General features: G+C 37.4%; 49 protein-coding genes, 1 tRNA gene, 1 pseudogene and 1 other annotated feature (1 of these 52 running past the window's edge). Of the genes and pseudogenes, 11 read left to right on the forward strand and 40 right to left on the reverse strand.

The features are described from left to right. Nucleotides 1–484: 484 nt before the first annotated feature. The 10 genes from A5844_RS08760 to A5844_RS08805 all read right to left on the reverse strand — a co-directional run bounded on the left by A5844_RS08760 (nt 485) and on the right by A5844_RS08805 (nt 10,669). On the reverse strand, nt 485–1,837 hold the full coding sequence (locus A5844_RS08760; protein WP_244610794.1) for a TrkH family potassium uptake protein: 1,353 nt from the start codon (nt 1,835–1,837) through the stop codon (nt 485–487). Between the two features lie 307 nt (nt 1,838–2,144). Then, a complete protein-coding gene (locus A5844_RS08765; RefSeq protein ID WP_086284818.1) occupies nt 2,145–2,780 on the reverse strand; it encodes a V-type ATP synthase subunit D in 636 nt (211 codons plus the stop codon). Nucleotides 2,781–2,787: 7 nt separating this feature from the next. Further along, nucleotides 2,788–4,164, reverse strand: coding sequence for a V-type ATP synthase subunit B (locus tag A5844_RS08770; protein ID WP_086284819.1), 1,377 nt, complete (start codon nt 4,162–4,164; stop codon nt 2,788–2,790). Further along, complete coding sequence (locus tag A5844_RS08775; RefSeq protein ID WP_086284820.1) at nt 4,157–5,938, reverse strand: V-type ATP synthase subunit A; 1,782 nt, start codon at nt 5,936–5,938, stop codon at nt 4,157–4,159. The genes A5844_RS08770 and A5844_RS08775 overlap by 8 nt, the downstream gene beginning before the upstream one ends. 20 nt (nt 5,939–5,958) lie before the next feature. Then, on the reverse strand, nt 5,959–6,270 hold the full coding sequence (locus tag A5844_RS08780; protein WP_086284821.1) for a V-type ATP synthase subunit F: 312 nt from the start codon (nt 6,268–6,270) through the stop codon (nt 5,959–5,961). Next, nucleotides 6,260–7,246, reverse strand: a complete 987-nt coding sequence (locus tag A5844_RS08785) for a V-type ATPase subunit (protein WP_086284822.1) — start codon at nt 7,244–7,246, stop codon at nt 6,260–6,262. Before A5844_RS08785 ends, A5844_RS08780 begins: the two co-directional genes overlap by 11 nt. 14 nt (nt 7,247–7,260) lie before the next feature. Then, nucleotides 7,261–7,845 carry a V-type ATP synthase subunit E family protein gene (locus tag A5844_RS08790; RefSeq protein WP_086284823.1) on the reverse strand — a complete coding sequence of 195 codons (585 nt, stop codon included), beginning with the start codon at nt 7,843–7,845 and terminating at the stop codon, nt 7,261–7,263. A 16-nt stretch (nt 7,846–7,861) separates the two neighbouring features. Beyond that, complete coding sequence (locus tag A5844_RS08795; RefSeq protein ID WP_086284824.1) at nt 7,862–8,332, reverse strand: V-type ATP synthase subunit K; 471 nt, start codon at nt 8,330–8,332, stop codon at nt 7,862–7,864. A gap of 23 nt (nt 8,333–8,355) precedes the next feature. Next, entirely contained in the window at nt 8,356–10,350 is a 1,995-nt protein-coding gene (locus A5844_RS08800) for a V-type ATP synthase subunit I (protein ID WP_086284825.1), read from the reverse strand. Beyond that, the gene (locus A5844_RS08805; protein WP_086284826.1) at nt 10,337–10,669 is read right to left on the reverse strand and encodes a hypothetical protein; all 333 of its coding nucleotides are present in this window, start codon (nt 10,667–10,669) and stop codon (nt 10,337–10,339) included. Before A5844_RS08805 ends, A5844_RS08800 begins: the two co-directional genes overlap by 14 nt. A gap of 100 nt (nt 10,670–10,769) precedes the next feature. Next, nucleotides 10,770–10,817: a sequence feature (sodium ion sensor (DUF1646 type); this cis-regulatory element may regulate processes involved in with the transportation of sodium ions), on the reverse strand. Between the two features lie 235 nt (nt 10,818–11,052). On the opposite strand from A5844_RS08805, the gene A5844_RS08810 reads away from it, so the two are divergent. Beyond that, a complete protein-coding gene (locus A5844_RS08810) occupies nt 11,053–11,772 on the forward strand; it encodes a gamma-glutamyl-gamma-aminobutyrate hydrolase family protein (protein ID WP_086284827.1) in 720 nt (239 codons plus the stop codon). 360 nt (nt 11,773–12,132) lie between these two features. Here A5844_RS08810 and A5844_RS08815 read toward each other — a convergent pair whose 3' ends face one another. The 8 genes from A5844_RS08815 to zapA all read right to left on the reverse strand — a co-directional run bounded on the left by A5844_RS08815 (nt 12,133) and on the right by zapA (nt 22,433). Continuing rightward, nucleotides 12,133–14,031, reverse strand: a complete 1,899-nt coding sequence (locus A5844_RS08815) for a fructose-1,6-bisphosphatase (protein ID WP_086284828.1) — start codon at nt 14,029–14,031, stop codon at nt 12,133–12,135. A gap of 213 nt (nt 14,032–14,244) precedes the next feature. Continuing rightward, complete coding sequence (locus tag A5844_RS08820; RefSeq protein ID WP_086284829.1) at nt 14,245–15,507, reverse strand: ABC transporter permease; 1,263 nt, start codon at nt 15,505–15,507, stop codon at nt 14,245–14,247. Then, on the reverse strand, nt 15,500–16,399 hold the full coding sequence (locus A5844_RS08825) for an ABC transporter ATP-binding protein (protein ID WP_086284830.1): 900 nt from the start codon (nt 16,397–16,399) through the stop codon (nt 15,500–15,502). Before A5844_RS08825 ends, A5844_RS08820 begins: the two co-directional genes overlap by 8 nt. Nucleotides 16,400–16,546: 147 nt before the next feature. Further along, complete coding sequence (gene uvrC / locus A5844_RS08830) at nt 16,547–18,325, reverse strand: excinuclease ABC subunit UvrC (RefSeq protein ID WP_086284831.1); 1,779 nt, start codon at nt 18,323–18,325, stop codon at nt 16,547–16,549. 195 nt (nt 18,326–18,520) lie between these two features. Next, on the reverse strand, nt 18,521–18,835 hold the full coding sequence (gene trxA, locus A5844_RS08835) for a thioredoxin (RefSeq protein ID WP_086284832.1): 315 nt from the start codon (nt 18,833–18,835) through the stop codon (nt 18,521–18,523). An 86-nt stretch (nt 18,836–18,921) separates the two neighbouring features. Next, complete coding sequence (locus A5844_RS08840; RefSeq protein ID WP_086284833.1) at nt 18,922–21,282, reverse strand: endonuclease MutS2; 2,361 nt, start codon at nt 21,280–21,282, stop codon at nt 18,922–18,924. A 139-nt stretch (nt 21,283–21,421) separates the two neighbouring features. Further along, nucleotides 21,422–21,970 carry a CvpA family protein gene (locus A5844_RS08845; RefSeq protein ID WP_086284834.1) on the reverse strand — a complete coding sequence of 183 codons (549 nt, stop codon included), beginning with the start codon at nt 21,968–21,970 and terminating at the stop codon, nt 21,422–21,424. A 25-nt stretch (nt 21,971–21,995) separates the two neighbouring features. Beyond that, nucleotides 21,996–22,433: a cell division protein ZapA gene (gene zapA / locus A5844_RS08850; protein ID WP_086284835.1), complete on the reverse strand. Its 438-nt coding sequence runs from the start codon at nt 22,431–22,433 to the stop codon at nt 21,996–21,998. A 210-nt stretch (nt 22,434–22,643) separates the two neighbouring features. On the opposite strand from zapA, the gene rnhC reads away from it, so the two are divergent. Next, nucleotides 22,644–23,561: a ribonuclease HIII gene (gene rnhC, locus A5844_RS08855; RefSeq protein ID WP_086284836.1), complete on the forward strand. Its 918-nt coding sequence runs from the start codon at nt 22,644–22,646 to the stop codon at nt 23,559–23,561. A 159-nt stretch (nt 23,562–23,720) separates the two neighbouring features. Here the strand turns inward: rnhC and A5844_RS14650 are convergent, their stop codons facing one another. The 10 genes from A5844_RS14650 to ulaG all read right to left on the reverse strand — a co-directional run bounded on the left by A5844_RS14650 (nt 23,721) and on the right by ulaG (nt 36,431). Further along, nucleotides 23,721–28,151, reverse strand: coding sequence for a glycosyl hydrolase family 18 protein (locus A5844_RS14650; RefSeq protein ID WP_306297850.1), 4,431 nt, complete (start codon nt 28,149–28,151; stop codon nt 23,721–23,723). A gap of 618 nt (nt 28,152–28,769) precedes the next feature. Beyond that, nucleotides 28,770–29,342 carry a TetR/AcrR family transcriptional regulator gene (locus tag A5844_RS08885; protein WP_086284837.1) on the reverse strand — a complete coding sequence of 191 codons (573 nt, stop codon included), beginning with the start codon at nt 29,340–29,342 and terminating at the stop codon, nt 28,770–28,772. 17 nt (nt 29,343–29,359) lie between these two features. Next, complete coding sequence (locus A5844_RS08890) at nt 29,360–30,028, reverse strand: ABC transporter ATP-binding protein (protein ID WP_086284838.1); 669 nt, start codon at nt 30,026–30,028, stop codon at nt 29,360–29,362. Nucleotides 30,029–30,043: 15 nt separating this feature from the next. Beyond that, complete coding sequence (locus tag A5844_RS08895) at nt 30,044–31,114, reverse strand: ABC transporter permease (RefSeq protein WP_086284839.1); 1,071 nt, start codon at nt 31,112–31,114, stop codon at nt 30,044–30,046. 175 nt (nt 31,115–31,289) lie between these two features. Beyond that, nucleotides 31,290–32,162 carry an L-ribulose-5-phosphate 3-epimerase gene (locus A5844_RS08900; protein WP_086284840.1) on the reverse strand — a complete coding sequence of 291 codons (873 nt, stop codon included), beginning with the start codon at nt 32,160–32,162 and terminating at the stop codon, nt 31,290–31,292. Nucleotides 32,163–32,164: 2 nt separating this feature from the next. Next, the gene (locus A5844_RS08905; RefSeq protein ID WP_086284841.1) at nt 32,165–32,806 is read right to left on the reverse strand and encodes a 3-keto-L-gulonate-6-phosphate decarboxylase UlaD; all 642 of its coding nucleotides are present in this window, start codon (nt 32,804–32,806) and stop codon (nt 32,165–32,167) included. Next, on the reverse strand, nt 32,793–33,119 hold the full coding sequence (locus A5844_RS08910; protein ID WP_086284842.1) for a PTS sugar transporter subunit IIB: 327 nt from the start codon (nt 33,117–33,119) through the stop codon (nt 32,793–32,795). Before A5844_RS08910 ends, A5844_RS08905 begins: the two co-directional genes overlap by 14 nt. Nucleotides 33,120–33,134: 15 nt before the next feature. Further along, the gene (gene ulaA, locus A5844_RS08915; protein ID WP_086284843.1) at nt 33,135–34,625 is read right to left on the reverse strand and encodes a PTS ascorbate transporter subunit IIC; all 1,491 of its coding nucleotides are present in this window, start codon (nt 34,623–34,625) and stop codon (nt 33,135–33,137) included. A 9-nt stretch (nt 34,626–34,634) separates the two neighbouring features. Further along, the gene (locus tag A5844_RS08920; RefSeq protein ID WP_086285251.1) at nt 34,635–35,087 is read right to left on the reverse strand and encodes a PTS sugar transporter subunit IIA; all 453 of its coding nucleotides are present in this window, start codon (nt 35,085–35,087) and stop codon (nt 34,635–34,637) included. 282 nt (nt 35,088–35,369) lie between these two features. Then, complete coding sequence (gene ulaG / locus A5844_RS08925; protein WP_086284844.1) at nt 35,370–36,431, reverse strand: L-ascorbate 6-phosphate lactonase; 1,062 nt, start codon at nt 36,429–36,431, stop codon at nt 35,370–35,372. Between the two features lie 181 nt (nt 36,432–36,612). On the opposite strand from ulaG, the gene A5844_RS08930 reads away from it, so the two are divergent. The 4 genes from A5844_RS08930 (at nt 36,613) to A5844_RS08945 (ending at nt 42,254) form a co-directional block, all read left to right on the forward strand. Then, complete coding sequence (locus A5844_RS08930; RefSeq protein WP_086284845.1) at nt 36,613–37,380, forward strand: DeoR/GlpR family DNA-binding transcription regulator; 768 nt, start codon at nt 36,613–36,615, stop codon at nt 37,378–37,380. A gap of 150 nt (nt 37,381–37,530) precedes the next feature. Continuing rightward, a complete protein-coding gene (locus A5844_RS08935) occupies nt 37,531–38,634 on the forward strand; it encodes an alpha-hydroxy-acid oxidizing protein (RefSeq protein WP_086284846.1) in 1,104 nt (367 codons plus the stop codon). A 370-nt stretch (nt 38,635–39,004) separates the two neighbouring features. Continuing rightward, nucleotides 39,005–40,645, forward strand: coding sequence for a malolactic enzyme (locus tag A5844_RS08940; protein WP_086284847.1), 1,641 nt, complete (start codon nt 39,005–39,007; stop codon nt 40,643–40,645). 283 nt (nt 40,646–40,928) lie between these two features. Next, a complete protein-coding gene (locus A5844_RS08945) occupies nt 40,929–42,254 on the forward strand; it encodes a 2-hydroxycarboxylate transporter family protein (RefSeq protein WP_086284848.1) in 1,326 nt (441 codons plus the stop codon). A 57-nt stretch (nt 42,255–42,311) separates the two neighbouring features. Here the strand turns inward: A5844_RS08945 and A5844_RS08950 are convergent, their stop codons facing one another. The 6 genes from A5844_RS08950 to A5844_RS08970 form a co-directional block, all read right to left on the reverse strand. Continuing rightward, complete coding sequence (locus A5844_RS08950) at nt 42,312–42,602, reverse strand: GNAT family N-acetyltransferase (RefSeq protein ID WP_256924544.1); 291 nt, start codon at nt 42,600–42,602, stop codon at nt 42,312–42,314. Between the two features lie 15 nt (nt 42,603–42,617). Next, on the reverse strand, nt 42,618–42,740 hold the full coding sequence (locus A5844_RS14655) for a hypothetical protein (RefSeq protein WP_256924545.1): 123 nt from the start codon (nt 42,738–42,740) through the stop codon (nt 42,618–42,620). A 379-nt stretch (nt 42,741–43,119) separates the two neighbouring features. Further along, nucleotides 43,120–43,425 (reverse strand): DUF1292 domain-containing protein, encoded by a 306-nt coding sequence (locus A5844_RS08955; protein ID WP_086284849.1) that lies wholly within the window; start codon nt 43,423–43,425, stop codon nt 43,120–43,122. A 21-nt stretch (nt 43,426–43,446) separates the two neighbouring features. Continuing rightward, nucleotides 43,447–43,878, reverse strand: a complete 432-nt coding sequence (gene ruvX, locus A5844_RS08960; RefSeq protein WP_086284850.1) for a Holliday junction resolvase RuvX — start codon at nt 43,876–43,878, stop codon at nt 43,447–43,449. After that, nucleotides 43,875–44,141, reverse strand: coding sequence for an IreB family regulatory phosphoprotein (locus A5844_RS08965; protein WP_002290885.1), 267 nt, complete (start codon nt 44,139–44,141; stop codon nt 43,875–43,877). Before A5844_RS08965 ends, ruvX begins: the two co-directional genes overlap by 4 nt. 262 nt (nt 44,142–44,403) lie before the next feature. Beyond that, the gene (locus A5844_RS08970; protein WP_086284851.1) at nt 44,404–45,123 is read right to left on the reverse strand and encodes a DNA/RNA non-specific endonuclease; all 720 of its coding nucleotides are present in this window, start codon (nt 45,121–45,123) and stop codon (nt 44,404–44,406) included. A gap of 394 nt (nt 45,124–45,517) precedes the next feature. On the opposite strand from A5844_RS08970, the gene A5844_RS08975 reads away from it, so the two are divergent. After that, entirely contained in the window at nt 45,518–46,849 is a 1,332-nt protein-coding gene (locus A5844_RS08975) for an ISL3 family transposase (RefSeq protein WP_086284852.1), read from the forward strand. Between the two features lie 49 nt (nt 46,850–46,898). Here the strand turns inward: A5844_RS08975 and A5844_RS08980 are convergent. Beyond that, nucleotides 46,899–46,969 (reverse strand) — tRNA-Gly (locus tag A5844_RS08980). Nucleotides 46,970–47,086: 117 nt separating this feature from the next. Between A5844_RS08980 and A5844_RS08985 the strand changes: the two genes are divergently transcribed. Both A5844_RS08985 and A5844_RS08990 read left to right on the forward strand, forming a co-directional pair. Then, entirely contained in the window at nt 47,087–47,839 is a 753-nt protein-coding gene (locus A5844_RS08985) for a threonine/serine exporter family protein (protein WP_086284853.1), read from the forward strand. Nucleotides 47,840–47,854: 15 nt separating this feature from the next. Then, on the forward strand, nt 47,855–48,328 hold the full coding sequence (locus A5844_RS08990) for a threonine/serine exporter family protein (protein ID WP_086284854.1): 474 nt from the start codon (nt 47,855–47,857) through the stop codon (nt 48,326–48,328). A gap of 227 nt (nt 48,329–48,555) precedes the next feature. Here the strand turns inward: A5844_RS08990 and A5844_RS08995 are convergent, their stop codons facing one another. Together A5844_RS08995 and A5844_RS09000 are read right to left on the reverse strand one after the other, a co-directional pair. Further along, a complete protein-coding gene (locus A5844_RS08995; RefSeq protein ID WP_086284855.1) occupies nt 48,556–49,404 on the reverse strand; it encodes a TIGR03943 family putative permease subunit in 849 nt (282 codons plus the stop codon). Between the two features lie 10 nt (nt 49,405–49,414). Further along, entirely contained in the window at nt 49,415–50,344 is a 930-nt protein-coding gene (locus A5844_RS09000; protein ID WP_086284856.1) for a permease, read from the reverse strand. A gap of 839 nt (nt 50,345–51,183) precedes the next feature. On the opposite strand from A5844_RS09000, the gene A5844_RS09015 reads away from it, so the two are divergent. Beyond that, nucleotides 51,184–51,534: a thioredoxin family protein gene (locus A5844_RS09015; protein WP_086284858.1), complete on the forward strand. Its 351-nt coding sequence runs from the start codon at nt 51,184–51,186 to the stop codon at nt 51,532–51,534. A gap of 181 nt (nt 51,535–51,715) precedes the next feature. On the opposite strand, the gene A5844_RS09020 is transcribed toward A5844_RS09015, so the two are convergent. Continuing rightward, nucleotides 51,716–52,372 carry a redox-sensing transcriptional repressor Rex gene (locus A5844_RS09020; protein ID WP_086284859.1) on the reverse strand — a complete coding sequence of 219 codons (657 nt, stop codon included), beginning with the start codon at nt 52,370–52,372 and terminating at the stop codon, nt 51,716–51,718. A 223-nt stretch (nt 52,373–52,595) separates the two neighbouring features. Here A5844_RS09020 and A5844_RS09025 point away from each other — a divergent pair, with 223 nt between their 5' ends. After that, entirely contained in the window at nt 52,596–54,536 is a 1,941-nt protein-coding gene (locus A5844_RS09025) for an ABC-F family ATP-binding cassette domain-containing protein (protein ID WP_086284860.1), read from the forward strand. A 353-nt stretch (nt 54,537–54,889) separates the two neighbouring features. On the opposite strand, the gene A5844_RS09030 is transcribed toward A5844_RS09025, so the two are convergent. Both A5844_RS09030 and A5844_RS09035 read right to left on the reverse strand, forming a co-directional pair. Beyond that, nucleotides 54,890–56,032: a hypothetical protein gene (locus A5844_RS09030; protein ID WP_086284861.1), complete on the reverse strand. Its 1,143-nt coding sequence runs from the start codon at nt 56,030–56,032 to the stop codon at nt 54,890–54,892. A 602-nt stretch (nt 56,033–56,634) separates the two neighbouring features. Beyond that, nucleotides 56,635–57,671: pseudogene (locus tag A5844_RS09035) on the reverse strand (hypothetical protein) (its annotated part continues 2,318 nt past the right edge of the window); the annotation flags it as partial.

Consider the following 57,671-nt stretch of genomic DNA (forward strand, 5'->3'; position numbering starts at 1 on the left):
ATATTATACTGAGGCACAATGAATACGTTTTTTAATTTTGTTGGAAATCTTATGTTAGAAGATTTACCTATAGCTTTAACATAGGAATGAATCTTTTCTTTGTAAGGATATACACTTACTTAACTTGCCTCCAAAGTTCTCACTTCAAAAGAGTTATCAGGAACAAGTCAATCGACAAAACGGGATAACATGGACATAGCACAGCCATCAAGCTAGGTAATTTTTTTATAGATTTTCCTTTTTTCATCATATATGTTATATTTTTTTCAAATTAAGACAAAAAAAGGCTGGAACAGAAACGTTTAACTCCTTCTTATTATCGAAGTAGATGTTTCTGCTGTTATACATATTAAAAGCGTGGAACAAAAGTATATAATACTTTTGCCCCACGCTTTTACGCTTTAATCACTCAAGAAAAATTCTTCTCTAATAACTACCGCTCAAATTATTTTTTCTTTTTTTTTAAAACAGCTACATCTGAACCTTAGCCAATCAATACACTTTCTTCTGGATATTTGTATTTTGCTTCTGCTTTATTGCTTTTGACTAACAATGAAAAGACAACCGTCATGACACCGACACGCCCGATATACATCAAGGCAATGATCACTAATTTTCCTATCGATGTAAGATCTGGTGTCAATCCCATCGTAAGACCGACCGTACCAAAAGCAGAAAACACTTCAAAAGCAATGTATTCGATTCCAGAAGTTTCAGGGATTGTTTCGGTAATTGATAAGATCATGATCGCAGTCACACATAAAGTCAGCGTAATGAAAAACAAGGTGAGGGCACGTAATACTGCCGCTGGTCTGATGGTTCGTCCAAACGCTTCTGCACGTGTTTTCCCTTTGAATGTCGCATGCATTTGTATAAATAGGATTCCTAAAGTTGTCGTCTTTAGTCCCCCGGCTGTTGATCCCGAGGTTCCTCCGATATACATCAAAAACATCGTCATGATCAAACCAGCATGACTCATATGCAGATAATCGACCGAAGTATAGCCAGCTGTTCTAGGGGTGACACTCATAAAGAAAGTATTCGCTAGTCTTTGTGGCCACGTCCCGTCAACAAGATGTGTCGCATTCTTTTCTGTAAACAAAAAGATGATAAAACCACCAACAAGTAAAACAGCCGTAACCGTCAATGCAATTTTAGAATGTAACGTGATCTTTTTTATCTGACGAAAACTCAGTAAATCACGCCAAACAATAAATCCTAATCCACCAGCTACAATCAATGCAGAGACAACCATAATCAGGTAAACATTTTGCTGATCATTGATCAAACTATCCCCTAGTAAGTCAAAACCGGCATTACAGAAACTTGAAACTGCATGAAAAATACTATACCAGATTCCTTTTGACCAACCATACGTGGGTACAAAAGTGAAACTAAGAGCAAATGCTCCTAATATTTGGATCAATACGGCAAATTTCAAAATATAAAGCATCAAATTCATAACTCCTGAAACTTTTTCAAGGTTCAAGGCTTCCTTCAAAACGATACGCATACTAAAACTAACTTTCTTCTTTGCGAGTGCAAAAAAGATGATCGGTATCACCATAAAACCTAATCCGCCAATCTCAATCATCACCATGATCAAAAATTGGCCTGCTTCATTCCAATGAGCGGCCGTATTCAATGTGGTCAAGCCAGTCACACATACCGCAGAAGTTGCTGTAAAGAAGGCATCAAGAAAATCAGTTGGTTCACCACTATTACTAAAATATGGGAGAGACAATAGACTTCCACCCAGTAAAATCAATAAAAAAAAGCCAACAGCAATCAATTGTACGGGTAAAAGTTGCCTTTTCAGTTTCTTTTTTATTTCTATTCACTCCTTTAAAAGGATCATCATTCATTTATAAAGCCGGCACAAAAAAATAACATTTTTAGCTTATGTACATCATACATTGGTTTAACAAAGATGACAATAAAAACAAAAACTATTTTTTGATCATCTATATGTACAACACTGGCCCATTTTTCTCTTCAAGAAGTACTGATCATGTTGAACAAATAGCTCCAAGTACTCAAATGGGTAAGCATATAGAGTTTATCTAGTATGCGACCTATCATTATACTTGGAGCTAAAAAGCTTTTCACGCTATATTTTTATCTCGACTTCAAATAAAATAAACTTAAGCATTTTGTCCCATATTTTTCACTTTGATCAGACGAGTGACTTCCGCACGTTCATTTTCTTCAAGTTTCATTTTGATATAGTAAATCGTTTCTTCTAACTGAGGGATCGTCATATATTCCAACGCATTGACTCTTCGTCGTGTTTTTTCAATCTCACCTGCCATCAATTGGCAAGTTTTTTCTATTTCAGTCAATTCCAGCAACTTTGGCAAAAATGCTGTAAAACGATCAATCGAGCGGTCCAATTCAGCATTTGAATTAAGATACCCATACTCAACAGGTGTATCGCCCAACTGTTCATCGTATTGAAAATTCATGATTGGTACTTTAACGCTCATGATATTCTTTTCAACTACCGACAATTCTACATTTTCAGCTGGTAAAACAAACAATTCATCGATAAATGCTTCAGGGATAGATGCCTTTGCAAGGACAAAATCACTCATTGCAGCAGTCATCTCTTTTTCCACTTCTTGTCGCAATTCATTATTTTTACGAATCAATAAAATGAACTGTCGCATCAACTCATCTTGTTTGTCTTTCAGTAACTTATGACCTCTTGTCGCAGTGGTCATTTGTTTCTTCAGTCGCGTCAATTCCATTCGTGTGGGATTTACATTTAATCGAACCATTTGACACTCACTCCCCTTCTGGCAGATATTGGTCAAGCAGATCGTCTTTGATCCGTTTTAACTCCGTTCGTGGAAGCATCGCTAAAAGTTCCCAGCCTAGATCAAGTGTTTCGGCAATTGAACGGTTTGTGTAGAATCCTTGATTGACGTATTCTTTTTCAAAACGGTCAGCAAATTTTGCATAGATTTTATCAATGTCTGATAAAGCAGACTCTCCTAATACAACTGCTAATTCTTTTGCTTGTTTTCCTTGTGCATAAGCCGCAAAAAGCTGGTTCATTGTTGCCGCATGGTCTCCTCTTGTTTTCCCTTCACCTGTTCCTTTGTCTTTTAAACGGGAAAGAGAAGGTAGTACATCAATCGGTGGCTGGATCCCACTCTTATAAAGTTCTCTCGTTAAGATGATTTGTCCTTCCGTGATATAGCCTGTCAAGTCAGGGATTGGATGGGTTTTATCATCTTCAGGCATCGTCAGAATCGGGATTTGAGTAACCGATCCTTTCAATCCTCTGATTCGTCCAGCACGTTCATACAACGTTGCTAAGTTCGTATATAAGTAACCTGGATAACCACGACGGCCTGGTACTTCACGACGCGCAGCCGAGATTTCTCGTAAAGCTTCCGCATAGTTGGTCATATCTGTCATGATTACTAATACGTGCATGCCTTTTTCATAAGCTAAATACTCAGCAGCAGTTAATGCCATACGTGGTGTAGCAATCCGTTCAATCGCTGGATCATTGGCTAAATTCATAAACATCACCGAACGATCAATGGCACCAGTTTGACGGAAATCTTCCATGAAAAATTCTGCTTCTTCAAATGTAATCCCGATTGCTGCAAAAACAACCGCAAAATCATCGGAAGAATCTAACACAGTCGCCTGTCTAGCAATCTGTGCAGCCAACTCTTTGTGAGGTAACCCTGAACCTGAAAATACAGGTAATTTTTGTCCTCTGACTAAGGTGTTTAGATGATCGATCGCTGAAATCCCTGTTTGAATGAACTCATCAGGATAATCTCTAGCCACAGGATTGATTACTTCTCCATTGATGTCCAAATATTTTTCTGGCAAGATTTCTGGTCCATTATCTTTTGGACGACCTAAGCCATCAAAGACACGACCGATCATATCTTCTGAAACGCCTAATTCGAGTGGATGTCCTAGAAAACGAACAGAGGAATCTCTTAAGTTGATACCACTCGTTCCTTCAAAAATTTGCACCATTGCTTTATCTTCTTGTACTTCTAATACTTGTCCACGTCGGATCTCCCCGTTTTGCATACGGACTTCGATCAATTCTTCGTATTTCACACCGGAGACTTTCTCAACCGCCATCAAAGGTCCGACCACTTCTCCAATTGTACGATATTCTTTAATCATCGGTCATTCCCCCTTCTGAAACGATTTGTTGAATCGTCTCCTTGATTTCTGATTGGATCATATCCAGTTTGTTTAGTTCAGTTTCTGGAATGAATTTGCTTCGGCCGATCCGTTCTCTCAACATAACCGTACCTTTCATGATTTCGCTCAAATAAGCTCCTAGTGAAATAGCCTTTCTAGCTTCTTCACCAAACGTCAAAATCATTTTCAGCATTTTAAATTGTTTTTCTCTTGAAGTAAATGTATCCACATCATCAAACGCATTTTGCTGTAGATAATCTTCACGAATTGATTTGGCAACTTCTAGTGTCAAACGATCATTATCTGAAAGAGAATCAATCCCAACAAGACGTACGATTTCATTTAATTGTTCTTCTTGTTGCAAAATACGCATTCCTTCTGCCACCATTTCAGCCCAATTTGCTTGAAGGATCTGATCCATATAGCGACCTACTTCGGTAGAGTATAAGGAATAACTTTGAATCCAGTTGATAGAAGGGAAATGACGTTTTTGGGCTAAAGTTGAGTCTAAGCCCCAAAAGACTTTCACTACTCGTAAGGTATTTTGAGTTACTGGTTCTGACACGTCCCCACCTGAAGGAGAAACCGCACTAATCGCCGTAATACTTCCTTCACGTTCATCTGACCCTAAAGCAATCACTCTACCCGAACGTTCATAATACTCTGCTAAACGAGAACCAAGATAAGCAGGATATCCTTCATCCCCAGGCATTTCTTCCAACCGTCCACTCATTTCACGCAATGCTTCTGCCCAACGAGAAGTCGAATCCGCCATGATTGCTACATCATAACCCATATCACGGAAATACTCTGCAATAGTAATTCCTGTGTAGATCGAAGCCTCACGGGCCGCTACTGGCATGTTGGAGGTATTCGCAATCAACACCGTTCGTTCCATCAAAGACTCACCGGTATTTGGGTCAATCAATTCTGGAAACTCGTTCAACACATCTGTCATTTCATTTCCACGTTCCCCACAACCAACGTAGACAACTAAGTCTACATCTGCCCATTTAGCAATTTGATGCTGAACCACCGTTTTACCTGCACCGAATGGACCAGGAACAGCAGCTGCACCGCCTTTAGTCACTGGGAAGAATGTATCAATCACTCGTTGTCCTGTAATCATTGGTGCGTCAGGATTCAATTTTTCTTTGATTGGACGACCACGACGAACTGGCCACTTTTGTAGCATGGTCAATTCTTTGGAACCATCTGGTGTCTCGATGACACAGATCGTTTCATCAATGGTGAAAGACCCTTTTTCGATTCTTGTGATCGTTCCTTTTACACCATTTGGAACCATTATTTTGTGTTCAATGACTTTTGTTTCAGCCACAGTCCCGATAATATCTCCGGCACTGACTTCATCTCCCACTTTTTTCGTTGCTTCAAACCACCATTTTTTTTCATGATCTAAAGCAGGCAACTGTACACCGCGTGCTAAAAAGTTACTTTGGGTCGTTTCCATAAATGTATCCAACGGTCGTTGGATGCCATCAAACATCTGAGCAATAATTCCAGGACCCAATTCGACTGATAAAGCTTCGCCGGTTGAACGTACAGGTTCACCAGGTCCGATCCCTGAAGTTTCTTCATATACCTGTATTGATGCAACGTCACCGCGCATCTCAATGATTTCACCGATGACTCCTAACTCTCCCACTAAGCACATATCTTGGATGCTGGCATCCGACATGTTTTTTGCCATCACGAGAGGGCCAGAGACTTTTATAATTTCTCCAATTTGCAATGCACTATCTCCTTTACTTTCTATAAGATATTTTGTCCAACTGCTTTTTCTACGCTCTTTTGTATTTCAGCAACACCGATCCCCATGGCTCCTTGATGGCTAGGAATAAGGACGATTGCTGGCGTCATTGTTTCCTTATAGCGTTCAATCGTTTCTGGACTCATCTTGGCACATTGTTCCGTCACATAGATGACACCATACGATTTTTTGACCATCTCTTCAATTTTTTTTCTTACTTCTTGTTGACTTGTTGCATATTGTACATCAAATCCAAATAGTTTGAATGGTAAAACAGAGTCTTTATCGCCAACAACTCCAATTTTATGCGTCATAGACTTGTCTCACCCTTTCTCTGATCGTTTCTTGATCAAAATGGTTTCTTTTCCCAATGATCAACAAACGAAGGTTTTTCATTTCTACTTCTTTTGCATTTAAAAAAGCTAACAATGGTAAGGGGCCAAATGCTTGTGTCTGTGCAGCCTGATAAAGAGACGTCAGATAATCGTCTTTCATTTGTTCTAATTTGATAAAGTTTAGTTTCCCATCTTGAATGGCGGGTGCTAAAAATTGACGATAATCTGTCGTTTGTAAAAAGTTCAAATACGTCTCCTCGTCGCTTTTCACGAAATCCAAAAATGCTTCTTTAGGAATCGTGCCCGAACTTGATAGAACGGTTGACATAAACCCTTTTGAACGTTGTTGGATGATCCCCCTAGCCATCGTGGTGATATTGGTCAAATCAATAAAAGCAATGATTTCTTCCAATAATTCTGGGGAACCAAGCTTTTCTCCAAGCCGTCGTTGCTCGGTTAAAAAATACCGATCATAAATCACATCAATTCCTTGTAAAATAGCTGATTCTTCACAATACTCATGAACTTCTTTAATACTTTCAAGTAGTTGCGGTGCAAGTTCTGTTGACTGTTGGGTGTGAATCGCTTGCTTCAATGTTTCAAGAGAGTAAAAGCCGTCATTTCGATACAAATGATCCAGATTCTCTCCTGTCATTTCAGCCTTCGTTAATACTTTTAAATTATGGAATGTGTAACGCATGGTATAGATCCAGACGATTTCTGGCTCTGGTGCGTTTTCTTTCAACCAAGTGAATAATTCGCCTGACTCCTTCAATAGATTGGCTTCAAAATCATACTCAAACCCTTCATGGATATAAGGATGATAAACGGTTGTCTTTAAAATCTCACCTAGTGCTTCGATCGAATTGGCATGGATCATCCGTTCAAATTCCTCTTTGGATAAAAGTTCCAGTTCTCTGGCACGAATCAAGGGATTTAGTTCATGATAATTCATTGATTGATCCCTCCTTACTCAAATAGTTGTTTGGCAATTTCAAAACGCATCTTTTCTTGGACTTCCTGGATCAAATTGCTATATACAAAATTATATTGCACTCCTTGATCATCAATTAAAAAGCCTGATTGTTTAGGTACTACCTGTTCACTCAAACAAAGAGTAAAGGGAAGTGCTTGATTCCATTGTTCTACTACGTCTTTTGTTAGGAGCGAAACAGACTTCTCTCCTGGAATCAAAATGACTTCGCCAGACAAAGAAAGTGAGTGGAGACATGCTTCCATAAAATCAAGTTGTTTTGATGCTTCCCATGTTTCTAATTCTTGTTGCGCTTCTTCAAATAACCGACGCAAAAATTCTTGCTTTTCATTTAGCGCTGATTGTCGGACTTCCACTTGTTGTCGATTTCTAAGTTGTCGATACGTTTTTTCGATTGTCTCCAACTCTTTGGCTTTTTGTTTTTCATATTCTGCTTCTATACGCATACGTTCGGCATTGATCTGCTGATCGATTTTTGCCCGTTCTGCTTCTTCAAACGCCGCTCGTTCTGCTTGCGCTGTTTCATTCATCTGTTTGATGATTGTATCAATGGCGTTCATTCTTTTTCCCCCTTAATTAGGCATTCAAAACGAGTAGGAAGGAAATAACAAACCCTAAGATCGCATAGGTTTCCACCATAGCGGCAAAGATGATCCCTTTAGTCGCATGTTCCGGTTTTTTCGCCAAAATTTGAATACCAGCTGCTGCCACTTTCCCTTGAGCAATACCAGAAAACAAACCAGTGAATGCAATTGGTAAAGATGCACCTAAAAAGTTCAATCCTTGGACTACTGACATATCACTACCTAGATTGATAAAAATCAAAAAGGCGATAACGAATCCATAAAGTCCTTGTGTACCTGGAAGCAATTGTAGAATCAATGCTTGTCCAAATTTTTCAGGTTGACTCGTTGTCAACGCTGCTGCTGCTTCACCTGTCATTCCCACACCTTTTGCTGAACCAATACCTGAAAAAATTGTTGCTGTTGCCATTGCTAATACTGCAAATACCATTCCGCCATTTTGGCTAATTAAATAATCCATCATTTTTAAGATTCCTCCAACCTATTCTATTTTTTCTTATGATTAATATTTACGTATTTTTCCGCTGTTTTCAACGGTTTGAAGGCGCGCCCGCCTCCTGTATAAAATTTCCCGAAAAACTCAACATATTGTAACCTTGCGCCATGGACATAGGCACTCAATAACGTCAAAAACATGTTTAACGCATGTAAAGCGATAATCAATAAAATCCCAATACTAAAGCGGGCAGCTGGTGGCATAAAAGCAACCAACATGTTAAATGCTGCTGCAATACTTCCTCCAGAGATCCCTAATGCCATCAAACGCGTGTAACTGACCAAATCACCAATATAGCCAGTTAGTCCATACAAACTATAAGCTCCTTTTGCTATACCTTTGATTTTTGATGAAGATTGAAAAATCGGAATAATCAAGATACATAATGCCGAGAGAATAGCTAAGCCAGCGCCTAAATAAACCAAGGCATCGTTTTTAATCAGCATCGCACCAATCAATATCAATATCAGGCCAACCAATATCCCTTGCCAAGCAAAACCATCATTGACTGCATCCACGTAAGCTTTATGCTTGATATGCTCTTTAGCTGCAATAAACAATCCTACTAGTATTTGGATCAATCCAAAGATTACTGACAAAATCAAAATAGTGTTAACATCTTCGGTCGTGGATAAAATCGGAAAAGGTAAATGAATCCCAAATACCTCTTTTGGCAAAGCTTGACCAAAGAATGAGCTGTAAATAAATCCCCAGATAATGGATGGAAAGGCTAAAATTTCAAAAAATTTAGCGAACTGTTTCATCCCTCGAGGTAGAACCATTAATTTTTGGGCTGCAATCGCCCCAATCAACATGAGTAAACCATAGCCGATATCTGCCACCATCATCCCGAAAAATACCAGATAAAATGGCATCATCCAAGGAGTTGGATCGATTTCCTGATATTTAGGCAAACTATACATCTCTGTCAACATTTCAAAGGGTGCCACCAAAGGATGATTCTTCAATTTCGTTGGAACTTCTCCTTTGATTTCCTCATCGGTTGGTTCTTCAAAGCTGATAAAAATATCTTCCGCAGATAGTGATTTTGACAATTGTTGGTTCAATTCTTGTTTTTCTTCTTCACCGATCCAACCTTGAACAACGATTAAATAAGGTGCGTGGATAAAGCGGTCTTTCACTGCTTCACGTTCTGACATAGCTAATAAGTTTTCTTCTGCCCACTGCAATTCTTGGATATAGTTACTGCAGTTACCGATTTTCACCGCTAACTTTTTTTGTTCTTCCTGACAATTTGTCAGCTTATTTTTTATTTTTTGTAATTGTTCCTTGGGTGGTGTGTCATACGGATAGTCCTCTTTCACAAAACCATAGCGACCAGTGACTTCTTCGATAGAGGGTCTCATAGATTTCAATGAAACATAAGACAAGTAGACGAAATGCTCATTCGAACTGACCTCTTCCAAATATACACCATTGATCTTTTGGATTTCTTCTGAGAAATCTGGATAATTAGCTACATTGATACTACCGATCACTAAATCAGTCTCTTTACTGACCGCATGTTTTGGTGAAACATCTAATCCATACCAATGAACGAGCCATTCTTCTTCAGAAGCGAGCTCATTTCGTTGTTCAGTGAGTGTTTCCCATTGTTTCTTTAAACTTAATATTTCTTCTAATTTTTTCGTGAAATCTTCTTCTGAATAATTTTCAGCTAACTCTTGCAACGTGAGTTCTTGACGTTTAAGATGCTGCTTTTTTTGCTGTTTATCGCCATGATGCTCGATAAACTGGATGGCTTCTCTCGTCTGTAAGATACGATTCTTTAACGCATTGACAAGCGGTTCTTTTTCAAAAATAGCAACCTTTGGAAAATAAGTATCCACCCATTGATTGTTTGAGGTTTCTTGAAAAAGATCTCTAATTTCGACATTCTGGATCCCTTGAACAGCTTGTAATATCGCATCTTGATTACGTTTATCAGAAATGAGAGTGACTTTTTCCATCTTAGTGACGGCCATAAGTTTCTTTCACCCTTTCAATTATTGCTTCGACTGCTTCTTTGCGATATTTTTGATATTGCTCTTGCACGATCATCTGAAGTTTATGGGCTTCCTTCGCCAACTCTTCTTTTTCTCTAGTTACTTGTTGCTTTTCGAAGTCGGTTTTCTCTTCAATCATTCTTGCTAGTTGTAGACGCTGAGAGTCTTGTAATTTTTCCAATTCGTCTTCTTTTACTTTTTCGTAACTTCTTAATTCTTGCCGAAGTTCTTGAAATGTACGTTCATTCATTTCTTCCGCTTTTTGGATTTTCTCTAAAGCTTCTAACACGATTTCCACATCCTTTCTGTAAAAAAAAGAGGTACATTCTTTCTTTTTTCATTGAAAGTATGTACCTCTTAAAGATAACTTTAATAAATTAGGCACCTTCAAACAAATATTCTTCTCACCCCTTGAAGAAATTGATCCTTGAAGCTTGCGCCCAACCTTTTTATTTAATTCACGCTACCAATTATAACAAATCCAAGGGAAATTGCAACTATCCTAATTGAAATAAATACTAGTCTATCCTCTATTGATCGTTAAGTAAACAAGTTTTGTTAATTACTCCTCCTATTATATAATGGATGAGAAAAAAACGAAAATATTTCATACATGGTATTTTTATACTTTTCAAACAAAAAGTAGATGATAAAAAAAGAATGTAAGATGGAGGAATTTTCATGCAATCAACGATCGGAATTGCCGCCAATCAATTAACCAAAGCAATCGATACATTTCAAGGAAATCAAGTAACTTATACGCCACAAGGATTTGTCAACGCAGTTACCCAAGCAGGTGGCTTACCTATAGTTCTACCAATTTCTTCTCCAGAAAGCGCAGCAGCATTTATCCAAAAAATCGATAAACTACTACTTGCTGGTGGACAAGATATTAGCCCTGATCTATATGGAGAAGCACCACATCCAAAGTTAGGTGGAGTAAACAAGCAGCGAGATTTATTCGAACAAGCCCTGATATTAGAAGCTTTGAAACAAAAGAAACCAATTTTTGCTGTTTGTCGTGGCATGCAACTTCTCAATGTTACATTGGGTGGGACACTCTATCAAGACTTGTCACTTTATCCACAGTGGACTATTAAACACGACCAACAGCCGACTCCTCCACAATTTACAACCCATGAGATCAACGCCTCACCTGATACATTGCTTTCACCTTTAGTTAAAGAGAGTTGCTATGTCAATTCCTATCATCATCAGGCGATCAAAGACCTTGCTCCTTCGCTCAAAGCTATCGCCTTTTCACCTGATGGTTTGATCGAAGCAGTTGAAAGTCAAACAGAAGACACTCGTCTATTAGGCGTTCAATGGCATCCAGAATTAAGCCATCAAACAAATCCTGTGGACCAAGAAATCTTTGATTTTTTTGTACAAGACCTTTGAGTATATAAACTTACAAAAAATCCTTCAATATTAAGTGGGAACTTGAGAAAATATGCGAAACTATTTTTCGTTTTCCTATCTTATAGGCCCAGATCAGATCTCTTCTCTCACAAATACTGTTAAACAGTATTCTAGAAGGTGTTCTTCGGTACTAAGACAAAAAATCGTAAAATAGGAGAAACTATTTTTCGTTTTTTTGTCTTACTATTCAAATTCCCCCTTCTCTTACAACCTCAGATAAATGTTGTTGTCACTACCTTGATAATCGGCATTCCAACAGCTGCACTTTGGTCATAAGGTAGAAAAATAATAAATGTGAAAGCCATTTTCTATCTTACGCCTCAGTGCAAATCACTTCTTTCATGACTTTTTGTATGCTAACAATTCTTTCAACTGATTGATTTGGCGCTGTAGTTCGATTCCTTTAGTCGTGTCACGATTTAGTTTTCTTGGCAGTTGTTTATCAATTACTTTTTTGAGTTGAGCATGGCTACTGTGATTTGCAAATTGTTCTTCAATCCCAATGAAGGGATAGTGTGTCACGATTTGGAAACCATAAGAATTGCAAAGCAAAGAATAACCAGCAATCCCTGTTGTTTTTTGATAGGCTTTAGATAAACCACCATCAATCACGAAGACTGTTCCGTTGGCTTTGACTGGTGACTCGCCTTTCCTTACTTTGACTGGAGTATGCCCGTTGATGATCACTGATCCGAGTAAATCTACTTCAAATTCTTTTCGCACTTTATCACTAAACCACTCTTCGTCACGTAATCGGTAATAACTATTGCTTACTTCCACATGGGTTTCTTTTTCCTTTAAAAAATAACGTTCAAAAGTAGCCATTTTACTTTTACCGAATAAAGGAGAATAAGGACCACTCCATGCATACCAAATCAAATCTGTTGCTAAATCATTTTTGGCTTTTATATCTTCCATACTTGTTCTGATCTGTCGCTCAAAAAATTCTAAAAGCTCCTTACCTGCATAAGTTTGCTCGCCTAAATGAAAGGCTAAAAATTCTCCTTTTTCATCTACAGGGATACAACCATGAAAGAGCACGCTCTGATTGGTTGTCAGATACATCCGACCTTTTTCCAAGAGGAAATCCATATGTTTTTTCATTCTCAAAGAATGTTGAAAAGAATACATCAAACTATCGATGACTTGCCTTTCCTCAGCTGATAGTATCTCAGGCGATTCTGGAGAGATTGTTTGAAAGCAAGCGCCATGTATTGAATATTCTCGTCCATCTAATGAAAGAAGGTGTTGTCCATAATCGATTTTTTGAAGAAGATCTCGGTCAGACATCTCAAATTCAGGCCTACGTTGTAAAAGCTGTGATTCCACCTTGAATTGCATGATGGCAAGGGCTTGATGACTTTTCTCCATCTCTTCTCTTTCTCGATCAGACGATTCTTTACTGTTTTTAGGCGTAAATGCTGTATTTCTTTCATATCGTTCATTTGCAAAAGAGAATAGTGGACGCAAGTTGAGACCGTACTCTTTTTCTAGTTCAAACAAATAATTATAACGCGCTGCGATTCGCAACAGCGTCAATAAGCAAGCTTCTGAACCACAAAAAGCGCCAATCCACAAAATATCATGATTGCCCCATTGAATATCAATAGAGGGAAAATCCATCATCCGATCCATCACCTTAGCTGCTTGGGTTCCACGATCAAAAATATCGCCTACGATATGTAAGTGATCAATCACCGTCTTTTGGATTGCATGAGCTAATTTTGTCAGGAAATTTCTTTCTTCCCCCATTTCCACTAATTGATCCAAGATTTTATCCACATATGCCTGTTTTCCTTGGATGCGATCATCGATGTAGAGTAACTCTTCGATAATATACGAATATTCTTTTGGAAGTCCTTTTCTGACTTTAGAACGAGTATATTTAATGGACGTAAAACGCAACAATTCAATCAACTGGTGAATCAATTCCGACTTATCTTGTTGTTCATACCATTTTGTCGTCAAAGTGTATTCAGGATAGGCCACAAAAATGGCTAATCGCCCTATTTCTTCATCGGTAAGCGTATTTTTAAATAAATCATTTATTTTTTCTTTTAAATTTCCTGAACCATTTCTTAAAATATGATCAAATGCTGAAAATTCACCATGCAAATCGCTTAAAAATAATTCTGTTCCTTTAGGTAGCTGTAAAATCGCTTCCAAATTTATGATTTCAGTGACTATTTCTTCTTTTGTGGGGAACTTTTCTGCCAATAATTCCAAATAACGATCCATCTAAACGCCTCCAAAATTGGTCTACTTACAATTATAGAAATCATACATTAGATTTACAAATTTTTAAACCGAAAGAATGTTCATGGCATACAATTTCAAACGAACAAATTCTTCATTTTAAACGAAAAAATCGATTGGAATTCTCTTTGGTTTAGATCAAAGAAAACAGCCAATCGATTATTTTTTTACTATGTTTAAATTTTTCTCAATAAACTAGTTCTTTTTTCGTTCATTTCGCATAATTGAAATAGATTGTTTCAAGGAACTCCATAATCCGCCTTCACTATATACCAAAACATTAGACTTATACATATTCGCAGATAAGAACATCAACACAAAAGTAACGATAACTAATGTGAACAATGAAATCAATACTCCCCCGGTACCTACCGTTTCATTGGCCAAACGAACAGGCATGACATAAGAAGATAGGAAAGGAATATAGGAAGTCACACGAATCACAATATTATTGGGATCTGAAGCTCCAAGGATCAACCCTAACATATAACCTCCTAATGAAAGGTAGGTCACTGGTAGGATCGCTTTTGCGGTGTCTTCTGCTTTATTCACTAATGAACCACATAATGCAGCTAGTACTGAGAAGATCAAAATACCAAAGATCATAAACACTAGTGAATACCATAGAAATGGACCAATAATCTTATCTAGAGACACTCCATCAAGGAATGTTTGGACCATTTCCATATTTTTGAATTGGTTGAATCCAACACCAAAAATGATGCCGTACAATCCCATTTGAGTCAATGCTACAAGTAAGACACCACACAGCTTCCCATAAAAATGCTTTTGAGCTGTCGTACTGGATAAAATAACTTCCATGATTCTTGTCCCTTTTTCAGAGGCAATTTCTTGTGCGATGATTTGTGCATATGTCAAAATAATAATGAACAATACAATCGTTGCGACATAACTAACTACATATTGAACTGTGGAATTATCTTCACCTATCGTCATTTTCCCGTCTGAATCAAAACTAACTTTTTGACGGGAGAAGTTAGCAGGTTGACTGAGTTTAGCCACTTCTTCAGGAGAAACACCTAAGCGACTCGCACGAAGCATCGATTGCATCCCTGTTAGTTGCTGTTGGATCAATAGTTGGGTTGTTTGTCCCAATGAATCTTCACTGAACAATTGACCCGATACTTCTTCATCTTTGATGGAAACAACCATATAAGCATCGATTTTCTCATCCGCTAGTTCTTTTTTAGCATCTGCTTCTGATTGAATCACTTCAAATTTAAACTCATCATTTTTGATCTGGCCTAGGTATTCTGAAAGTTCCTGATCTTCAGAAAGAATACCGATTTTGTTTATTTCACTATTTTGTTGCGCAAAATTCCCTGCTAAATAAACAATGCCCATCATGACGAATGGGACTAAGATCATAATAAGAAATGAAATGGATTTCACGTTTTTTATATAGACGTCTTTTGTAATGATCCAAAATTTACGCATCCAACTCACCTGCTTTCAGTTTGAAAATTTCTTCTAATGTAGGCGGTTGTTGATTGAACATAGGAATATAGCCAAATTGAGTTGCACGAGTAAAGATTTCTTTCCCCGCATCAGGATCTGATAAAGTAATTTCTAAGGTCTGATCCTCTTTCTCAACTACTTTTTGGACTCCCTCGATCCCAGCCACCTCTTCTTGAGATAATCCTGATTCAAGGAATAATTTCGTTCGTCCAAACGATTCACGAATTTCGTGGACTTTTCCATTCAACACCATTTTCCCGTTACGTAACATGATCAAATGATCACAAATCTTTTCTACATTATCCATATTATGACTGGAAAAGATCACACAAGAACCATGCTCCTTTAACTCGATAATGCCATCTTTCAATAATTCAGCATTTACCGGATCCAATCCGCTAAATGGCTCATCTAAAATAATCAACTTTGGCTCATGAATCAATGTAGCAATCAGTTGGACCTTTTGTTGATTTCCTTTCGATAACGATTTGACCTTATCTGTTTTCTTTCCCTTTACCTGAAACTTTTCCATCCAAAAATCGATTTTAGGTTCGATCTCTTTTCTTGTTTTCCCACGAAGTTCTGCAAAATAAATCAATTGATCTTGGATCGTTACCCTAGGGTATAGTCCTCTTTCTTCTGGTAAATAACCAATGATATCATAGTCTTTTTCACTTAATCGTTGGCCGTTCCACAAAACTTCTCCTTGATCTTGTGTTAAAAAATCTAAAATCAAACGGAAAGTCGTTGTTTTACCAGCACCATTTTGCCCGATTAAACCCATGATCTTACCATCTGGAATCTGAAAAGAAACATGGTCAACCGCAGTATAGTCCCCAAAAGTTTTTACCAGATCTTTCACCTCTAACATAGCCTCACTCCTTTATCCTCTATCCTTGTTATATTCTTATTTAAATCGCATACAAAAAATAAAAAAATAAATGAATAAAATTATTCCTTTTCTTCTCGTATATAAAAATGATAGGACACTTTACACGGTTTGTAAAGCGTCCCTAGTCTATTTCTCATGGAGTTTATTGAAAACGTTTTGTGCAACATTTTTCGGTAATCCAGCTAATTGTAGTTCTTCAATGGATGCCGCTGTGATATTTTTTAATGATTTGAATTCTTTCAATAATTGTTTCTTTCTTTTAGGTCCTAAACCTTCGATTTCATCGAGTCGTGAAGCAAAACTGTTTTTGCTCCTTAATTGTCGATGGAAGGTAATCGCAAAACGATGGACTTCATCTTGAATTCTCTGTAACAAAAAGAACTCAGGTGAGTTGCGTTCTAAGGGAACTACCGCTAGTTCATTCCCAAATAATAACTCATTTGTCTTATGCTTATCGTTTTTTGCCATCCCAGCAACCGGGATATCAATCCCCAATTGATTTTCCAATACGTCTTTAGCAACATCTACTTGGCCTTTCCCACCATCAATTAAGATCAAATCAGGCAATGGTAACTCTTCTCGAATCACTCGGGCATAGCGTCGATAGATCACTTCACGCATAGAAGCATAGTCATCAGGACCGACTACCGTTTTGATTTTATATTTTCGATATTCTTTTTTTGCTGGCTTCCCATCGATGAAGACCACCATCGCAGCCACCGGATCGGTTCCCATGATATTCGAGTTATCAAAGGATTCGATACGAATGGGTGTAGGAATATTCATCGCATTTCCTAAACGTTCAACGGCACCGATCGTTCGCTCTTGTTTTCTAGCAATCAGATCGAAGCGCTCATTTAACGCTACATTCGCATTCTTGTTCGCTAATTCAACTAATTTTTTCTTTTCCCCACGTTTTGGTTGGATGACTTTTGTCTCTAAAAGAGCCTCGACACTTGCTTGGTCGATTGTATTTGGAATCAAGACTTCTTTTGGAACGAAATGTTCATTTTCTTGATAAAACTGTCCAATATATGTTAAGAAATCTTCTTCAGCTTCATTATAGAATGGAAACAAAGAGACATCTCTTTCAATCAATTTTCCTTGACGTACAAAAAATACTTGTACACACATCCATCCTTTATCAACCGCATAGCCAAAAACATCCCGATCGATCAAATCTGTATTGGTCATTTTTTGTCGTGTCATGATCGTTTCGATTGCTCGGATCTGATCACGATACTCCGCAGCTTTTTCAAATTCCATATTTGCGGCTGCTTGTTCCATTTTTTCATGGATCTGACCTTCCACTGTTTCATGACCACCATTTAAAAACCGTTTGACCTCTTCAACGATCTTGGTATATTCAGCAGGATCTACATCAAAAAAATAAGGACACAAGCATTGTCCTAAATGATAATAAAGACAAGGCTCCTTTGTCTGACTTGGCTTACACTTCCTTAATGGAAATAAACGATCGAGGATTTTTTTTGTTTCATTAGCTGCCCCAACATCAGGATAAGGCCCAAAATAAACCGCCTTATCTTTTAACACTTTTCGTGTGATCACAAGTCGAGGATATTTTTCATTCGTAATTTTCAAAAAAGGATAGGTTTTGTCATCCTTTAGCATAATATTATATTTTGGGTCATTTTTTTTGATCAAATTGATTTCAAGTAATAAGGCTTCAATATTTGATTCTGTCACGATATATTCAAAGTCTTCAATTTCACTGACTAAACGTTCGGTTTTTGTATTATGACTTCCTGTGAAATAAGAACGTACTCGATTTTTAAGTACTTTGGCTTTTCCCACATAAATGATCGTGCCATTCTTATCTTTCATCAAATAGCAGCCAGGCTGATCAGGAAGTAACGCTAATTTATTTTTGATTCGTTCATTCATTTGGACTGCTCCTTTACCTCTCAGATAAAACTATTATATCATGAACATCTGTTCTATGTTTTAAAAAAGTCAAGATCACTTTTTTATCACTACCTTTATATTAGCCACCCAACTTTTGCTAAACAATCAGACTCATTTGCAAAAAAAACGAGACAACAATCAGGTGATTGTTGTCTCAGCTTTTATTCGTTTATTTTATAGGTGATTATCGATCATTTGACGCAATTGTTCTTTGGAATGAACACCAATTGCTTTTTCGACGACTTGACCGTCTTTTTTCAAAAGTAATGTTGGAATACTCATGATGCCAAATTCTTGAGGCGTTTTAGGATTTTCATCTACATCCATCTTAACGATTCTAAATTCATCTTCATCGTATTCTTCTTCTAATTGGTCTAAAATTGGTGCTTGCATACGACATGGTCCACACCATGTTGCCCAAAAATCAATCAATACTAATCCTTTATCTGTTTCTTGGTTAAATGTCGCATCTGTAATTACTTGAGACATATGAAAGACCTCCATTTCTTCGTGTATAGATAGTATAACACCATTTGACTGAGTACACGAGATTTTTGCTTACCTTTAGTAAGTTTTTATTTGAATTTTACAATCGTTGCTCCATTTCCTCCTTGATTAGCAGGAGCAAAATCGAAACTTTTCACACTACGATGATTTTTTAAATAATCAGTAATTCCCGTTCGTAATGCGCCTGTTCCTTTTCCATGGACGATCGTAACTTGCGGATAGCCCGCTAAAATCGCTGCATCTAAGTAGCGATCCACTTCATTCAATGCTTCTTCGTAACGTTTTCCTCGTAAATCAAGCTGATTTTCCACATGACTTTCCGATTCAGAACGAACGGTATGAACAACCCGCTGTTTTGGTTCTTTTTGACGGGCCACAGGCATGAGTTCACTTTCCGATACATTCATTTTCAAAATGCCAATTTCAACTTGCCATTGGTTTCCATTTTTTCGTAATAAAGTTCCACGTTGTCCATAAGTTGTCACTAAGACCTCGTCCCCCGGTTTTAGTGTTTTTTGTTCTTTGGCTTTTTTTAGTACCTTATTTTTCTTCAGCTGTTCTTCTTGATGCAAATTCGCTAATTGTGTCTTGGCATCGATCAGCTGATGTTCTTTGACTGTACCTTGTCCTACTTGTTGCTGTAATTTGCGAATATCTGCAATGATCTCTTCGGCTTTTTCCTGCGCTTCAGTGACGAGTTGATTGGCTTTTTGTTTGGCTTTATCAAGCTCTTTTTCTCGTTCTTCAAAGAAATAACTATAGGCTTCTTTTAAATCTTCATAAAGCTGTTGTGCTTCATCGACATAATGGCGCATCTCTAAATATTCAGTTTCTGCCATTTTTCTGCGATTTTCTAAATCAGTGATCATCTCATTTAATTCCTGACTTTCGTCATTCATGAGTTGCTTTGCTTCTTCGATTACTTGACGATCTAACCCTAATCGTCTAGAAATCTCAAAGGCATTACTTCTTCCTGGAACACCGATTAATAGATGGTAGGTTGGACTGAGGGTATCCACATTAAATTCCATACTAGCATTGATCGTATTTGATCGATTGTACCCATATACTTTTAGTTCAGGATAATGGGTAGTTGCCATCACATACGCAGATTTCTTTCCTAGATCATCTAAGATAGCGACTGCCAAGGCGGCACCTTCTTGCGGATCTGTTCCAGCACCAAGTTCATCAAAGAGTACTAAACTTTTCTCATTTACTTTCGACAAAATAGTAACTGTATTCGTCATGTGAGAGGAGAAGGTCGACAGACTTTGCTCGATCGATTGTTCATCTCCAATATCTGCAAAGACTTCTTCAAAGATACCAATCTGACTCTCTTCATCAGCTGGAATAGGAAATCCTGACTGTCCCATCAATTGCAATAGACCTAATGTTTTCAAGGTAATCGTCTTCCCACCGGTATTTGGTCCCGTAATGACGACGGCTTGGTAATTTTCTCCAATCGTAATGTCATTTGGAACAACTTTGGCTTGATCGATCAATGGATGTCGTGCTTGTTTCAGATTTACGTGATTTTCTGGACTAATTGTCGGTACCACTGCCTTCAGCTCTTTACCAAAGCGTGCTTTCGCATTCATCACATCTAATTTCCCTAATACATAGGCATTATGGAGGATTTCTTGACGATGAGGAACAAGCTCCGCAGATAACTCACTTAAAATACGCTGGATTTCGTTTCGCTCTGCTATTTGATATTGTCTTAAACGGTTATTGAGATCTACGACTTGTTTCGGTTCAACGAATAAGGTTTGTCCAGAAGCACTTTGATCGTGGACTACTCCACCAAACACTCCCCGATATTCTTGTTTTACTGGGATCACATAACGATCATTTCTCATCGTAATGATAGCGTCACTTAAATATTTGGCATTTTTTCCTCGAACGAGACTATCAAGTTGTTCTCTTACCGCTTGTTCACTTCGACGAATATTTTGACGAATGATCTTCAATTCTGTTGAAGCATCATCGGTGACACGACCGTCCTCATCGATTGCTTCTTTCAATCGACGATTTAAAGCAGGGATAGTGACCAATTGATCTGCCCAACCATACAATCGGTGAAATTCGATTTCACTATCGGCTAAATCATCCATAAAGCGGCGAAGTTCACTCGTCGTGGATAACACACGGGCCACTTGAGCAAGCTCCAGACCATTTAAATCTGCCCCGATCTCGATTCTTTTCATATGTGGGCGGATATTCTCCAACTTAGGAATGGGAATACCTCCACGCAGACGTTGGACTTTTAGCCCATCTTCCGTCTCATCCAGCCACGCTTTGATAGTTTCTTCTTCACTGACCGGTACCAAAGCCGCTAACTCTTCTTGTCCTTGTGCGGTGACAAGAAATTGACGAATATGTTGTTTTACTTTTTCAAATTCTAATGTTTCAAGGATACGGTTATTCACTTTATCACCTTAACTTTCACTAAAAAGAGGTCGTTTCTTCGAGAAATAGTCCATCAAGACTACTCAGCTCTGTCACAACCTCTTCACCAATTATCAAATTTTTCATATTTAAGAAAGGAGAACTTTACTGCTTGTTCCCTTAATGGATGATCTGGGTCACCCATAAATCATAGATCCTATTCGCTAAAACCGGCGTTTTCTCTACCATAAAACGAGCTAAGTTATTCCCACTGAATTGGTCTTGGATCACTGCAACAGGTACAAATGTCAGTAAACGTAAAATCAAAAAAAGAGTAACATATGTTCCGATTACTGCCAATATCCCTCCTGCAATCCAATCAACTTGTCTTAGAATAGGAATATAAGTCAACCCGTGGATAAAAACCCCGACAAAGCGTGTCAACAGCCAGCCCACAAATAAAATCATTAGAAAAGCTACCCCAGCATAAAAGGCTTCATCTAAACGAAATGAGAAAGCTTGGTCGAAAAAAACGAGTTTAGATGTTGACGTTACTGCTGGATAAGGAATATATAATTCCAATTGACTTGCCAATGTTTTATAAAAAGTACGTGCTGCTATAAAGGATAGGATATAACCGATCAAGTAAATTCCTTGCAACGCAAATCCACGTCGCGCCCCAGAGAAGAATGCGATCAGCAAAATAAATAAAATTAAAAGACTAAGCATACGCCCTCCCTTCCTCTTCTATTTGTTAGGTAGAAGACTTTTGTTTGATTTGGCCTTTTCTTTTTTCGTTTAAGATTTGTTGTGCTTCCACATGATTTTTTATCTCATAGTCTAGCTGACCATTTTCTTTCAATACTTCTCTTGCTTCATTTTCAATTGCTTCGATTCGTTTGATACGATTTTCCATCTCAGCAAATTTACTCATTTTTTCCTTTAACTCTGACACTTCTTTTTCTAATTCTAGATTTTTCTCTTGTTTCTTCAATTGATCAGAAAACGCATTAATCGCTAGTAAAATCGCAGCTTGTTCATTGTCTAATTGAGGCGACAATTCTTTTAACTCCGCTAATTGTTCATTGATTAGTTTCGTAACAATATCCATATGATGTTTGGTTTCTTGTCCAATAATAGTATATGTCTGGTCTGCAATCACCGCTTTATAGCGTGTTTTTTGTTGCGCCATGCGAATCAGTCTCCCCCTATTGCCAAAAGTATTATCTAGTGTACCATATAGTTAATCAGATAACATCTGTACACAACATTTCATTCTTATTTCTTTACTATTATATGATAAACTTGAAAAAAATGCTATGTGTGCTTAGTTTTCCTAGAACAGGAAATTATTGCCCCATATTATTCACTACATTTTCAAGTAACCATTCAGGAGGTACTCATGAGTAACGTGATCATTAAAGCAACATCAAAACAATTAGAAACAATGAAAGAAGCTTATCAGCCTTTCTTACAGCACAAAAATATCCCCTATACCCTTTTTTCGGCCAAAAAAAACGGGACGACGATTACTGCTTATACTTCTGGTAAAGTGATGTTCCAAGGGTCTTCAGCAGAATCAGAAGCCGCTCGATGGGGCAGTTTACAAACCGGTCCCGAAAAAAAAATAAAACCTACTGTAAATTTGCCTAAAGATATCCAAAAATTATCTGTTTTAGGTAGCGATGAGGTAGGAAATGGTAGTTATTTTGGTCCCTTGACCGTTTGTGCAGCTTACGTTGATCAAACAAATTTAACTAAGTTGCGGACATTAGGTGTGCGAGATTCAAAAGAATTAAAGGACACGCAAATCGTTCAATTAGCCAAAGTGCTGAAAGAAACGATCCCTTATCAACTATTAGTCTTATCTCCAAAGAAATATAATGAGATCCAGCCAAAATACAATGCAGTCAGGATGAAAGTAGCTCTACATAATCAGGCTATCCACTTATTGTTACAAAAAATTGCACCAACCAAACCCGAAGCAATTTTAATCGATCAGTTTACGCCAGAAGCAAACTTTAAAAAATATGCCCGTCTAGAACAACATCAAATTCAAGAAAAAATGTATTTTGTTACCAAAGGGGAACAATATCATTTGGCGGTAGCTGCTGCATCGATCATTAGCAGAGCAAGCTTTTTAGAAGAATTACAAAAAGAATCTACTGAATTAGGCATTCCACTACCTTCAGGGGCAGGTACGAAATCAGACCAAGTCGCAGCATCCATCCTAAAAAAAGGAGGCTTGTCTCTTCTAGCCAACTATGCAAAACTCCATTTTGCAAATACCGAAAAAGCCCAAAAAATGCTGGAAGAATAAGCTGGTGGTTAAAAAGGAAATTAAAAATTTTGTCAGCTCAACCAGTTATTGGATCCATCCATTCTTCAGTCCTACTTACCGTTTATTATTACAACACTTGTTGTGAATAAACCTCAAAAAAGAATGAGACAAATGTCTCATTCTTTTTTATGAATCCTATTAGCCAATCAATTCCCATGGTCCCCATTGCTCAGCACCTGGTTGATTTCCTTGTGTCCACCATTTTGCTTTGTATTTTTTACCATTGAAAACTGCTACATCACCATTTGTATAAACCTTTGCACTGTTCCAATTACCAGCTTCCGGTGTGGTCCCTGGTCCTTCTGGAGTTGTGTTATCAGAAATCAATTCCCATGGACCATATTGGTCAGCACCTGGCTCATTTCCTCTTGTCCACCATTTTGCTTTGTAGGTTTTCCCTTGATAAGTTACAATGTCTCCTGCAACATAATCCTTATTTGGATCCCACTCGTTGCCTTGTGGCGGTGTCACTTCTTCTTTCACAGTGACTTTACGTGTTGCTTTCGCTTCCGCTTTGCCTGATACAGATTTCACTGTATAGGTCACTTCATAGTTTCCTGCTTTACTTGTATCTACATTTGATTCTACTTGAATATCTTTTGTTACATCATTTCCAAGAGCATCAACCGCTGTTACACCAGCTTTTGCATCGAATGTCTCACCTACAGTCAATGTCACAGCTTGAACACCACTAAATGTTGGGGCTTGTTCTTCTTGAACTGTTACAGTGCGTTCTTTTGTTACTTTTTGACCTTCTTTGTCTTCTACTGAGTAAGTTAAGTGATACGTACCCACTTTTTCTGTGTCTACTGTACCTTCTACTTTGATACTTGCTGTTAGGTCCCCATCTTCTGAATCTGAAGCTGTTACACCTGCTAATGGGTCAAATGAATCGCCGATTGTTAATGTTACATCTGCTACACCAGAAATGACTGGTTTTTTATTTTCAGATGTTCCATCACCTTCGTAGTCGATCAAGTCTTTATAGCGGTTAACAAATTCCCAGTCGTACTTCTTACCACTTGCATCCAATCCATTATCCCAGTTTACTGACCAAGTCATCAAGCCTTTGATTTGATTGTTGTCTTTGATTAGGCGTTCCATTGCTGTTTGGACAGCTGCTGGATCTTTAACATAACCACTTCCTGCTGCATCTGCGTTAGACGGCAAACCGATAACTAATTTATCCGCTGGAATTTGTACAAATTTTGAATGACCATCGGTTCCATTGATCAATGCTGAAGTTAACCCATATAAAAACTCAGCTTTCTTCGCATCATCACTTTGTGATAACCATTGACCATTTTCTCCACTGATACCGTCGCCACCTTGGTTGTAATATTGTGGATTGATCCAGTCATAGTAACCATCTAAACCACTAATGTATGGTTCATATGAACCAGAAGCTCTCAAGTAAGGGAATTCTGGTGCCATCGTGATCAAGAAGTTTTTACCTTCTTTTGCATAATGATCTTTTACTTCTTTTAATGCTGCTGGAATCACTGTTTGGTTTTCAGCTGCTGTGATTGCACTTTGCTCTAAGTCAATGTCGATCCCATCAAATCCATATTTATCTACTTGTTTGATGATCTCTGCAACAAACGCATCTTTATCACTTTGTGTTAATTCAATATGTGCATCTGCCCCACCTAATGCCAAGATAACTGAACGTCCTTGTGCGTTCAACTCACCTACTTGTTGACGGAATTCTTCATCTGTTTGTTTGTAAGGCTTAAACGTTGGGATGTGAGAACTTTCTGAAGCTTTCATAAAGGAAACGTCTACGACATTATAAGCTTCATCGATTTCATCTAATTCCATTGCTAAAGCTGTTCCGCGTTGGTAACCATCATTTTTAGAATCCCAGTTATGCCAGTAACCAACCATTACTTGGTTTTCTGGATTCACCATTTCTTCTGCTGGATCTACTGCTTTTTCTTTGACAGTGATTACACGTTCAGCAATTGTTTCTTTACCAGTTTGTGAAGTGGCTTTATAAGTTAAAGTATATTGACCTGCTTCTGAAGTATTTACTTCACCAGTTACTTCAATATTCTCAGAAGAAATTTCGTTTCCTCTGCCATCAATGGCACTAACGCCTGCTTTAGCATCAAATGAATCACCTACAGAAATCGTCTTATCATTAATGCCACTGAAAATCGGCGCTTCTTCTGCTTCTACTGTAACAACACGAGTTGCTGTAGCTTCTACTCCAGACTCAGAAGCTACTTTATACGTTAATTCGTAACGCCCTGGTTCTCCTACATTCACTTCACCTTCAACAGTGATTTCAGAAGTAAGATCATTTCCTTTAGCATCGGTTGCAGTCACATCTGCCATTGGATCAAATGCGTCGCCTTCAAAGATAGTAGTATCAGAAATCCCTTGGAATTCTGGTGCCCGTTCTTCTTCTTTCATTACAGTGATCACACGATTGCCTTCTGCTTTTGCACCTGTAGAATCTTCGACCGTATATGTTAATTCATAGGTTCCTGTTTCTGATGTATCCACAGTTCCTGTAACTTTTATACTAGAAGTCAAATCACCATCTTCTTTATCAAAAGCAGTTACTCCAGCCATTGGGTCAAATGATTCCCCTACGTTGACTGTTTGATTAACCATTCCTGAAAGAACTGGTTTTTGATTTTCTGGTTCAGCTGCTTCACCGTAAATCACGTTAGAAGACAACATCGTTTTATTGTCATAGTACTGTTGCAATTCTACACTTTCTACATTGGCTGGATCAACTTCAGCTCCATTTTCTGTAGCAAGTTTAAAATCATAAGTTGCACCTGGCTCGATGTACTTCGCATCATAGACAGAACTTAAATCAACGATTGTTTTGCCGTTTTCAGCTGTTACAGTTCCTGCTTTATAATCACCTTTTGTCAATGTGCTGCCATCTTTCATCGTAATGATGAATTTTGCTTTTTTAATCGTACTATAGAAGTTATCTGCGAATTTTAATGCATCGCCACCATACGCTTCTAGTACTTCATTATTTTTCACAGCAAAACTATAACCATCTTTACCTGAATCAGTTGAAGTAACTTTGATGTTTAAGTCAACATTTAACCCATCATTCTTACCATCTTCGATTGTTTCTGGTAATTTAGCTGAACCAAATAGTTCTTTGGCCATCGTTCGAGTCAATTCATCACGCACATTGTCGCCATCATTGTCTTTATCTTGAGAACTTTGCCAAGAAATCATTCCGCCCAAATTATTTTCTTTCACATATTTTGCTTTTTCTGTTACAGATCGTTCGTTATCAAATGTATAGAAGTCGCCACTTGCTTCGCTATATAAGTAAGGAGCTTTTGCTACATCATCCCAGTATTCTTTCAATCCTAGATCATTTGCTTTTAATTTGTCGATGCTACGGTAAGACCAGACCCCGCTGCGACGTCCACCGTCCCCAACTTTTAGAGGAGCTTCATTCAACGCACCACGTGATGGAGTCATATCTGCATCTGTACCAGCAATGGCTGCATCTTGGAATAATCCTGGAAGCTGTGCATCGTTTCCTTTTGCTACAGATTCCCAACCACGAGTGTAGAAAGCTGCACCGATGACTACTTTTTCCATTTGAACATTTTCAGATTTCAAATACTGTACGACTGCGTCTACTGAAAATCCAGTTGGATCATTCGGATTCGTATACAAAGCAGTTTGGTGTCCACTTTGTTCATCCCAAGCGCCTCTCATGTCATAGGTCATCATATTCCCAAAGTCAATAATCTGGAATAATTTTTCTAAGTCTACGCCACCTTGTTTTAATTGTTTTTCTGTACCTGGTAAAGCAACACTTAATTCATACGTTTTGCCTTCTTCAATACCTTGTTTATCTAATGCTGTTCTGAAATCTTGCATTAAAGTTACAAAGTTTTCACCATCCGCTTCACTTGCATAAGGTGTTCCTTCGTCATTCATATTATCTACTTTGTCACCGTCACGAACAATTCCTGGAAACTCCCAATCCACATCAACAAAGTCCATCCCAGTATATTTGATGAATCTTAATACATTTTCAACAAAATGTGCACGTTTAGTTGCATCAGCAGCTACAGTTGCAAATTCTGCTGATTTAGACCAACCACCTAATGAAATCCCCAATTTCATATTAGGGTTTTGTTTACGTAATGCTGCTAATGCTGGAACAACACCTGATAGTTGGTCTCCCCATGTGTTATCTGATCCAACAGGGTTACCGAAAGCTGCATCTTTGTCTGTTAAGATAAGGTCTCCATTAGCATCGAAGTCTAGGAATGCAAAATTTAAATGTGTATATGTATCTGCTGGTAAATCTTTCGGATATTGATTTCCTTGGCCACCCCATACAGACCAGTCTCCATAATACATGACATTTCTATAAGGTGCTTGCTCTTGCTTTTCAGTTTTCTTTGTTTCCATTTTTTTAGAAACTGATGCTTTCTTTTCTGCTGCATAAGCATTTGTTGTCAATCCCATTACTGGTGTCACCAACGTTGTAACAGTTGATAAGACAACTAGTCCCATGGATACTGCAGAACGTAAATATCTTTTCTTTTGCTTTTTTGATAGTTGCATGGTTAATGTAATCCTCCCCGATTTGTCGATAAGTAACTATTTTTTCTTACTTATTCTTTCTAATTCATAAAATATTTCTTGAAATCAGTTACATCATTAGGCCCTCACTAATTTTAGTAACTGTTTTTTCTGTGTTAACTACTTCTAAATGGATCCTATCCACTTGAAGCTTTACAGCAAACTTCAAAGACACAATAAAATAACTTTATTTTCTTTTAAATTAAAAGAAACTCATTTTTAATGCAATCATATTTTCATTTATCCCGAAAAACAAGTATGTACTGATTTTTTTATAATATGTTATTTACACCCCTTTCTTTATGAGAAAAATGTGAAACACTATATTTAAAATAGTATTTCTAAAAGAATATTACCACCTGAAAAACGTATAATCAAGGAGTTTTTTATAAAAAACATTAAAAAATTTTAATTTTAATTGTTATTTTTTAATATATGTATATAGTATGGGAAAGAATTAGAACATCACAATTTTATAAAATAATCGTATAAGAAAATAAAAAATATTAATATTTTATCATTTTTTATATAAAATAAAAAATAACGACACAAATATAAAAAAAGCACTCCAGAACCCAGTGCGCATTCTCGGAGTGTTTCTTATTTTAATACACCATTTAAATATAAATCAATGAATTGTTCCACGCTAAAAGGGTTCTCTAGCGAACTGGTCGATTCAGTAATATAAGGTGCTAACAAAAGAAAGAAATGTTTGGCTGCCATTTCTGTTGTAATATGGTTTCTCAATGCTGCTTGATTCATTGAAAATACAATTTCAAATGGTTCTCGGTAACTTTTTTTCCATAAATAAAACAGGTGGGTTTGTAAGTCCGAAGAAAGGTGTAACTTTAAATCATGGAGCATCATAAACAAATCTAAAAGATGCGTTTGAACCAAATAGTTTGTCATCTGTATCAATGCTTTTTGAAAGTCCGTTTTATTTTCATCCAAGATTGCTCTCAAATCTTTACCAACGGTCAACAAATGTTCTTCTAATACTGCTGTATATAATTTTTCTTTGTCCCCAAAATAATGGTACAGATTCGGTTGAGTCACACCAGCATTTTTTGCGATTTCTCTTGTTGAAGTCGCTTGATAACCTTTTGACATGAATAAACGATTCGCTTCTTTTAAGATTCTTGATTGTGTATCTTTATTGTATCGATGGACCACGTTTTACACCTTCTACCTTAATTTTTTTCTCGAAAGACACCATCTTCTATCATAAATACTTTATCACATCTGTCAATCAGCCGTGTATCATGCGTCACCATAATAATCGCTTTATTTTTTTCTTTTGACTCTTTTGCCAAGATATTGACGACTTCTTTTGCCTTTTCCGAATCCAAGCTTGCTGTAGGCTCATCTGCAAGAATAATGGATGGATCATTATAAAGTGCTCGAGCAATAGCTACTCGTTGACGTTCGCCCCCTGATAAATCTTCGGGATACTTGTTGACTAATCCATCCACTCCCAATTGTTCGAATAGTTTTTCCGCTTCTTTTTGTCGATTTTCATGCTTCACTTTGTCTACTAAAGCCAACTGCTTTTTCACTGAAAGAAACGGCACTAAGTTAGAGGCTTGTAAAATAAAGCCGATTTCCTTAAATCTCAACTTGACTCTTTCTTTCTCAGGTCTTTCGCTAAAGGGTTCATCGTTGATAAAGACTGTCCCTTTACTTGGCGTTTGTAACCCTCCAGCAATGGTCAAAAATGTGCTTTTCCCAGATCCAGAAGGACCAATAACCGCAACAAATTCTCCTTTATTGATGGTCATATTGGTTTTTTTCAACGCTTGGATGACTTCATCGCCATCTTTGAAATTTTTTTCAACATTTTTAAATTCAATAGCTTTCATATTATATCCCCTTTTCTAACCAATTGCTTTCAATGGGTCGATTTTTACGATCGTTCTCACGGAAAAGAGCGCTCCTAAAATAGCCACAACCAGCATCATTACACCAAGCACTCCAAAGAATAACCAATTACTTTGAAACGGAACTGCGTCAGGTAAAACCAACGAAGTAACAAATGTCCCGAGCATCCCGAGAGCCACTCCGAAGAAAGATAATAAAAAGGTTTGTGCAACGACTGAACGTGCGATGAATCCTCCAGTAATCCCTTGCGCTTTCATTACGCCAAAAATATTGATCTTTTGCATCGTCAATACATAGATGAAGATCCCAATAACGATAGCCGCAATCACAATCAAGAAGCCAATCATAAAACCAAAAGTCAAAACTTGTGCATTGTACCCAGGAAGCTCATTGATAAACTTAGAAATCGTTATTTGTTCTAAATCATCTGGTAAGTTAGTCACTTCACCTCGCACAACAATTGCATTGATTCGAGCATTCTCACTCGTGTCTGCCTTTTCAAAACGAATCTCTTGATACGCATCAATACTAGTATATAAGACAGGTGAAACATTAAATTTAGCTTGATCCGTAAATCCTGTTAATTTAAATGTTTTATCACTGCCAGATAACTTAACGGTATCTCCCACCTTTAAGCCATACTCATCTTGCAAACTAATGTCACCAACCGCTTCATCATTTGTTTCAAACTCTTTTCCTTCAATAATATTGGGCATAATAAATTGATTAGGATCAATACCAAAGAAACTTACGTTGATTTTACCAGCGTCTTTCTGATCTTTACTCGTCACAACACCGGGTGTCTGTGCTAAGTAAGCGATTTGATCTCCTTCAACTTCTTCCGCTACTTTTTTTGTAATCATTGACATGCCTAAATTGGTATTTGCATCCTGCGATAATACAATCGTGTCCGCTTCCCATTTATCCACAGCTGTCCGATTATCTTGGGCTAATCCATAAGCTAATCCAGTCAAGAAAAAAACAAGATAGGCGATCAAGAACATCACCCCAGTAACTAATCCATAACGCAATTTTGAATGAATGATTTCATTTAATGCTAAAAACATCTAACTCCCCCTTATAAAAAAATTATCAAGTGATAAAATAATTTTATCACTTGATAAATTTTTAGCAGAATAATCTGCTCATAAATGAGTTTTTTATTATCGAATCTCCGAAATGCTTATGAAATAAAGATTAGATCATATCAGCAATCCCTTTATAGGTGCAGTTTCTTATAGCTTACTTAAAATTATTTTCTCTAATATAGCCTGCCTTGTTCAATATCGGCAAAAGGTACTGCTTTGCTTGGATAATTTGCTGTTCAAAATCCTGTTGTGCGCCGCACCACATCTCAATTAAAAATGGCCCCTCAAAACCAATTCTTTTTAGAGTCTTTAATAATCCTAAAAAATCAACACACCCTTCCCCAAAAGGAACTTCTCGGAACTTTCCTGCACTTGTTGGTGTTACTGCAAGTGTATCTTTTAAATGAACAGACGTAATATATTCAATGCCTTTTTCAAGTTCCAAAGCGGCATCACTTTTGTGCCAAGCTGCCAAATTCCCTAAATCTGGATAAACTTGAAGATAAGGGGAGCGAATTTGTTTTTTCAACTCCAAATATTTACTGATCGAATTCATAAACGGATCGTCCATCACTTCGATTGACAGGATGATCCCATATTGTGCTGCTTCTTTCACACTTGCTGTTAATCCCCTAATAAACTTTTCTCTAGAATCAATCGATTTTTCTTCATAATAGACATCATATCCAGCAACTTGGATAATCCTAACTCCTAAGTGATATGCGAGTTGGATGGCACGTTTCATCATTGTAAAAGCTTCTGTCCGTGTTTTTTCATTCGATGATCCAAAAGGAAATCGACGATGCCCACTCAAACAAATCGAATGGATCTGCACGCCTGTGACCTCCATGGCTTGCCTTATTCGATTCATTTCTTTCTCCGACCATTGAAGCCTGACTAATCGTTCTTCACTTTCATCGATTGACATTTCAATAAAATCAAACCCTAACCTTTTGACCAAATACAAACGATCGAGCCATGAAAGATCATCGGGCAAAGCCTTTTCGTAAATCCCTAATCTAGTCATTGTCATTCTCCCCAAATACGATTGATCTCATCTTTAAATGCCTGTGCCGCTACCATCGGATTCTCCTCTGAAGTGATTCCTCTGCCCACAATAAAGTTAAAAATCGGTAAATGCTGGAATAATGATAAGTTCTTCAGTGCCAAGCCGCCCGTGACTGACACCTGAAAACCCATATCAATCAAAGTTTTCACCTTTCCCAAATCCTGTTCGCCCCATGTTCCACCTGCTAGCAGCGCATCGCGGCTTTGATGATAAACAACTTGAGAAAGACCAATTTCACGCCATGTCTGAGCTTGTTCGAAGGTCCAATCCCCGTATAATTCTACTTGTAGTTCTTTGATTTTTTGTTGCGCAGCTTGCATCGTCGGTAGCGATGCAGAACAAATCACAGTCATCCAGTCTGCTCCAGAGCGAGCCACATTTTCTGCCACCGTTTCGCCTGCATCTGCACATTTAGTATCAGCAACAATGGTTTTATCGGGATACATTTGACGGATACAGGAAATGGCTTTACTACCTTCTTGTAAGCATAAGATCGTACCGATTTCGATAATATCAACGATTTCTCCAACTTTTTTGATATCTGCCAATGCATTTTCAAGCCTATTATGATCAAGAGCAATTTGTAGTTTAGGTCTTATCATTCGACTTCTCCCGTTCTTTCATTGTGATATACAATGTCGTTTCTTTAAATTTCTCGCCGATTTCTTTCGGCGACATCACATTCTTGATACCAATCACTGGAATACCTCGTTCTTTTGCCTGAGTGAACATCGCAATAAAGTTGATGGGTGTAAAGACAATATCATATTGACTGGCAGAACTCTTCCCTTCTGCTATTGAACAATGATGGATTTTAGTTATTGGGATAGCTAATTCGTTCATTGCTTTTTTAACACTTTGCATCATCATTAGACTTGTACCTGAACCATTGGCACATGAGACTAAGATCTTCATAAAAAAACCTCCTTATTAGTTATGTACACCAAATTTTTCTGCATATTTTTCATAGTCTTCCACAATCAAAAAATACCCTTCTGGATTTTTTCGATATTGTAGTTGTGGAATAATCAACAACCCAATCACAACTAGTGCCGCACCAGCATATCCTAAAACCTTCATCAAAATCGTAAACATTGGCCAAGCACTTGCCCAATCAAACATACCGATATACCCGCCATAACGTGACAACCCGATCCAAGTAGCAAACAATGCCGAACCTCCTACTTGAATCAAGCCCGATAAAAATGGAAGTAAACAAGCCGCCTTAAACCCACCTCGGTTATTTGCAAAAACTGCGATCACTGCATTATCAAAGAAAAGCGGAATGAAACCAGCAATAACGATTGTTGGTGACTGGAATACGATCAGTAACAAGATCATTAAAAACTGCCCTAATGCGCCAAAGAGAAAACCAATAGTGACTGCATTTGGTGAACCAAAACCAAATGTGGCCGCTACATCAATACCAGGAACTGCGCCTGGTAAAATCGTCTGGGATATCCCTTGAAAGGACTGGGTCAGCTCATCCACAAATGTTCGTACACCTAATTGTAAAATCGCCAAGTAAACTGCAAAGTTTAATGAAGTCGTTATGATATAGAAGACAAAGCTTTGCCCTGGCACCATGAACTCTGATTCAATCAAATACTCTTGCCCTAATACCAACAAAATGATGCCAAAAAAGAAAAGCATCAATAAAGCTGTAGCCACCATGTTTTCATTGAAGATCGATAAAAACCCTGGAAATTCCATTTCCTCGATTTTTTTACTTGCCTTTCCTGCTCCTGATTTTCGCCGACTACGTTCCCCCCACCATTCCGCTACACTTGCGGAAAGAAAAATCCCAAACATTTGCTGATGAGCGACAGCAAAACCAGCCCCTGCAGTTAATTCTTGAGTGATCCCTACTGTAAGGTTGGAAGCCACAGCCCAATAACAACCTAGGATGATCCCCATGAATACTAATACTTCGATTCTTCCAAGGTCAGGAAAGCAAAAGAGCAAGATCCAAAATGCCGTAGCTGCTTGTTGGATTTGGACATTTCCTGTTGTAAAAACAGCTCTAAGTTTCGTATATCTTTGAAACTTTACTAACAGAATATTTAAGACAAATGCAATCAAAAGGAGGATCATAACATCTCCAAATGTTCGACCAAATGTCTCCATTAATCCCGAATCTACTGCATTTTGACCAAAATAAGGATCTGTCACCATCGCATCTAAATTAAAGCGATCTTTCAAGCCAACTAGGATCGGGCGGAAATTATTCACGAGGCCAGCCGACCCTACACTCAAAATAAAGTAACCGACTGTGGCTTTTAGAAAACCCGCCAAACATTCATGAAAAGGTCGACGTAGCAATAAATACCCTAATAAAACGATGGAACCAATCAAATAAGCTGGTTGTGTCAAAATATTTGTAGCAAAATATGTCCAAATACTTAGTAAATACTCCCCCATAATTCCCTCCTATTTCTCATAATACGCCATCACTTCTCTATACTCGTCGATCGTTGTTGTAGCAAGTAGACTTTCGATCATCCCTTCTGTCATCAACAACTCGGTAAGCTGTTGGATATTTTTTAAATGTTCATTGGGTTCTTTTGCTGCTAAGGTAAAAAATAAACTGGCTGTATTTTTTGAATCATCAAATTGGATAGGTTGCTTGAATTTGGTAAAAGCAATTGCTGTACCAAATACATTCGGACTTTTTTGCGAAGAATGAGGCATCGCAACTTGTGGTGCGAGAAGGATATAAGCACCATATTGTTCCACGCAATCGATCAGTTCTTCGATATAATAGTGGTTGATTACCTTTTTTTCTAACAAACGCATACAACTTTCAGCAATAGCCTCCCGCCAATCACTGATGTCTTTTTCCACATAGTTGACTAAGTCATTCTTAAAAAAATAAGTCAGCATTTGATCATTTGGCATCAAAAATCTATAGTTATAACCAACATTTCCTGATTTCTTCGACCCATAGTGGTTACATTTTTTGATCCCTTCTCCTTGTATATTTAGATTACTCAATTAATCAGCTATTCCGTTTTAATTAGCTGTTATTTTATCTATAATTGAGTTAGACGCTGTGGACTATTACTTTCTCCACCAGATTCCTCTCTTTTATTTATTTCACTTCCAACTGCTGTAATCTGCTTCCTAGCCACGAATAATTTTCATGTTTTGAACTTTATCCTGTTATTACAAAAAAGATGGATAGGGTACATCATTTTCCTGTGCAAAAACATCACTAAATCCACGATCAAATTGAAACATAAGCTCCGATTTCTCTTCTGGATACGTGTATTTACCGCCTACTTGCCAAATATATGGCACAAATGGATACTTCAAACGGTCTTTTTTCATTCGCCATAATTCTGTGATTTCTTTAGGATCAGCTATAAAGTTGGACCAGATATCGTAATGGACTGGGATCAATACTTTTGCTCTTAGTGATTCCGCCATACGTAGAAGGTCACTTGCGGTCATCTTGTCCGTGATCCCTCTTGGGTTTTCCCCAAATGCACCAAGGCAAATATCAATTTGGTATTCATTCCCATGTTTAGCAAATAAGTTAGAATAATGGGAATCACCTGCGTGATAAATCGCCCCACCAGAAGTTTGGAATAGATAATTCACAGCGATATCATCCATGATTGGAGGAAGTTGTCCTTTTAGCTGGACACTTGGATTTTCTTGTGTGATCAGCGCTGTGCGGTCAAAAGCTTCTAATACAACGAGGTTGGTTTCACCAATCTTCACCACGTCTCCTGGCTGTACGATTTGCGTTTTCTTCTGTGGAATCCCCCAAGAAAGCCAGATGTTCACCACTTCTTTTGGACCAATGAAGCGAGCATCAGGACAATTTTGGTGTACTGCTGCTGCCGTATGGATATCTAAGTGATCAGAGTGGATATGCGTCACAACTAACGCATCGATTTGTTTTATTTCAAACGGATCAATCACAAAAGGTTGCATTCGTAAATTGGGTTGCATTTTTTTTGTGCCACTCATCCGCATCATTTGATGTCCTTTTTTCATTTCACCATTTCCATGACTACGTTTGCCTGTACCACACCACAAGTCACATAGTATATTCGTTCCTTCGTGAGTTTTGATCCATAGTCCAGTACACCCCAACCACCACATAGATACGTTTTTTTCTTCTACTTCTTCCATTTCAATTGCTTCATTCAAATACGTTCCCCATTCTGGAAAAGTTGAAACTAACCATTTTTCTTTCGTTACTTCGTTAACATGCATCCATTAATTCCCCCTTCGAATATTGACTTCTTTGTTCACCCTTAATGATAAAGCGCTAACAAAATCATTTAAATCCCTCGATATGACCGTTGTTGATTTTTATGATTTTTTCCATTTTTTTAATGATCGTTTCGTTATAATCAATCATATAAACAAAAAAAATTCCTCAGGAGGAAAAGCCATGAAAAAACCAATACATATGATCGAAAAAAGACACCGAGAAATCCTTGAACTTTTAGAAGCACGCAAAAAAATGAGAACAATCGAACTTGCGACTGAGCTACAAGTTTCCCTTAGTACGATCCGACGTGATCTCAGCATATTAGAAGACAAGAATGAAATTATTAGAGAATACGGTCATTGTCTATTCAATTTTGATAACAAACTGAATTTCGATGAATCTGGTCCAATCAGGCTCAAACGTCAGATTGCCCACCATGCAAGCCAATATATCCGTGATTACGATACGATTTTTATCAATTCCAGTTCCACCGCTTTAGCGATACTCGATTACTTGGCTTCTCATTATGTGACAGTCGTTACCAACAATTTGAAAGTCGTCTCTTCCGTCCACCATTCCAATTACACCTATGTATTGACTGGTGGAGAATTACGTGTTCCAAAAGAAGTCCTCGTCGGAGATATCGCAATCCGCACGTTGACAGATATGAACGCTGACGTATGTGTGATTGGCTGTAGTGGTGTGGATATAAAAAATGGGGTGACTACGAAAATCCTTAATGAATCAAAAATCAATGAGTGGATGATCAATAAAACGACTCGATGCAAAATATTAGTTGCGGATCATCGAAAAATCGGTTTGACCTCCAAGTTCAAAATTGCAGAAATTACCGCTTTTGATTATTTGATTACGGATGAATTTTGTTCACCTAATTTAGCCAAACAACTTGAAAAATTAGGAATCAAAGTTATTCGGGTCAATTTATAGCCTTCCATGGTCTCACCTTCTTTCATATAAATCAAAAAAATAGAACAGATTATTTGCCTGTTTAAAAAACAAAGGGTAAGATAAAATTTGTAACCGCTATCATACTTTTTTAATTATCTATCTTTAATTTAGGAGAAAGAAGGCATCAACATGGAAAAACATTATCAAGCTGGTACACATGAAGGAATGATTCAATTTATCAATATGGAAGATTTAGAACTTGCAGCGACTCAAGTCATCCCTAGTGGAGGCTATGGTTATATTAGTAGTGGTGCTGGTGATTTATTCACCTTCCAAGAAAACGAGAAAGCATTCAATCATCAATTGATTATTCCACACGTCCTTAAAGATGTCGAAAACCCTGATACGATGACACATTTCTCAGATGATCTATTATCAGCTCCTATCATCATGGCACCAGTTGCTGCTCATGGGTTAGCTCATTTCCAAGCAGAGAAAGCTTCAGCCAAGGGTGTGTCTGAGTTTGGGACGATCTATACTGCCAGTTCCTATGCTTCCTGTACACTTGAGGAAATTCGTGAAGCCGGTGGAAAAAATGCTCCTCAATGGTTCCAGTTTTACATGAGCAAAGATGATGGAATCAATCTGGACATTTTAGAAATGGCAAAACGTAACGGTGCTAAAGCGATTGTCTTGACAGCAGATGCAACAGTTGGTGGTAATCGTGAAACAGACCGTCGGAATGGGTTCACCTTCCCCCTACCGATGCCAATCGTTCAAGCCTATCAATCAGGTGTCGGACAAACAATGGATGCAGTCTATCACTCTTCCAAACAAAAACTGAGTCCTAAAGATGTCGAATTCATTACGACTCATTCTGATCTACCTGTCTATGTGAAAGGTGTTCAATCTGAAGATGATGTTTATCGTTCCTTAGATGCCGGTGCTCAAGGTATTTGGGTATCTAATCATGGCGGACGACAACTAGATGGTGGCCCAGCAGCATTTGATTCTTTGAAATACGTAGCAGAAGCTGTGGATAAACGTGTGCCGATTGTTTTTGATAGTGGTGTTCGCCGTGGACAACACGTCTTTAAAGCTATTGCTTCTGGAGCAGATTTAGTAGCAATCGGTAGACCTGCCATCTACGGTCTAGCACTTGGCGGAAGCACAGGGATCAAACAAGTCTTTGACTTTTTCAAAAACGAGTTAGAAATGGTGATGCAATTAGCTGGTACCCAAACTATTGAAGATATTAAAAATGTCACGTTGCGGGAAAATCGCTTTATCTAAAAATTAGAATTTCCTTATCATGTATTGAACCAAGATCAACCAATATTCTTACAAAAGAAAAACAAGGATATGAACACTATTCGTTCTTATCCTTGTTTTTCTTTTGAACTAAATAAATCAATCCCCACCTATTTCTATAAAAAGCAGAAACAACAACTTCTTCACAGATACAAGACCAATCACCAATGTTTATTGAATAGCAAATGAGGTAGACCTAGTAAATTCAAAAATTTCTTCACTTTTTTACCCATTAGACTTTTGATTCGTAAATCCTCTCATATAAATAATATTTATCATAGATAAACCTTTTGACTATAGTATTGTCAAGCACCTATACTGCGTTGGTATTAAAAATTAGGAGGAATCAAACATGCTTAAAGGATTAAACTTATTAAACAATCCATTTCTAAATAAAGGAACTGCCTTTACCAAGGAAGAACGCGCAAAATATGGAATCACTGGGATGCTTCCAAGCACTGTACAAACATTAGAACAACAGTCTGTTCAAGCATACGGACAATATTTAAGCAAAACATCCGATTTAGAAAAACGGATTTTCTTGATGAACTTATTCAATACCAATCGGACACTTTTTTATAAATTGATGGGCCAACATTTAGTAGAATTTATGCCGATCGTTTATGATCCTGTGGTTGCTGATTCGATTGAACAATATAATGAAATCTTCTTAAAACCTCAAGATGCAGCTTTCCTTTCAATCGATGATCCTGAAAGCATTAAAGAAAGCTTGAAAAATGCCGCAGATGGCCGAGACATTCGTTTGATCGTTGTCACAGATGCAGAAGGAATCCTTGGAATGGGTGACTGGGGCGTAAATGGTGTAGATATTGCAATTGGGAAACTAATGGTTTACACAGCTGCGGCAGGGATCAACCCAGCACAAGTCTTACCTGTATCCATTGATGCGGGTACGAACAACGAAGAATTATTGAACAACCCACTTTACTTGGGAAATAAACATGCCAGAGTTGAGGGAGCGACTTACTATGAATTTATTGATCAATTCGTAGAAGCAGCAACAAATCTTTTCCCTGAATTGTTATTGCACTGGGAAGACTTTGGTCGTGGAAATGCAGCAACGATCTTAGAAAAATACGAAAACAAAATCACTACTTTCAATGATGATATCCAAGGAACAGGGATTGTTGTATTAGCTGGTGTATTAGGTGGATTGAATATTTCTCAAGAATCATTGAAAGATCAAACGATCCTTACATTTGGTGCTGGAACTGCGGGTGTTGGTATCGCAAATATCCTTCTAGATGAAATGATCCGCCAAGGGGTGCCAGAAGAAGAAGCACGCAAACACTTCTATCAAGTGGATAAACAAGGCTTATTATTTGAAGATACAGAAGGTCTTACACCTGGTCAAATTCCATTTGCTCGCAAACGTTCTGAATTCTCAAACCATGCAGAATTAACAACATTAGAATCTGCCGTAAAAGCCATTCATCCAACGATCATGATTGGTACTTCTACACAACCAGGTGCCTTTACTGAAGAAATCGTCAAAGAAATGGCTGCACATACTCCACGTCCAATTATTATGCCTTTGTCTAATCCAACAAAATTAGCAGAAGCTACTGCTCAAGATCTGATTGAATGGACAGATGGTAAAGCTCTAGTTGGTACAGGTATCCCTGCTGCTGATGTAGAATACAAAGGTGTCACTTACCAAATCGGTCAAGCAAACAATGCGTTGATGTATCCTGGTCTTGGCCTAGGTTTGATTGCTTCAACTGCTACTCGTGTCAATGCAGAGATCATCTCCCAAGCAAGTCGTGCACTCGGTGGAATCGTTGATGTGACGAAACCAGGCGCTGCTATCTTGCCACCAGTCGCAAAAATTACAGAGTTTTCACAAATCATTGCAGAGACAGTCGCTAAATCAGTTGTTGACCAACAATTAAATCGCGAAGAAATCAATGACATCAAAGCAGCAGTTACAGCTGCTAAATGGGTACCAGAATACCAAGAGCTAAAAGACTAAGTGATAGTTAATCCTTCCTGATTATCTACTTTGACAAGTAATATTTAGAAGTTTTAAAAAAAATTTGACAGCACTAAATTGAATATCTGGCAGAGATTCATGTCTTAGACAACTTGATTCTTGATGAAACAGTGAATCGCTAACAAGCTATCTAAGACATGTCTTTTTCAGAAATCTTTTTATCTTGTTGCCTTTAAGAGAATGACTTGTCGTATGTGCTAACTACTTTCCACAAGGTATCCACAGTTTCTCTTACTTCACTCAAAGAAAGGATCTGTATAAATTGTCACAACAAAAAAAGCCAACTGATTTATCAGTTGAAGAAAATAAAAAAGAAGGGTTTTGGACAACAACTATCAGTGGTGTCAGCTTACCGATCTATTTAATCATGGTTCTCGTGTTGATCGTGGCGATGGCTTTAGGAAAATTGCCTACTAATATGATTGGACCTATTGCTGTACTTGTTATCTTCGGGAATCTCTTCCATTTTATCGGAACAAAAATCCCTATTGTAAAAAGTTATTTAGGTGGAGGTTCTGTTTTTGCTATCTTTGCCTCAGCAGCCATTGCGACTTTTGGGATCTTACCTGAGTATGTCGTGAAATCAACAGAGAATTTCGTCAATAATATGGGATTCTTAGACTTTTATATTGCTGCATTGATCACAGGTAGTATCCTTGGTATGAATCGAAACTTATTGATGAAAGCTTCCGTTCGCTTTATTCCTGTTGCCCTTATTTCCATGATTGCTTCTTTCTTTGCCGTAGGGCTTGTCGGGATGTTGATCGGCAACGGCTTTGCTAATTCTGTGCTTTACATCTCGTTACCTGCCATGGCTGGTGGTGTTGGAGCAGGTGCTGTGCCTTTATCAACGATTTATGCAAATGTTTTAGGAACAGATGCCTCTGCCATCATTTCACGTTTGATCCCTGCTACTGCAATGACCAATGTCTTAGCGATTATTGGTGCAGCTTTAGTGGCTCGTGCTGGTCAGTCTATGCCAAAATTAAACGGAAATGGGAAATTGATGGAAAAAGGCAACCTTGGCGATGGAAAACCTCGTAACGTCAAACCATCCATTCCACAACTCGGTGTTGGTTTGATGGTCTCTCTTACTTTCTTCATTTTGGGACAAATCTGTAATTACTTTGTACCAAAAGTTCATGCTTATGCGTTTATGATCATTATCGTGGTGATTTGTAAAATCACCAACGCTTTACCTGAATATTATGAAGATGCAGCGATCATGTTCAATAATTTGATTGTTAAAAACTTGACAGCCGCAGTTCTTGCCGGCATCGGTATTGCCTTACTCAACTTGAATGTACTAGCTTCAGCTTTGACTTGGCAATTCGTCGTTCTATGTTTGACTAGCGTGATCGTTATTTCCCTTGTTTCAGCATTTGTAGGTCGTCTGTTTGGACTATATCCAATCGAATCAACAATTACTGCTGGCTTGTGTAATAATTCAATGGGTGGTACCGGAAACGTTGCAGTTTTATCTGCTGCAAATCGCATGGAACTCATCGCTTTCGCCCAAATGGGGAATCGTTTAGGGGGAGCAATCGTCTTGATTATCTCTGGTTTCTTAATGCAATTGCTTTCATAAAGAGAAAAAGCCAACTTTTTGCGATCGTGAGAAGTTGGCTTTTCGTTTGTTTAGAAATCATAGTTCTTTCATATAATGCTTTTGCCATTTAGTCAATTGATAGCCGATATGTTCGTAAAATTGATGTGCTTGGATTCTCGTTTCACCGGAATTCAACCGTATGCCAGCAAACCCTCTTATCTTCCCTTCTTTCTCTAGCCCTTTCATAAGAGCTTTTCCTACTCCATGATGTTGTGCTTCCGTAATCACAGCTAAGGCCAACACATTGAACAAAGTAGGAGCTAAAAGCGATTCATATTTTTCAGCATGAACATAGCCAAGGACTTTTTCTGTTGAGGTGTCTTCCACAACATAGATACAGTGTTAATCTGGCTGTTTTAAAATACTTTGCATTTGTTGGATGGTTCGTTCCATTGAAACATCATAACCGAGTTCTTTCTCGTTATTTTGTTGATAGCTTGTGCATCTGTCATACTCGCCTGCCATAGCCTGTTAGCCTCTCCTTTGCTTACTATATATAGATTCATTAATCTTTGATAGCTTGATTTCTTACACATAAAATATTCTAACAGCACTATAGATTTGAAATCACTATTAAAAAAGCTGAATCTGATTATATCAAGCTTTTCAATGTTATTAAAGACAGATAATGTTTTAGTAGTTTCCTATCATTTTACTGGTGTTTTAAATAATCATCACCATTAATCACATTCTAACTTTACATACTATAACATCTCCTTAGTTTTCTAAATTATTATAGATTTACCAATATACTCCGTCTTTTTCAATCAAAAAAGGGAATCTAAAGTTATTAATAAAAAAAACTGAACCCCTATCTATCAAGGGTTCAGCCATCATTTCAGGTCTATTCTTCTTCTTCAGCCATGAACGTATTGAAAACTTCTTCGATCATATCCCATTCAGCGTCTGTTTCGATTTGTTCTAACTCGCCTTCAGTTCCATCTTCATTTTCGATATAAGCATAAGCTTGTAATTCAACGTCTTCATCTTCTGGTACACCAGCTGGATAAAGAAGTACGTAGTTACGTCCAAATTCTTCTTGTCCATCTACTGTTAACAAGATTTCATATAGTGTTTCGTTTCCTTGGTCATCCACCAACGTAATGTGTTCATGTCCTTCATGATCATGTGTATGATTATGTTCTGCCATAAGAATCCCTCTTTTCATTTTTTAAAATAGTTGTTTACCCGAACCATCTAAATAGTTTTGTAAAATCATCACCGCAGCTAACTTATCGATGACTTTTTTCCTTTTTGCTCTTGAAGTATTTGCCTGTTCGACCAACATCCGTTCTGCTTGAACAGTGGTTAAACGTTCGTCTTGATAATCAACTGGCAGAGAAAATAGTTCATGGATCTTCTCCCCATATGCCATCGAGCTTTCTGCTCTTGGTCCAATTGAATTATTCATATTTTTTGGCAAGCCTACAACAAAACGATCGACTTCGTACTGTTCCACTAGTTCTTTTAAACGATCAAATCCAAATTCTTCGTTTGCTTCATCGATTCGGATAATCTCTACACCTTGAGCAGTCCAGCCAAAAGGATCACTGACAGCGACGCCTACTGTTTTTGAGCCAACGTCTAAGCCCATCACCCTCATAGATTCACTCCATGATTTGAAAGATAGTCTTTTACGATCACTTCCATAATCTCATCGCGTTCATGACGACGAATTAAATTTCTTGCGTCACGATAACGAGGAATGTAGGCCGGGTCTCCAGAAAGCAAGTAGCCCACAATCTGGTTGATTGGATTGTAGCCTTTTTCTTCCAAAGCCCGATAAACGATCGCTAATGTTTCGCTGACTTCTTTTTTTCGACTATCATCAAAACCAAAACGTACGGTTTCATCTGTAAAACCCATGATTCTACACCTCTTTCCGCAGGGCAGTCAAATTACCCTCTACACCCTTATTTTACTCGAAATAGAACAAAACTACAAATAAATATTCAAACTTCCAGAGAAAATAAAAAAGGAAGTTTTTTGTGGCTCTATTCTATTTATCTCCTTCTATTTGACAGCAAGGAACTTTTAGTTAAGTATACGTTAAAATTCCTTAAAAATAAGTTTTTTCGCTGTTTTTTCAAAATATTCACAAAATATTCAAAACTACTTGTTTTTTTTATCAACCCTTAGTCGCTTGACCGGTTTGGTAATTGATCGTGTAACCATCTTGGACATTATAGATATAAACATTAAAAGAGATCTGATCGTCTTCGACACTTTGTGCTTCTAATTGGACCCCTCTTGCCACTAACTCTTCCCCTTCAAAATGTGGCGTAACACGATAGCGTACATGATGATTTGTTTCCTTGATATAAGAAGCAATATCATTTTCATGAGCAAGCATATATGGCGTATTCAATGAACGTGTACCTGTCATCAGATTTTTGATATTGTTATTTTGTCCGGTCAATTGAAAACCAATCAAGTGACTACGGTTGTACAACCATTGTCCGTTACTTAATTTTTTTTGTTTCCAACCAGTTGGGTCAATATAAAGTGCTTCGCGTTTTTCTTTTGGAAATAACGACTTACCAAGCATCGCATTAGCTTGTCCTACTCGGTTCAAGCGATCGATTGGCGAATAACTTTCCCATGTGCCATTTTCTAGCGTAAGATCGCTTTTTGTAAACATCGGCTTATTCTGATTTATCTCGATTTCTTGATGTTTCCCATCATACGCTGGGATATCAGCAACTTTAGAAACCTGTGGTGTGGAATCAAATAGTCCAGAGATTTGCTGAATGATGTCTGTCTCTTGTTGCATAGCCGAAAAACCTAATACTCCAGCTACCAATGCAACGACAACCCCCATTACTGTTTTGGTTGTTTTTTTGTTCATATATTTACCCCTTTGCTGAAAGAACTTCTATAAATATTAACATACGTTCCCCTTTTTTAAAATAAATATATTTCTAGTTAAGAATATTTTTCCACCTATCTCTTCTACTGTTATTATATACGTCTCTTTAGCTCTTATCTTTTTCAGATAAAAAGAAATCGATTTCCATCTCGCAGAAATCGATTTCTTATCTATATCCTGAACCATAAATGGTTAGAATCATGTCATACATTGTCAGTCTCTCAATTAAGCGGTTCTATAATATCTAGTGTTGGTGGAAAACAATTTTGTTTTCTACTAACACTATTTTTTTGTAAAAAAAGATAGAAAAAGAGATATCCAAATTGATAGAATTAAGTCGCCTAAACCAAACTCATCAAGAAAGGATATCTCCATGGACTATCATACTAAAAAATTACTCGGTTTAACAGATGAAAATATCATTTTCCCTACAAATTGGCTTTCTGAAAAGAAAGAAGGAGGCATTACCTCCTACGTGATTCATGGACGCTTAGATTACACTCCCACTTGTTGTACAAAATGTGGGGTTAAAAACGAAGGACAAGTGATTAAATATGGGACCCACCAAACCACCATTCAATTACTACCGATCCATTCACGTAAAACAATCTTAAAACTTAAAAAAACTCGATTCCTATGTAAAGAGTGTGGCGCAACTTTCTCGGCTGAAACTTCTTTAGTCGATAGAAATTGTTCGATTTCTGTCGACTTGAAACGAAAAATCATGGCAGAATTAGCGACCAACTCCAGTAGAAAAGACATTGCCTTTCGTTATTTCGTATCGGATGTAACGATTTTACGAATCATGAAAGTGGCTGTGAAGAACGTTAAAATACGTTTGGACTACTTGCCCTCCGTTCTTTGCTTTGATGAATTTAAAGCAATGAAATCCTGTGTGGGTAAAATGAGTTTTATTTTCATGGATGGTCAAACGAATCAAATTCTTGGTCTTCTTGAAAGTCGTAAACTAGCTTATTTACGTACCTATTTCTCTCGCTATACCCGTCAAGCTAGAGAGAATGTCCAATATATCGTCATGGATATGAACGCTCCTTATTTTGAATTAGCAAAAAGTATTTTTCCCCATGCACAAATTGTCACGGATCGTTTTCATATTATCCAACATATTCACCGAGCGTTGAACCATTTACGGATTCAAATCATGAACACTTATCGTAAGAACGATCGTCTGAAGTATAAACGATTCAAACGTTACTGGAAGTTATTCCTAAAGGATTCTTATCTATTAGATAGCTCACGCTATCGCTATGATTATTCCTTTAAGCGTCCGATGACTGAAAAAGCGATCGTCGATGAATTACTCAGCTATGATTCCACATTGAAGTTGGCTTATGATACTTGTCAACTCCTTCTCTATCACTATAAACAAAAAGAGACGAATGACTTTTTCGAAGTGGTGAATACCTTAGATACCCAGCTTCCTGAGTGGTTTCGCAAGAAACTCACTTTCTTCAATAAATACAGAAAAGGAATCAAGAATGCCTTCCTAACACCCTATAGTAATGGGGCCTTGGAAGGGACAAACAATAAAATCAAGGTCATCAAACGAGTCGCTTATGGTTACCGTAATTTTCTCCATTTTCGTGACCGTATTTACTTGATTCAGGGCTTGGTTTTCCAAGATCAATCCAAAACAAAAAAGAATCAATCGAAGCGTATTTCTGCTTCGATTGATTCTCGATGAAATTCTTTCAATTTGAACTCACCAACACTACTTGTCGAAGAGCCAATTAAGCGGGTGACGGGAATCGAACCCGCGACATCAGCTTGGGAAGCTGGGATTTTACCACTAAACTACACCCGCATCATCTATTGAACAGTATACGCCTTTTTATTTTAGACCTCAAGTTTTCTTTTTATTCGTTTTACTATATTTTTGTAGTAAAATAAATCTAAGAAAATAGTCATTGGAGAACAAGTCATGCCAGAAAAAGATTTAGATTTATTACTTAACACTTGTTTACTAGCAGGAAAAATCATGACAGAGAGCAATGCAGAAATGTATCGTGTGGAAGATACGATGAGTCGGATTGCCTTAGCCTCCGGTAATTATCGTCTGGTGAGTTATGTCACACAAACAGGCTTATTTATTGGATTAGATCGCTCATCAACTATCCGAATGGAACAGATCACTAATCGGACGATCAATCTAGAGCGGGTTGTCAAAGTGAATAGTCTTTCACGGCAATATGTAGCAGGAGATTTGTCTTTGGAAGAGCTATATCTTGCCTTGCAAGAAGTAGAAAAGGACCGCCGAATGTTTCCTATTTGGTTACAGATCGTTAGCGCAGCGATCATTAGCGGTACGATCATGATTCTATTTGGTGGTGATTTCAAAGACTTACCTGTTACCTTATTCATTGGTGGGATTGGATATATCACCTATCTTTGTAGTTTGAAGTTCTTTCGAATCAAGTTTTTAGCTGAATTCCTATCCTCATTGGTGATTGGGATCGCAGCGATTCTTAGTGTACATGTAGGAATTGGTTTAAACCAAGATTTCATTATCATTGGTTGTGTCATGCCCCTGGTTCCTGGCGTACAAATCACTAACGCCATTCGTGACTTATTAGCTGGTCATTATGTTTCGGGCGTTTCAAGAGGAACTGAAGCCATGATGACAGCTACCATGATTGGTTTTGCCATCGCATTTATTTTTCAACTTTTTTATTAGGAAAGGAACATCACCATGTGGCAACTCTTAATTGAATTTTCTTTTAGCTTCTTGGCAACTGCTGCCTTTGCCATCATCACGAATGTTCCTCGAAAAGCACTGATTTGGTGTGGATTATCAGGCGCATTCGGTTGGATGATTTACTGGATTTGCTTGAAATACGGTGGGAGTGCAGCTTTCGGCTCTTTACTTGGTTCATTAGGTGTTGCCTTTGCGAGCGATTGCTTCTCCAAACAATTAAAAATGCCTGTCACGATTTTTAATATACCGGGAATGGTTCCACTTGTTCCTGGTGGTTTAGCCTATCAAGCTGTGCGAAATCTAGTGACTGGAGCCTACCAACAAGCTGCTTACTTTGCAGTTCAAGCCATTATGATCGCTGGAGCGATTGCTTTAGGTTTAGTTATTTCAGAAGTATTCAATCATAATATACGGAATTTCAAAGTGAAGCGTGAAAGCATCCTTTTGAAAAGAAAAAAGAAAAAGTAACTACATTGCTTAAATAAACCACTTACTTCTCATAGTTATCTATATTAAGTAAAGAACCCCACCAGATAAATATCGGTGAGGTTCTTTATAGTTATTCGCACAATTATTCAAGATAAGATATGCCAATTTTGGGTTATCCATTTCACAATAGCTATTGTGAATGACAAAAAGTTCTCCTCAGACTTTTCTCTCAAAAGTTTGGCTCCATCATCAAATGTATCTCTTTTTTAGAATGCTCGGTAAACGTATTGGTTTTTAGGCGTGGGTATTTTTTGAGCTTCAGTAACATGAACTGTAGGGATTTCTCGTTTGAAAGGTGCATAAAAATCAGACTGGATCGTTCCTTTTATGCTATACCATTCATCATTTTTTACTACCATTTCTTTTGGCAAGTGGATGAGTAATCCAAATACCCCCGAGTCAGCTACACAGTGGATAATACCAAATCGGAATAAAAACGTATCTGTTTTCTCCTCATTTTTTGATTGATAGATAAATCCTTCATAAGAAATTTTTTTCCCAATGAACTCACTTGGAAAATTATAAATCAATTCCATGACCTCAAGATAATTTTCGTCAGTGATCTTAATCGTTTGATTCTTTTCATATTTTTGTTTCAGTTCATTCATCTGATCCTGATAATCGGATTGATTAAAATAAATACTCGTATCTGGTTTCAGGTATTGTGTTTGTACTTCTGGATCGCCAACCGATTCTTTACTCAATGGAAAATTAAATCCTTTTGCTTCAACAATGGTTGTATTTAAACTCACTGTTGGAAAAAATGTACCAACAACAATCGGCAACGCTAATAAAACATAAGCAATCAGTCGTTGATAGGGCTTTGTTAGACCATGCTCATGATCATGAGAAGAATGAGTCGCTTCTTCGGTATGTTTTTCACCATCTGCTTTTACCCAAAGAGCTAGCTGAACGAATGCAAGCAAAGCAGATAAGACCATTGATAGTGTGGCCAAATAGCGGTAATGGACATTGATATACTGATCTAAACGTCCGGATACTTGTAGATACATCATTAATTCAAAATAACCAGATAATATCAAAAATCGTAACATATACGCCCTCCTAAATGAACCATGTGTAAGTAATTACAGTGATAGCGATTAATGAAACCAATGCTAGGATAAACCGACTTTTGAAATAACGTTTCATCATTAAAAGATTTTTGATATCTACCATTGGACCAAATACCAAAAATGCAACGACTGGCGCTGTTCCAAATAGACTTAGTAACGAGGAGCCGATGAAAGCATCTGCTTCTGAACAAAGAGACATGGTAAATGCTAAAATCAGCATGATACTAATCGCCAATAACTTGGTCGAGCCTAACGTCAGCATCACCCTTGTAGGTAAATAAGTCTGCATTCCAGCTGCAATCAAACCTCCCAAAACTAGGTACCGTCCTGTATCAAAAAATTCATCAATAGCATGAATAAAAACATGTATCACTTGCTTAAATCCTCTATGTTTTTCCACTGAGTGACTCTTTTCTCTTCCATGTTGATGTGGATGAGGTATTTCTATCTCCATGCTCTTCTCAACATGTTCTTTTAAAATAGGAGTCTTTTGGATATAAGCTAACCATACACCAACAACTAATGCCACTAAAAAACTACCTAAGATACGCCAACCTACCATTACCCAAGAATTTCCAAAAGCAATAAATGTAGAAAAGATCACCACAGGGTTGATAATTGGTGCTGTCAGCATAAAAGCAAAAGCCGTATGGATCGGTACACCTTTTTTTACAAACTGATGAACGATTGGAACAATCCCGCATTCACAGGAAGGAAAGAAAAATCCCAATATGGATCCTACTACAATAGATAGGAAACGATTTTTAGGCAGCCATCGTTTCACACGATTGGGAGTCAAAAAAACTTGTAAAGCCCCTGAGATAAAACACCCTAATAAAACAAAAGGCAACGCTTCGATAATGATCGATAAAAAAATCGTCCCCATTTGTAAAACCGAGTTAGGAATAAATGAAAACATACTATTTCTCCTTGTAATTGAACTTCATTTGCCAAATCACTATACGCTTTTCAGCAAAAAAAAACAAGAAAGCTTAAACTTATTTATAGATTCTATTTTTGCATTAAGCACTTCCATTGACATTTTGTAGCATACACCTTATTTTTACAAAGAGGTTGTGAAAAAGCCGTTTAGCTCCGAGTATTAAGGAGTAACTTGAAAAAATAGCTTTCCATATTTTTTCAAGTTTCAACTTAATATCGAAGGAGTTGGCTTTTGAACACCGTTTATCAAGAGGTTGTGAAAGAAGTGCCTTGCACTGAGGCATAAGGATGAAAAATAGAAAATGGCTCTTCACATTTTTTATTTTTTGACTTATGACCAAAGTGTAGCTTCTTGAACACCATTTATCAGAGGTTGTGAAAGAAGCGTCTTGCACTGAGGCATAAGGATGAAAAATAGAAAATGGCTCTTCACATTTTTTATTTTTTGACTTATGACCAAAGTGTAGCTTCTTGAACACCATTTATCAGAGGTTGTGAAAGAAGCGTCTTGCACTGAGGCATAAGGATGAAAAATAGAAAATGGCTCTTCACATTTTTTATTTTTTTGACTTATGACCAAAGTGTAGCTTCTTGAACACCATTTATCAGAGGTTGTGAAAAAGCCGTTCAGCTCCAAGTATTAAGAAGAAACTTGAGAAAACAGCTTCTTGATGTTTATTCAAGTATTATCTTAGTTTAAAAGAAATAGAGGGGTATCCGTTATTTATTTTTAGGAATATCTTTATGGATATTTCTCCTCAATTACACGATCATATGATTAATTAAACAAAGAATATCAATAAAGGAGTAATTGCTGTGAAAAAAACAACAGATTTATCTGAGGTCCAAATGGCGATTCAAAACATGGAAACGGTCGTTGTAGCTATCTCAATGCCTAATTGCAGCGTCTGCCATGCAGTTCTTCCTCAGTTAGCAGATTTATTGATCCATTATTCATTCCCTGCCTATCATTTAGATGCTTATGAGACACCAGAGGTTTCAGGTGCTTTCCAAGTATTTACCTCACCTGTCATTTTAGTTTTCCATCATGGTAAAGAAATCGCTCGACATGCGCGCTTTATTCGCTTTGAACAGTTGAAAAAAAATTTTGATCAATTGACAGATGCCGATGAAAGCCGTTCTTATGAATCTTTATTCTCCGAATAAACAAAAAGAGCGTGGACAAAAGTATGATTTACTCTTGTTTCACGCTCTAAATACGTATAAACAGCGGAATCAGAAGCATCTCCTTCGATAATAAGCTGAAATTCATAAAAATTTGAAAAGCAATTTTCGTGAATCTCTTCTTATTTCTCGGAGTTAACCACTTCTGTTCCAGCCTTTTCTTCTATTCTGCTACTTCGCTTTCTTGTAAAGAAGCATCTGAATGTAAAAAGTAGATCAATGTCTGTAATTCATTCGTTAAATCAACATTTTGGATCAATACTTCTTCTGGTGCATTCAGACGAGCTGATGTAAAATTCAAAATTCCTTTTACGCCAGCTTCTGTCAAACGATTTACTACTTCTTGTGCTTTTTCAGCAGGAATCGTTAAGATAGCTACTTCGATTTGTTGGATCTTGATTTGTTCGATCATATCCTCCATTGGATAAACCGGAATACCATCGACAATACGTCCAACAATTTCAGGGTTTACATCAAAGGCACAACTCACACGGATACTATTGCTTTGATGGAATTTGTATTTTAATAATGCACTACCAAGATTTCCGACACCAATCAATGCAACATTTGTCAATTGGTCGTCATTTAATGTTTTAGCGAAAAAATGCATCAAGTCTTCTACATCATAGCCGTAGCCACGTTTTCCTAACTCACCGAAATAGGAAAAATCACGTCGGATCGTTGCACTATCTACTTGGACAGCCTCACTTAATTCTGTTGATGACACTTTTTTCTTACCCGCATTATTTAAAATTCTTAAATAACGATAGTATAAAGGCAGGCGTTTCGCTGTTGCCTTTGGTATGACATGGTCTTTCACTTTATTACCCCCACAATTTTCTAAATTCACTTCGATTTATACATCATAGCAGTACTTGCACAAAAAAATCAATTTCGTTGCTTGAATCTTGTGAATTTTTATTCTTTATTCATTTTTTTATCATTTGTTAGAATCTCGCAGGAACAAAAAATTTATGTTAGACTACTAAAAGATAAGAATACGATAATTCTAAGAGAATTCACAAAGTAGAAAAGAGGATTCGATGATATTATTACAAGCCAATCAAATCGCTCGCCATTTCGGCGCAGAGATTTTATTTGAGAATATTCATTTAGAGATTCAAACAGGCGCTCGGATCGCCTTAGTCGGCCGAAATGGTGCTGGAAAATCGACATTATTAAAAATCATTGCTGGGATTGAAAGCCCAGATCTAGGTAACATCGCTAAAAACAAAGCTGCTACTTTAGGTTATTTAGCGCAAGATACTGGGTTAGACTCCACGGAAACCGTGTGGAATGAAATGCTAAAAGCATTTGAAACTGTTCGACAAATGGAACGACGAATGCGAGAACTAGAGGTCCTTATCAGTGAAGGAAACCCGGATACGCCTGCTTATGCTTCTCATTTAAAAGAATATGACAAGTTACAACATGAGTTTTCTGATAAAAACGGATATAGCTATGAAAATGAGATCCGCTCCGTACTCCACGGATTCAAGTTTGGCCCTTCCTTTTATGAACAACGAATCGATACACTTTCAGGTGGCCAAAAAACACGATTAGCCTTAGCAAGAATGCTTTTGCAACATCCAGATATCTTGATTTTGGATGAGCCAACTAACCATTTGGATATTGAAACGCTCTCTTGGTTGGAAGGCTATTTACAAAGTTATACCGGCGCACTGTTGATTGTTTCACATGACCGATATTTCTTAGATAAAGTAGCTACTGAAGTTTATGAATTAAGTCGTAAAAAAATGCGCCATTACAAAGGAAACTACTCTAAATATCTTGATATGAAAGCTGAGCAGTTGGCTTCAGATTGGAAAGCTTACGAAAAACAACAAACCGAGATACACAAGTTAGAAGACTTCGTCGCTAAAAACCTTGTCCGCGCCTCCACTACTAAACGTGCGCAAAGTCGCCGCAAAGCCTTAGAAAAAATGGAACGTTTAGATCGACCACAAGGAGATGAAAAGCAAGCCCATTTTCTTTTTCATGTGGCTAAGCCATCTGGAAATGTTGTTTTACAAGTGGAAGATGCAGCAATTGGTTATGATGGAACCATTTTATCTGAGCCCATCAACCTAGACATTCGTCGTCAAGAAGCAATTGCATTAGTTGGACCAAATGGTATCGGTAAATCAACTTTATTAAAATCAATCATTCAAAAATTGCCTTTTATTCGGGGAAAGGAAACTTTTGGAACTAACGTTACTGTTGGCTACTATGATCAAGGACAAGCTGATTTGCACACTAATAAGACAATTCTTGCAGAATTATGGGATGAACATCCCACGGTGCCAGAAAAAGACATCCGTACGATCTTAGGCGCCTTTTTATTCTCGGGAGAAGATGTAGAAAAGACGATCCCGTTACTAAGTGGTGGGGAAAAAGCACGTGTAGCTTTAGCCAAATTGGCGATGGATCAAGAAAATTTTTTAATTCTGGATGAACCAACCAACCATTTAGATATTGACAATAAAGAAGTACTAGAGAATGCTCTCATTGACTATGAAGGAACCTTGCTATTTGTTTCTCATGATCGATACTTTATCAATCGAATCGCAACCAAAGTCGTGGAACTCTCTGAAACAGGAAGTAAGGTCTACCTGGGAGATTATGATTATTATTTAGAAAAGAAAAAAGAAGAAGAAGAAATTGCGGAGCTTTTAGCAAAAGACATCCCTGAAGTCAATACTCCTTCGACAAGAAAAACAACCTATCATCAAAGTAAGGAGCAGCAAAAGCTCATTCGTAGTTTACAACGTAAAGTTACCCAAATCGAAGAAGATTTAGCTAAATTAGATGAAACAATCGACCAACTAGAACAAGAAATGATCTCCCCTGAACTATTAGATGATCATGTTAAACTGAATGAATTGAATCAAGCGCTGAATACTGCGCGACAACAACAAGAAATAAAATTATCCGAATGGGAAGAATTAAGTTTAGAATTAGAAGAATACGAAACCGAATCCTAGCTCTCTAGGTGAGAAAGCAACTAAGCAACTCCAAGAAAAAACTCCAGAGTAGCTACAAAACTTACTTCTGAAACGATATTTATCCAACTTTATCATTTTTAAATCGACTTTTTGTTCTATCTGCATGTTAGGTAATAAGAGAAAATAGAATTCGCAAAATAGACTATAGGATGCAAAAATGAGCTGGTACTAGCTTCCTGGCACCCTATAGTCTATTTAATTGCTTTATAACTGTTTACTAGTCATGATCTTTTTCTTTTTAAAGCTTAATTGATTATTGACCAGTTTCTCAAGTGCCTCTTATTGTAGACTGGAAAGATCTATGGGATTTCAAATGATGTAGCTCATGTCATTTATCTAGAGTGGATGTACATCTCGTATGCTCGACTAATTCGGCTTGGTCGTTGTGATTGTTTAAGTATCTTTCTATTTTTGTTCTTGAACTTTTTAAAAATCCCACCACGGATAAGAAAACAACGTCTCTTACTATTCTTTAATGTGTTCTTTCTAGGAATATCTGTTGGATGTATGTATGATTGATTCGTTTTTTCAGTCTGTTTTTGTTGAGCTAAATTGATTTTGTCCGCTGTATTTTGGCTCTTTGTTCTAAGCATAGATATTGAATTTTTTCTAGGGACATTTTCATATGTAGTAGAGTCACTCTTACCAAAATCATCCTTGTTCTTTTGTTCTTTTGAAATGGTGCTTCTCAATGTAGCAGGAATATTTTCAGCTGAAGACTTCATTAGTGAGAGTGGTAGGCTCTTTGATCGTTGTATAGGATGGTTCTTATCCATTTGTTTCATTGAAATGAAGTCAACTGATTCTTCATCGATAGATTTCTCACTTTTTCTAACTCGCATTGAAGAACTTTTCGATAATCTCAATGATGGATTCTTTAGTTGCGCTTCTTCATATTTTAGATATCGTTCTACTTCGACAGTGGGCGAAAAATAAACGGCCCGTATTCGCTCAACGATTTCTTCCATAGAATCACCATCCAATTGCCGATTTATTTCTGGTCGTTCAAAACAGCATTTAAGACTTTCAAACCTAATTTTAATTATCTGTTGTAGCTCTTTCTTCGCATCTTTATAATAGAGTGCACTAGGGGAACCCTCAGCTATTGGTTTGCTTTTCTCCATATCTTTTAGTTTTTGGCAATCCAAGTTTAACCAAATATAGAGATAGTCACTCAAATAAAAATTTTTATAATAAAAACGAGCCATGGCAGTTTTTAGTTCAGCTTGTGTGCTATTTTCCAACTCTTTTGCTAATGCTTGAGCCTCTTTAATACGCTTAAAAGCTTTTTCACTAGTGGATACTTCCCCCTTTTCTAAATAGCGCTTTGATAGGTTAATTAATTCTTTTTCTACCTCATTTAACTCCTCTGTCGGCTGAATCACTGTTTGTATTTCCTTCACAGTACTAGCACTCTCCGCTTTTTTTGTTTTAGTTCGATGAAACACACTTCTAAATCCTTTACTTCTACTCATCTTCATCCTCCTAATCTAGTAATTCAATAAAAGTATACATGTGTCTAATCATTCTTAGAATCTATTTTTCCCTTATGTGGTAAAAAACAACATTACAATACTTGTAAGTTAAGTGACTCTCCGATTTACAAATGACTGTGTTTACCTTTTGATCAAGGTTAGCCTGAGGACAAATTATCGTACTTATTAATTAGTCCCATAGACTCACACCTTAATTCTAACAAAGGCTAAGTCACTCAAATGACTAACTCTTTTTTCTAAGAGACATTAGATATACTATGTAAGAAATAGATAATCATGGATAATGATTGCTGAGTACTGATTTAGCAATGTGTATTCTTTTTGGTTTCAGAGAATTCTACTGACATCTTTTTTTAAGTTTCTGATCTTATTTAAGTATTCTCAAAATTCATAACTGACTTCTGCTGTCCATTCTAGACTAAGCTAAACATATTATTTATACTTTTCACTTTCAACCAATTTTTTAACAGTAGCTGTTAATCTATCTCAGTTTTTCGCTCTTCACTAATGCTCCTGCGCCACGTTGCTTATCGTGTCCTTTTATTTTCATATACGATGATACAAAGCCATACACTACTTGTTTAAAGTTGTGGGTTTGTTTTCTGATTCTTGATTATTTGTTGATTGGATAGATTTTGATAGATCCGATTACTTTCATTGACGCTTGTAGCTACAAGATCTGAGAAACTTCTATTTATTGTAGACTGTATGGGTTTATTGTCTATTTGCTTGTTAATAGTCACTTGAGTTGAATTATTACTGTTTTCGGTACTTGTGGTTACAAAATTTAAAAAGCTCCTATTGGTTGTATTCCCAGTGATTTCTAAAGTTTTTATTGCCTCCATTTTCTTCCCATTTCCTACAGTTACTGGTATTTCTGTGTGTGGTATATCTATACCTATATTATCCGTTGTTCGTTCTGTGGTCTGCTCTTGTGTTTTATTGAATTGAAGACTTTTTTCGAAGATCCCATCTCCAAGTACGAATTTCATTGCTAGATATTCAAACATGGATTCAATTTCTAATCCTTCTTCACTAATACTTCGTTTAACACGCGGTCGTTGATTAAATGCTCTCCCATCGGCAAGATCTCTCAGGAGGACCATAAGCATTTCCGCATCTGTCATCTGAAAATTCGCCCGCAACATAAAATTTGTCTCCATCTCTTTAGCCACAGTCCTAATTGATATTGTTGGTTTATCCAAAGATATTGCTAAATGATTCACAAAAGCCTTGAATGCTTTGGACTCTAATAAATTCGGGTAGATATCGATATAATCATTCAGTGCATCTTCTGCACTAATACTAAATTTTTTGTCAACAGGATAATACATAACCACATCTTCTGAATCCACAGTATGATGTGTCACTTCATGTAAAATTACATCCCGTCCAATTGGTCTTGTCTCTTTTCCAAGCTTAACGTCTGGCTCCAAGTGAAAAGCATCCGCATAAATGAGTATTCTACATTCCGGATCATATCCAAAAATGGATCCCAGTGATAAATTCTTTCGACAAACTGAATGATATTCCTTTGTTCCTTTTTTTCGAACTAGATCGGTAGAAACAATCAAAATATTCTCAAAGCCAAGATCCGCCGTTTTTTGCAGGAATAATT

Origin of the sequence: Candidatus Enterococcus wittei (genome assembly GCF_002140175.1) — a bacterium.
Classification (GTDB): Bacteria; Bacillota; Bacilli; order Lactobacillales; family Enterococcaceae; genus Enterococcus_B; species Enterococcus_B wittei.

Excerpts from the sequence above, each read along its gene's own strand:
- zapA (WP_086284835.1), bottom strand. The coding sequence starts at position 22,433 with ATGGCGCAACAAAAAACACGCTATAAAGCGGTGATTGCAGACCAGACA.
- A5844_RS08815 (WP_086284828.1), bottom strand. The coding sequence starts at position 14,031 with ATGGATCGTTATTTGGAATTATTGGCAGAAAAGTTCCCCACAAAAGAA.
- A5844_RS08905 (WP_086284841.1), bottom strand. The coding sequence starts at position 32,806 with ATGATAAGACCTAAACTACAAATTGCTCTTGATCATAATAGGCTTGAA.
- A5844_RS09025 (WP_086284860.1), top strand. The coding sequence starts at position 52,596 with ATGATATTATTACAAGCCAATCAAATCGCTCGCCATTTCGGCGCAGAG.
- A5844_RS08935 (WP_086284846.1), top strand. The coding sequence starts at position 37,531 with ATGGAAAAACATTATCAAGCTGGTACACATGAAGGAATGATTCAATTT.
- A5844_RS08975 (WP_086284852.1), top strand. The coding sequence starts at position 45,518 with ATGGACTATCATACTAAAAAATTACTCGGTTTAACAGATGAAAATATC.
- A5844_RS08820 (WP_086284829.1), bottom strand. The coding sequence starts at position 15,507 with ATGCGTAAATTTTGGATCATTACAAAAGACGTCTATATAAAAAACGTG.
- A5844_RS08930 (WP_086284845.1), top strand. The coding sequence starts at position 36,613 with ATGAAAAAACCAATACATATGATCGAAAAAAGACACCGAGAAATCCTT.
- uvrC (WP_086284831.1), bottom strand. The coding sequence starts at position 18,325 with ATGAATGAACGAATCAAAAATAAATTAGCGTTACTTCCTGATCAGCCT.
- A5844_RS08965 (WP_002290885.1), bottom strand. The coding sequence starts at position 44,141 with ATGGGTTTTACAGATGAAACCGTACGTTTTGGTTTTGATGATAGTCGA.
- A5844_RS08845 (WP_086284834.1), bottom strand. The coding sequence starts at position 21,970 with ATGCTTAGTCTTTTAATTTTATTTATTTTGCTGATCGCATTCTTCTCT.
- A5844_RS08940 (WP_086284847.1), top strand. The coding sequence starts at position 39,005 with ATGCTTAAAGGATTAAACTTATTAAACAATCCATTTCTAAATAAAGGA.
- A5844_RS08985 (WP_086284853.1), top strand. The coding sequence starts at position 47,087 with ATGCCAGAAAAAGATTTAGATTTATTACTTAACACTTGTTTACTAGCA.
- A5844_RS08900 (WP_086284840.1), bottom strand. The coding sequence starts at position 32,162 with ATGACTAGATTAGGGATTTACGAAAAGGCTTTGCCCGATGATCTTTCA.
- A5844_RS08765 (WP_086284818.1), bottom strand. The coding sequence starts at position 2,780 with ATGGTTCGATTAAATGTAAATCCCACACGAATGGAATTGACGCGACTG.
- A5844_RS08920 (WP_086285251.1), bottom strand. The coding sequence starts at position 35,087 with ATGCTGACTTATTTTTTTAAGAATGACTTAGTCAACTATGTGGAAAAA.
- A5844_RS08910 (WP_086284842.1), bottom strand. The coding sequence starts at position 33,119 with ATGAAGATCTTAGTCTCATGTGCCAATGGTTCAGGTACAAGTCTAATG.
- A5844_RS08955 (WP_086284849.1), bottom strand. The coding sequence starts at position 43,425 with ATGGCAGAACATAATCATACACATGATCATGAAGGACATGAACACATT.
- A5844_RS08790 (WP_086284823.1), bottom strand. The coding sequence starts at position 7,845 with ATGAACGCCATTGATACAATCATCAAACAGATGAATGAAACAGCGCAA.
- A5844_RS09000 (WP_086284856.1), bottom strand. The coding sequence starts at position 50,344 with ATGTTTTCATTTATTCCTAACTCGGTTTTACAAATGGGGACGATTTTT.
- A5844_RS08895 (WP_086284839.1), bottom strand. The coding sequence starts at position 31,114 with ATGTTTTTAGCATTAAATGAAATCATTCATTCAAAATTGCGTTATGGA.
- rnhC (WP_086284836.1), top strand. The coding sequence starts at position 22,644 with ATGAGTAACGTGATCATTAAAGCAACATCAAAACAATTAGAAACAATG.
- A5844_RS08890 (WP_086284838.1), bottom strand. The coding sequence starts at position 30,028 with ATGAAAGCTATTGAATTTAAAAATGTTGAAAAAAATTTCAAAGATGGC.
- ruvX (WP_086284850.1), bottom strand. The coding sequence starts at position 43,878 with ATGAGGGTGATGGGCTTAGACGTTGGCTCAAAAACAGTAGGCGTCGCT.
- A5844_RS08990 (WP_086284854.1), top strand. The coding sequence starts at position 47,855 with ATGTGGCAACTCTTAATTGAATTTTCTTTTAGCTTCTTGGCAACTGCT.
- A5844_RS14650 (WP_306297850.1), bottom strand. The coding sequence starts at position 28,151 with ATGCAACTATCAAAAAAGCAAAAGAAAAGATATTTACGTTCTGCAGTA.
- A5844_RS09030 (WP_086284861.1), bottom strand. The coding sequence starts at position 56,032 with ATGAGTAGAAGTAAAGGATTTAGAAGTGTGTTTCATCGAACTAAAACA.
- trxA (WP_086284832.1), bottom strand. The coding sequence starts at position 18,835 with ATGTCTCAAGTAATTACAGATGCGACATTTAACCAAGAAACAGATAAA.
- A5844_RS08770 (WP_086284819.1), bottom strand. The coding sequence starts at position 4,164 with ATGATTAAAGAATATCGTACAATTGGAGAAGTGGTCGGACCTTTGATG.
- A5844_RS08780 (WP_086284821.1), bottom strand. The coding sequence starts at position 6,270 with ATGACGCATAAAATTGGAGTTGTTGGCGATAAAGACTCTGTTTTACCA.
- ulaG (WP_086284844.1), bottom strand. The coding sequence starts at position 36,431 with ATGCATGTTAACGAAGTAACGAAAGAAAAATGGTTAGTTTCAACTTTT.
- A5844_RS08810 (WP_086284827.1), top strand. The coding sequence starts at position 11,053 with ATGCAATCAACGATCGGAATTGCCGCCAATCAATTAACCAAAGCAATC.
- A5844_RS08825 (WP_086284830.1), bottom strand. The coding sequence starts at position 16,399 with ATGTTAGAGGTGAAAGATCTGGTAAAAACTTTTGGGGACTATACTGCG.
- ulaA (WP_086284843.1), bottom strand. The coding sequence starts at position 34,625 with ATGGGGGAGTATTTACTAAGTATTTGGACATATTTTGCTACAAATATT.
- A5844_RS08995 (WP_086284855.1), bottom strand. The coding sequence starts at position 49,404 with ATGTTACGATTTTTGATATTATCTGGTTATTTTGAATTAATGATGTAT.
- A5844_RS08785 (WP_086284822.1), bottom strand. The coding sequence starts at position 7,246 with ATGAATTATCATGAACTAAATCCCTTGATTCGTGCCAGAGAACTGGAA.
- A5844_RS08800 (WP_086284825.1), bottom strand. The coding sequence starts at position 10,350 with ATGGCCGTCACTAAGATGGAAAAAGTCACTCTCATTTCTGATAAACGT.
- A5844_RS08795 (WP_086284824.1), bottom strand. The coding sequence starts at position 8,332 with ATGATGGATTATTTAATTAGCCAAAATGGCGGAATGGTATTTGCAGTA.
- A5844_RS08970 (WP_086284851.1), bottom strand. The coding sequence starts at position 45,123 with ATGAACAAAAAAACAACCAAAACAGTAATGGGGGTTGTCGTTGCATTG.
- A5844_RS14655 (WP_256924545.1), bottom strand. The coding sequence starts at position 42,740 with ATGGCAGGCGAGTATGACAGATGCACAAGCTATCAACAAAATAACGAG.